Annotated in this window: 61 protein-coding genes and 1 pseudogene (1 of these 62 only partly in view); 34 read left to right on the forward strand and 28 right to left on the reverse strand. The window is 62.9% G+C overall.

The window, feature by feature from the left end:
- Positions 1–228 precede the first annotated feature (228 nt).
- The 3 genes from EN949_RS04255 to EN949_RS04270 form a co-directional block, all read right to left on the reverse strand.
- Positions 229–1983 (reverse strand): 7TM diverse intracellular signaling domain-containing protein, encoded by a 1755-nt coding sequence (locus tag EN949_RS04255; RefSeq protein WP_164755432.1) that lies wholly within the window; start codon positions 1981–1983, stop codon positions 229–231.
- Positions 1984–2033: 50 nt separating this feature from the next.
- A complete protein-coding gene (locus EN949_RS04260) occupies positions 2034–2771 on the reverse strand; it encodes a response regulator transcription factor (RefSeq protein WP_032899377.1) in 738 nt (245 codons plus the stop codon).
- A 574-nt stretch (positions 2772–3345) separates the two neighbouring features.
- Complete coding sequence (locus EN949_RS04270) at positions 3346–3714, reverse strand: helix-turn-helix domain-containing protein (protein ID WP_024504168.1); 369 nt, start codon at positions 3712–3714, stop codon at positions 3346–3348.
- 89 nt (positions 3715–3803) lie between these two features.
- On the opposite strand from EN949_RS04270, the gene EN949_RS04275 reads away from it, so the two are divergent.
- A complete protein-coding gene (locus EN949_RS04275) occupies positions 3804–4409 on the forward strand; it encodes an NADPH-dependent FMN reductase (RefSeq protein ID WP_013530052.1) in 606 nt (201 codons plus the stop codon).
- A gap of 60 nt (positions 4410–4469) precedes the next feature.
- On the opposite strand, the gene EN949_RS04280 is transcribed toward EN949_RS04275, so the two are convergent.
- Complete coding sequence (locus EN949_RS04280) at positions 4470–5366, reverse strand: MBL fold metallo-hydrolase (protein ID WP_348630574.1); 897 nt, start codon at positions 5364–5366, stop codon at positions 4470–4472.
- A gap of 192 nt (positions 5367–5558) precedes the next feature.
- On the opposite strand from EN949_RS04280, the gene EN949_RS04285 reads away from it, so the two are divergent.
- The gene (locus EN949_RS04285) at positions 5559–6485 is read left to right on the forward strand and encodes a DMT family transporter (RefSeq protein ID WP_127366204.1); all 927 of its coding nucleotides are present in this window, start codon (positions 5559–5561) and stop codon (positions 6483–6485) included.
- Between the two features lie 10 nt (positions 6486–6495).
- On the opposite strand, the gene EN949_RS04290 is transcribed toward EN949_RS04285, so the two are convergent.
- Positions 6496–7404 (reverse strand): alpha/beta hydrolase, encoded by a 909-nt coding sequence (locus tag EN949_RS04290; protein WP_127366203.1) that lies wholly within the window; start codon positions 7402–7404, stop codon positions 6496–6498.
- A 117-nt stretch (positions 7405–7521) separates the two neighbouring features.
- Between EN949_RS04290 and EN949_RS04295 the strand changes: the two genes are divergently transcribed.
- The gene (locus EN949_RS04295) at positions 7522–8118 is read left to right on the forward strand and encodes a CGNR zinc finger domain-containing protein (RefSeq protein WP_127366206.1); all 597 of its coding nucleotides are present in this window, start codon (positions 7522–7524) and stop codon (positions 8116–8118) included.
- A 54-nt stretch (positions 8119–8172) separates the two neighbouring features.
- Here the strand turns inward: EN949_RS04295 and EN949_RS04300 are convergent, their stop codons facing one another.
- Positions 8173–9681, reverse strand: a complete 1509-nt coding sequence (locus tag EN949_RS04300; RefSeq protein WP_127371296.1) for a winged helix-turn-helix domain-containing tetratricopeptide repeat protein — start codon at positions 9679–9681, stop codon at positions 8173–8175.
- 139 nt (positions 9682–9820) lie between these two features.
- On the opposite strand from EN949_RS04300, the gene EN949_RS04305 reads away from it, so the two are divergent.
- Positions 9821–10063, forward strand: a complete 243-nt coding sequence (locus tag EN949_RS04305; RefSeq protein ID WP_127366201.1) for a DUF1127 domain-containing protein — start codon at positions 9821–9823, stop codon at positions 10061–10063.
- Between the two features lie 28 nt (positions 10064–10091).
- Here EN949_RS04305 and EN949_RS04310 read toward each other — a convergent pair whose 3' ends face one another.
- Positions 10092–11402 (reverse strand): hemolysin family protein, encoded by a 1311-nt coding sequence (locus EN949_RS04310; RefSeq protein WP_024504164.1) that lies wholly within the window; start codon positions 11400–11402, stop codon positions 10092–10094.
- 75 nt (positions 11403–11477) lie between these two features.
- On the reverse strand, positions 11478–12392 hold the full coding sequence (locus tag EN949_RS04315) for a LysR family transcriptional regulator (RefSeq protein ID WP_127371317.1): 915 nt from the start codon (positions 12390–12392) through the stop codon (positions 11478–11480).
- A 127-nt stretch (positions 12393–12519) separates the two neighbouring features.
- On the opposite strand from EN949_RS04315, the gene EN949_RS04320 reads away from it, so the two are divergent.
- Positions 12520–13542 carry an NAD(P)-dependent alcohol dehydrogenase gene (locus EN949_RS04320; protein ID WP_127367787.1) on the forward strand — a complete coding sequence of 341 codons (1023 nt, stop codon included), beginning with the start codon at positions 12520–12522 and terminating at the stop codon, positions 13540–13542.
- Between the two features lie 11 nt (positions 13543–13553).
- Here the strand turns inward: EN949_RS04320 and EN949_RS04325 are convergent, their stop codons facing one another.
- The 4 genes from EN949_RS04325 to EN949_RS04340 all read right to left on the reverse strand — a co-directional run bounded on the left by EN949_RS04325 (position 13554) and on the right by EN949_RS04340 (position 16951).
- Complete coding sequence (locus EN949_RS04325) at positions 13554–14261, reverse strand: LssY C-terminal domain-containing protein (protein ID WP_024504161.1); 708 nt, start codon at positions 14259–14261, stop codon at positions 13554–13556.
- Between the two features lie 74 nt (positions 14262–14335).
- Positions 14336–15142: an extensin family protein gene (locus tag EN949_RS04330; protein WP_013530062.1), complete on the reverse strand. Its 807-nt coding sequence runs from the start codon at positions 15140–15142 to the stop codon at positions 14336–14338.
- A gap of 116 nt (positions 15143–15258) precedes the next feature.
- A complete protein-coding gene (locus tag EN949_RS04335) occupies positions 15259–16392 on the reverse strand; it encodes an extensin family protein (protein WP_164755470.1) in 1134 nt (377 codons plus the stop codon).
- Positions 16393–16525: 133 nt separating this feature from the next.
- The gene (locus EN949_RS04340) at positions 16526–16951 is read right to left on the reverse strand and encodes a DUF3775 domain-containing protein (protein ID WP_013530064.1); all 426 of its coding nucleotides are present in this window, start codon (positions 16949–16951) and stop codon (positions 16526–16528) included.
- A gap of 143 nt (positions 16952–17094) precedes the next feature.
- Between EN949_RS04340 and EN949_RS04345 the strand changes: the two genes are divergently transcribed.
- Positions 17095–17634: a tetratricopeptide repeat protein gene (locus EN949_RS04345; RefSeq protein ID WP_013530065.1), complete on the forward strand. Its 540-nt coding sequence runs from the start codon at positions 17095–17097 to the stop codon at positions 17632–17634.
- A 271-nt stretch (positions 17635–17905) separates the two neighbouring features.
- Complete coding sequence (gene greA / locus EN949_RS04350; protein WP_013530066.1) at positions 17906–18379, forward strand: transcription elongation factor GreA; 474 nt, start codon at positions 17906–17908, stop codon at positions 18377–18379.
- Between the two features lie 239 nt (positions 18380–18618).
- On the opposite strand, the gene waaC is transcribed toward greA, so the two are convergent.
- The 3 genes from waaC to rfaD are packed head-to-tail and all read right to left on the reverse strand — an operon-like array spanning position 18619 to position 21526.
- Positions 18619–19593, reverse strand: a complete 975-nt coding sequence (waaC, locus tag EN949_RS04355) for a lipopolysaccharide heptosyltransferase I (protein ID WP_127366637.1) — start codon at positions 19591–19593, stop codon at positions 18619–18621.
- Positions 19590–20597 carry a lipopolysaccharide heptosyltransferase II gene (waaF, locus tag EN949_RS04360; RefSeq protein ID WP_127366636.1) on the reverse strand — a complete coding sequence of 336 codons (1008 nt, stop codon included), beginning with the start codon at positions 20595–20597 and terminating at the stop codon, positions 19590–19592. The genes waaC and waaF overlap by 4 nt, the downstream gene beginning before the upstream one ends.
- Entirely contained in the window at positions 20570–21526 is a 957-nt protein-coding gene (rfaD, locus tag EN949_RS04365; RefSeq protein ID WP_063170316.1) for an ADP-glyceromanno-heptose 6-epimerase, read from the reverse strand. The genes waaF and rfaD overlap by 28 nt, the downstream gene beginning before the upstream one ends.
- Between rfaD and EN949_RS36400 the strand changes: the two genes are divergently transcribed.
- From EN949_RS36400 to EN949_RS04395, 6 genes are all read left to right on the forward strand, one after another.
- Positions 21498–21911: a type II toxin-antitoxin system Phd/YefM family antitoxin gene (locus tag EN949_RS36400; RefSeq protein ID WP_224675156.1), complete on the forward strand. Its 414-nt coding sequence runs from the start codon at positions 21498–21500 to the stop codon at positions 21909–21911. The genes rfaD and EN949_RS36400 overlap by 29 nt on opposite strands.
- On the forward strand, positions 21904–22317 hold the full coding sequence (locus tag EN949_RS04375; RefSeq protein WP_245459272.1) for a hypothetical protein: 414 nt from the start codon (positions 21904–21906) through the stop codon (positions 22315–22317). Before EN949_RS36400 ends, EN949_RS04375 begins: the two co-directional genes overlap by 8 nt.
- 36 nt (positions 22318–22353) lie before the next feature.
- Positions 22354–22986, forward strand: coding sequence for a LysE family translocator (locus tag EN949_RS04380; RefSeq protein WP_027162112.1), 633 nt, complete (start codon positions 22354–22356; stop codon positions 22984–22986).
- A 140-nt stretch (positions 22987–23126) separates the two neighbouring features.
- On the forward strand, positions 23127–24620 hold the full coding sequence (gene rfaE1 / locus EN949_RS04385; protein WP_127367029.1) for a D-glycero-beta-D-manno-heptose-7-phosphate kinase: 1494 nt from the start codon (positions 23127–23129) through the stop codon (positions 24618–24620).
- A 7-nt stretch (positions 24621–24627) separates the two neighbouring features.
- Positions 24628–25200, forward strand: a complete 573-nt coding sequence (locus EN949_RS04390) for an SIS domain-containing protein (RefSeq protein ID WP_024504153.1) — start codon at positions 24628–24630, stop codon at positions 25198–25200.
- The gene (locus tag EN949_RS04395; protein WP_027162110.1) at positions 25193–25852 is read left to right on the forward strand and encodes an HAD family hydrolase; all 660 of its coding nucleotides are present in this window, start codon (positions 25193–25195) and stop codon (positions 25850–25852) included. The genes EN949_RS04390 and EN949_RS04395 overlap by 8 nt, the downstream gene beginning before the upstream one ends.
- Positions 25853–25856: 4 nt before the next feature.
- Here the strand turns inward: EN949_RS04395 and EN949_RS04400 are convergent, their stop codons facing one another.
- Entirely contained in the window at positions 25857–26651 is a 795-nt protein-coding gene (locus EN949_RS04400) for a glycosyltransferase family 2 protein (RefSeq protein ID WP_063172903.1), read from the reverse strand.
- A 252-nt stretch (positions 26652–26903) separates the two neighbouring features.
- Positions 26904–27383, reverse strand: a complete 480-nt coding sequence (locus tag EN949_RS04405; protein ID WP_013530077.1) for an Lrp/AsnC family transcriptional regulator — start codon at positions 27381–27383, stop codon at positions 26904–26906.
- Positions 27384–27632: 249 nt separating this feature from the next.
- On the opposite strand from EN949_RS04405, the gene trxB reads away from it, so the two are divergent.
- Positions 27633–28607 (forward strand): thioredoxin-disulfide reductase, encoded by a 975-nt coding sequence (gene trxB, locus EN949_RS04410; protein WP_013530078.1) that lies wholly within the window; start codon positions 27633–27635, stop codon positions 28605–28607.
- A 79-nt stretch (positions 28608–28686) separates the two neighbouring features.
- On the forward strand, positions 28687–29583 hold the full coding sequence (locus tag EN949_RS04415) for a LysR family transcriptional regulator (RefSeq protein WP_013530079.1): 897 nt from the start codon (positions 28687–28689) through the stop codon (positions 29581–29583).
- A gap of 66 nt (positions 29584–29649) precedes the next feature.
- Here EN949_RS04415 and EN949_RS04420 read toward each other — a convergent pair whose 3' ends face one another.
- Positions 29650–30147, reverse strand: coding sequence for an isoprenylcysteine carboxylmethyltransferase family protein (locus EN949_RS04420; RefSeq protein ID WP_027162108.1), 498 nt, complete (start codon positions 30145–30147; stop codon positions 29650–29652).
- A gap of 720 nt (positions 30148–30867) precedes the next feature.
- Positions 30868–32919, reverse strand: coding sequence for an elongation factor G (locus EN949_RS04425; RefSeq protein ID WP_013530081.1), 2052 nt, complete (start codon positions 32917–32919; stop codon positions 30868–30870).
- Between the two features lie 310 nt (positions 32920–33229).
- On the opposite strand from EN949_RS04425, the gene EN949_RS04430 reads away from it, so the two are divergent.
- Together EN949_RS04430 and EN949_RS04435 are read left to right on the forward strand one after the other, a co-directional pair.
- Entirely contained in the window at positions 33230–33625 is a 396-nt protein-coding gene (locus tag EN949_RS04430; protein ID WP_024504148.1) for a cupin domain-containing protein, read from the forward strand.
- A gap of 180 nt (positions 33626–33805) precedes the next feature.
- Complete coding sequence (locus EN949_RS04435; RefSeq protein ID WP_127366873.1) at positions 33806–35323, forward strand: MFS transporter; 1518 nt, start codon at positions 33806–33808, stop codon at positions 35321–35323.
- A 60-nt stretch (positions 35324–35383) separates the two neighbouring features.
- Here EN949_RS04435 and EN949_RS04440 read toward each other — a convergent pair whose 3' ends face one another.
- Positions 35384–36586, reverse strand: a complete 1203-nt coding sequence (locus EN949_RS04440; RefSeq protein ID WP_127366872.1) for a pyridoxal phosphate-dependent aminotransferase — start codon at positions 36584–36586, stop codon at positions 35384–35386.
- 207 nt (positions 36587–36793) lie between these two features.
- Between EN949_RS04440 and EN949_RS04445 the strand changes: the two genes are divergently transcribed.
- The 3 genes from EN949_RS04445 (at position 36794) to EN949_RS04455 (ending at position 39253) form a co-directional block, all read left to right on the forward strand.
- Complete coding sequence (locus tag EN949_RS04445; RefSeq protein ID WP_063168805.1) at positions 36794–37687, forward strand: EAL domain-containing protein; 894 nt, start codon at positions 36794–36796, stop codon at positions 37685–37687.
- Entirely contained in the window at positions 37684–38532 is an 849-nt protein-coding gene (locus tag EN949_RS04450; protein ID WP_063172901.1) for an EAL domain-containing protein, read from the forward strand. Before EN949_RS04445 ends, EN949_RS04450 begins: the two co-directional genes overlap by 4 nt.
- Before the next feature lie 112 nt (positions 38533–38644).
- Entirely contained in the window at positions 38645–39253 is a 609-nt protein-coding gene (locus EN949_RS04455) for a glutathione S-transferase family protein (RefSeq protein ID WP_127367157.1), read from the forward strand.
- 22 nt (positions 39254–39275) lie between these two features.
- Here the strand turns inward: EN949_RS04455 and EN949_RS36405 are convergent.
- The 3 genes and pseudogenes from EN949_RS36405 to EN949_RS04470 all read right to left on the reverse strand — a co-directional run bounded on the left by EN949_RS36405 (position 39276) and on the right by EN949_RS04470 (position 40210).
- A pseudogene (locus EN949_RS36405) lies at positions 39276–39529 on the reverse strand (hypothetical protein).
- A complete protein-coding gene (locus EN949_RS04465) occupies positions 39526–39726 on the reverse strand; it encodes a hypothetical protein (protein WP_013530089.1) in 201 nt (66 codons plus the stop codon). The pseudogene EN949_RS36405 and the gene EN949_RS04465 overlap by 4 nt, the downstream one beginning before the upstream one ends.
- A gap of 271 nt (positions 39727–39997) precedes the next feature.
- Positions 39998–40210 carry a cold-shock protein gene (locus tag EN949_RS04470; RefSeq protein ID WP_010910991.1) on the reverse strand — a complete coding sequence of 71 codons (213 nt, stop codon included), beginning with the start codon at positions 40208–40210 and terminating at the stop codon, positions 39998–40000.
- Between the two features lie 274 nt (positions 40211–40484).
- On the opposite strand from EN949_RS04470, the gene EN949_RS04475 reads away from it, so the two are divergent.
- Complete coding sequence (locus EN949_RS04475; RefSeq protein WP_027162103.1) at positions 40485–40814, forward strand: hypothetical protein; 330 nt, start codon at positions 40485–40487, stop codon at positions 40812–40814.
- 26 nt (positions 40815–40840) lie between these two features.
- Here EN949_RS04475 and EN949_RS04480 read toward each other — a convergent pair whose 3' ends face one another.
- A complete protein-coding gene (locus tag EN949_RS04480; protein WP_024504141.1) occupies positions 40841–41731 on the reverse strand; it encodes a LysR family transcriptional regulator in 891 nt (296 codons plus the stop codon).
- Positions 41732–41880: 149 nt separating this feature from the next.
- On the opposite strand from EN949_RS04480, the gene EN949_RS04485 reads away from it, so the two are divergent.
- The 3 genes from EN949_RS04485 to EN949_RS04495 are packed head-to-tail and all read left to right on the forward strand — an operon-like array spanning position 41881 to position 43689.
- Positions 41881–42783 (forward strand): MBL fold metallo-hydrolase, encoded by a 903-nt coding sequence (locus tag EN949_RS04485; protein ID WP_063172900.1) that lies wholly within the window; start codon positions 41881–41883, stop codon positions 42781–42783.
- A gap of 1 nt (position 42784) precedes the next feature.
- Positions 42785–43174 (forward strand): nuclear transport factor 2 family protein, encoded by a 390-nt coding sequence (locus tag EN949_RS04490; RefSeq protein ID WP_013530093.1) that lies wholly within the window; start codon positions 42785–42787, stop codon positions 43172–43174.
- A gap of 26 nt (positions 43175–43200) precedes the next feature.
- Entirely contained in the window at positions 43201–43689 is a 489-nt protein-coding gene (locus EN949_RS04495; protein ID WP_127367303.1) for a nuclear transport factor 2 family protein, read from the forward strand.
- Between the two features lie 30 nt (positions 43690–43719).
- On the opposite strand, the gene EN949_RS04500 is transcribed toward EN949_RS04495, so the two are convergent.
- Positions 43720–44289: a methylated-DNA--[protein]-cysteine S-methyltransferase gene (locus EN949_RS04500; protein WP_127367302.1), complete on the reverse strand. Its 570-nt coding sequence runs from the start codon at positions 44287–44289 to the stop codon at positions 43720–43722.
- A 181-nt stretch (positions 44290–44470) separates the two neighbouring features.
- On the opposite strand from EN949_RS04500, the gene EN949_RS04505 reads away from it, so the two are divergent.
- The 5 genes from EN949_RS04505 to EN949_RS04525 all read left to right on the forward strand — a co-directional run bounded on the left by EN949_RS04505 (position 44471) and on the right by EN949_RS04525 (position 49256).
- Positions 44471–45376, forward strand: coding sequence for a lytic transglycosylase domain-containing protein (locus EN949_RS04505; RefSeq protein WP_127371641.1), 906 nt, complete (start codon positions 44471–44473; stop codon positions 45374–45376).
- A 5-nt stretch (positions 45377–45381) separates the two neighbouring features.
- On the forward strand, positions 45382–45870 hold the full coding sequence (locus EN949_RS04510) for a GNAT family N-acetyltransferase (protein WP_024504138.1): 489 nt from the start codon (positions 45382–45384) through the stop codon (positions 45868–45870).
- A gap of 282 nt (positions 45871–46152) precedes the next feature.
- Complete coding sequence (locus EN949_RS04515; protein WP_063170315.1) at positions 46153–47421, forward strand: ABC transporter substrate-binding protein; 1269 nt, start codon at positions 46153–46155, stop codon at positions 47419–47421.
- Between the two features lie 46 nt (positions 47422–47467).
- The gene (locus tag EN949_RS04520; RefSeq protein ID WP_063168799.1) at positions 47468–48430 is read left to right on the forward strand and encodes a sugar ABC transporter permease; all 963 of its coding nucleotides are present in this window, start codon (positions 47468–47470) and stop codon (positions 48428–48430) included.
- A 1-nt stretch (position 48431) separates the two neighbouring features.
- A complete protein-coding gene (locus tag EN949_RS04525) occupies positions 48432–49256 on the forward strand; it encodes a carbohydrate ABC transporter permease (protein ID WP_063168798.1) in 825 nt (274 codons plus the stop codon).
- Positions 49257–49284: 28 nt separating this feature from the next.
- Here EN949_RS04525 and EN949_RS04530 read toward each other — a convergent pair whose 3' ends face one another.
- Positions 49285–49620, reverse strand: coding sequence for a hypothetical protein (locus tag EN949_RS04530; protein WP_063168797.1), 336 nt, complete (start codon positions 49618–49620; stop codon positions 49285–49287).
- Between the two features lie 145 nt (positions 49621–49765).
- Here EN949_RS04530 and EN949_RS04535 point away from each other — a divergent pair, with 145 nt between their 5' ends.
- Both EN949_RS04535 and EN949_RS04540 read left to right on the forward strand, forming a co-directional pair.
- On the forward strand, positions 49766–50509 hold the full coding sequence (locus EN949_RS04535) for a DUF899 family protein (RefSeq protein ID WP_164767828.1): 744 nt from the start codon (positions 49766–49768) through the stop codon (positions 50507–50509).
- Positions 50510–50643: 134 nt separating this feature from the next.
- Entirely contained in the window at positions 50644–51198 is a 555-nt protein-coding gene (locus EN949_RS04540) for a DUF4142 domain-containing protein (protein ID WP_013530103.1), read from the forward strand.
- 203 nt (positions 51199–51401) lie between these two features.
- On the opposite strand, the gene EN949_RS04545 is transcribed toward EN949_RS04540, so the two are convergent.
- Entirely contained in the window at positions 51402–51722 is a 321-nt protein-coding gene (locus tag EN949_RS04545) for a DUF1476 domain-containing protein (protein WP_127366857.1), read from the reverse strand.
- Between the two features lie 212 nt (positions 51723–51934).
- Here EN949_RS04545 and EN949_RS04550 point away from each other — a divergent pair, with 212 nt between their 5' ends.
- The 3 genes from EN949_RS04550 to EN949_RS04560 all read left to right on the forward strand — a co-directional run bounded on the left by EN949_RS04550 (position 51935) and on the right by EN949_RS04560 (position 53397).
- Positions 51935–52318 (forward strand): DUF6152 family protein, encoded by a 384-nt coding sequence (locus tag EN949_RS04550; protein WP_127366856.1) that lies wholly within the window; start codon positions 51935–51937, stop codon positions 52316–52318.
- Positions 52319–52780 (forward strand): DUF6644 family protein, encoded by a 462-nt coding sequence (locus tag EN949_RS04555; protein WP_127366855.1) that lies wholly within the window; start codon positions 52319–52321, stop codon positions 52778–52780. It begins immediately after the preceding gene.
- A gap of 224 nt (positions 52781–53004) precedes the next feature.
- On the forward strand, positions 53005–53397 hold the full coding sequence (locus EN949_RS04560; RefSeq protein WP_127366854.1) for a RidA family protein: 393 nt from the start codon (positions 53005–53007) through the stop codon (positions 53395–53397).
- 47 nt (positions 53398–53444) lie between these two features.
- Here EN949_RS04560 and EN949_RS04565 read toward each other — a convergent pair whose 3' ends face one another.
- Positions 53445–54099, reverse strand: partial view of a pentapeptide repeat-containing protein gene (locus EN949_RS04565; protein WP_164755264.1) — the 3' portion only. The gene runs 41 nt beyond the window's last position; 655 of the gene's 696 nt are visible here — the last part of the coding sequence; the start codon falls outside the window, past its right edge — the gene reads right to left on this strand; it ends in the stop codon at positions 53445–53447.

A 54099-nucleotide genomic window follows, 5' to 3' on the forward strand; every position in this document is an offset into this window, starting at 1 on the left:
CGCCAGCACCGTCGGCCATGGCGGGGCTCCAGGCCAGGGGGGCCAGGAGGCAGGTCGCGAGAGCGGTCGAGCGCAGCAGGCTTCGCTTCGAGACGATGGCAATTCCTGTCAAGGCCAAGCTCCCCAGATCAGCACCGACGCAGTCGTGCATGTCCCCGGGCATAGCACCCGAGACCAAGGGCGGGTATCGTTGAAACTAGCTATGCCCGCCGCGCCGGGATCGGCCGGTCAGGCCGCGGGCACATGCAAGGCCAGCACGGTTTCGCCGCGCCGCGACCGCGTGTCGAGCGTACCGCCCAGCCGTCCGGCCCGTGCCCGCATCGAGCGCAGGCCGGTGCCCGGGACGGGCGCTTGCGAGGCGGCATCGAAGCCGACGCCATTGTCGTTTATGGCCAGGCTCAGCGTCTCGCCGCGCCGGTGCAGGTCGATGACGACGCGGCTTGCCTGGCTGTGCTTGAGCACGTTGGTCAGGCCTTCCTGCAGGATGCGGACGAGATCGAGGCTTCGCGCGAGCGACAGGTGGCAGTCCTCCAGCCCGGTCAGGTTCCACACGCAATCGATGTCGCGGCTTTCGCATGCCAGCGTGTGGCGGCGGCGCAGCGGCGCGATCCACTCGGCCAGCGACTGGCCGCCCGTCTGGTCGTCGGCGGCGGTGTCGATGATGACCCGCAACTCGTCGCGCAGTTCCTTGAGGACGGACAGGAAGCGATCGGCCGGCAGGTTCTGCGGCGCATGCTCCAGCATGGCGATCGAATTGACCAGGGTGCCGCCCATGCCATCGTGCAGATTGTGGGAAAGGGAGACGCGCTCGGCCAGCCTGGTGTTGGCCAGGGTGACCTCATGCTGCTGATGCAGCGTGAGGCCGAGTTCTTCCCTGGCGGTTTCGATCTTGGCCGTGAGCTCATCGTTGAACCCCTCGATGCGGCGCATATTGGCGACGAAGTTCCAGGCCAGCACCAGCGCCATGCCGACCATCTGAAAGTGGGATGTCAGCGTGACGTAGTAGACATTGCCAAGAAGGATGCCGAGATAGGTCATCAGGTCATGCAGGATGGCCACGATGGTAAGCGCGTTGACGATGTGAAGGACGATGTGGTCCAGCCGATTGCTGCGCCAGGTCAGGCCGATCGACAGGAAACAGGCGCCGATGTAAAGCAGCGACCAGAACAAGGCCAGCAGGTTGAGCATCGGGCCGAGTTGGGAATGCGGCGTGGCAAACAGGGCCGCGGCGCCGATCGCCAGCGCGGCCCACAGCACGGCTTCCCCCCTGGGAAAGCGGCGCTCGGCAAAGCGGATGACAAACAGCACGAAGGCGGCGGCCATGACCATGAAGGAGAGCATGATAAAACGCTGCCAGGTGTCGGTCGCCCCGAACGGCCAGGGGCTCGTCACCACGAAATTGAGCGAATAGCAAAACCACGCAATCGTCATCAGGGCGAACCAGCCATAGGCCTTCAAGCTTCGGCGCAGCAGCCAGACGACGAAGAAAAAGGTGCCAAGCGCCGCGGTGACGCCGAGATAGAAGACCGGCAGTTCGCGGCGAATCCAGAATTGCTGGACAAAATGGGCACGCGTCGCCGAAGGCGGGCCGATCAGGACCGGACCAAGGCCTGGCTGGTACGGCGCTAGGCCCGAGACCCTGATCAGCAGCGTGTTGGTGCCGGCATGCAGGACCGGGGAAGCGAGCTGCCAGTAGCGGGGCACGTTCCATGAGCGCGTCAACGGCTCGACGAGGAATTCGTCGCGGCCGAGTTCCGCGCCGTTGACAGAGATCGATCCGGCCAGTGTCCAGTAGTTCAGCGCGAGGCCTAGCGGCTCGGCCGCGTCGGGCCTGTCGAAGGTGAGGCGATACCAGACCACGCCGTCGAAACCGGGCCAGCGCGTCGCCCAGTCATCGGGCAAGGTCACGCTGGTCCAGCCGGCGGCCGGCGGCGCGGCGGCGTCCCAGCCGGATCGAACGGCCTCGATCGTCTTGAACGGCACGGCCCCGTCGGCGCCGAGGGCGATGCCGCCCGGCGCGAGGAGCAGGAATATCAGGGCAAGAAGCCTTGCGACCGCGCCTCGAAAATCGCTTCCGTCCGGGATTTGACCGACAGCTTCTTGTAGATGTTGCGAATGTGGCATTCGACCGTGAACCTGGAAAGGGAAAGGACCCCCGAAATCTCTCGATTGGTAAGCCCCTTGGCAACGAGGTTGAGGATCTCGACCTCGCGCGGTGTCAAGGGAGGCGGCGGCGCAAGCGCGGGCTTGCCGCGCCCCGGCCTGTCGGTGGAGGAACGGGCGCGCCCGGATGACGCCGGCGCCGACACCAGTTCCAGGATGCGCCGGGCGATGAAGGGATCGATCGGCGCGCCGCCGCGAATGGTGCTGCGGATCGAAAGTGACAGCTCGACGTCGTCGCGCTCCTTCAAGAGATAGCCGGTCGCTCCGGCACGCAGGGCTTCGAGGATGGTGTTTTCGTTGCTCCAGGCCGAGATGACGAGAATCGGCAGCGCCGCGTCGTGCTCGTGCAGGGAGCCGATGAGGTCGATGCCGTTGCCATCGGGCAGGCCGACATCGACCAGCGTCATGGCGAAGGGTTGGTCGACGAGCAGGGCCTTGGCCTGCGCGATCGACCCGGCGAAAAACAGCTCCTCCTGAGCGTAGCCAAGGCCCCTCAGGATCGAGCGCAACCGCACCTGCATCATCGGCTCGTCCTCGACGACAAGCAGCGGGCTCGGCAGCAGTGCTTCCGATGGCAGGTCGATGGCGGGATGTTCCTTGGACGACATGAACCTCGACGCGAATGGCGGCTTTCACCTGTAGCAGCCGGGCGGAAAATACCCAACCGATCGTACCCAGTCTGCCATGGATCGGTTGCCGCCGACATAGCTGGGATCAGGTAGAGCGAGCCGGGTATGGCCGTTTGTAACAGGGGCCATGTGGCGGACCTGTTTCGCGACATCCAACGGTTGCCTCCATGCCCGATCCTGCTGCAATCGGAGGAGAGACAATGCGTCAACATCTGCTGAACGGTTGGCTCGTGGCGGCCCTGGTCGCGACGACCTGCCTGCTCGGTGTGACCGCTTACGCGGAGGTGAAGGAAGACATCTCGCGCGTCGCCTGCACGCGTGGAGGACAGGCTCCTGGCGAGCGGGGCGCACGGTGTGATACCTGTGCCGCCGCGCGATGTGATGTGCGCGCATCAGGAGCCTGAGCGGCAGCCGTCAGGGGACCGCATGAGCGGCAAACCGCCAGCCAAAACGGCGCTTGCATTCGGGCACGATCCGCGCAGCCGAGATAGAATTTCCGATCAGACAAGCCGGATGTTGCGTGCGGGGTTGAATCCCTTGCGGCGAAAGGGTTTCAGACGCGGGCGCCGTCGAATTTTTCGCGCGCCGCCTTGACGCGCATGGTGTTGGCGCGCGCCCATTCGCTCAGTGCGCTGACGGGGATCAGCAGCTCGTGGCCGAGCTCGGTCAGCTCATAATCGACGCGCGGCGGAATGGTTGGAAACACGGTGCGGGTGACGAAGCCGTCACGCTCCAGCCCGCGCAAGGTGGTGGTCAGCATCTTCTGCGAGATGCCGCCGACGGCAGCGCGCAATTCGTTGAAACGCAGCGGTCCGTCGCCCAGCTTGCCGACGACCAGAACGGTCCATTTGTCGCCGACGCGCTGCAGGATTTCCGAGATGGCGCGGCAGTCTTCGGAGCGGTGTGGGTGCCTCGGTAACAAAAAAGTGCCTTCTTGTGCATCGCGTTTGCAGTATCTCATATAGCGCAGGTATCCAAATGATACCAGTACTTCGTGCAAGGAGAGCCCTTATGTCCAAACCCAAAATTGCCATCGTCGTCGGATCGACGCGCGCCGCTCGTTTCGCCGATGTGCCAACCCAGTGGATCGCCAAGATCGCCAAGTCGCATGCCGACATCGATGTCGAGATCGTCGACCTTCGCGACTTCCCGCTGCCGTTCTTCGACGAAGTCGCATCCTCCGCATGGGCGCCGTCGCAGAACGAAGTGGCACAGCGCTGGCAGAAGAAGGTCGCCGAATTCGACGGCTTCATCTTCACCGCCGCCGAATACAATCATGGCCCGACCGCCGTGCTGAAGAATGCCATCGACTACGCCGCCAATGAATGGAACAAGAAGCCGGCCGGCTTCGTCGGCTATGGCAGCGTCGGTGGCGCTCGCGCCGTCGAACAGCTCCGCCTTCATGCCGTCGAATTGCAGATGGCGCCGGTCAAGTCGGCCGTCCATATCGCCTGGGGCGATTTCCTCGCCGTCCGCCAGGGCGAGAAGAAGCTGGAAGACCTCGAGCATCTGAACCAGGCCGCCACAGCTCTGGTCAACGACGTTGCCTGGTGGGCCAAGGTGCTCAAGGCAGCGCGTCAGGCCGACGCCGTCGCCGAGGAAGTCAAGGCGGCCTGACCGCCGGTTCGAATTATCCTCCCAAGGATCCGGGGCGGCGCTTGCGCCGCCCTTTTTCAATTATAACGGCTCAAACCGAAAGCTGGCGCCGGATCGGACGACGCGGCCAACGCCGGGCGAGTCCAGATGCGCGCCGGCAACGAAACAATGATCGTCGGCAGCAAGCGCCAGCAACCGCAACCGGCTTTCGCGCGCCTGGTCCTGATCGGCATCGAATTCCCACGTCACCTCAGGTCGATCGAACTGGAGCGATGGGACGTGAACGGTGTCGCCCCAAATCAGAATGCGTTCGCCACCGCTCGAAACACGAAAGCAGCTGTGTCCCGCTTCATGGCCATGAGCGTCGACAATGTCGACATGTGTCCCGATACGGTCTCCGGCCTCGAAGGGTTCCGCCATGCCGTGAAATCGTTCGAGCCGCGCTTCGGCGCGAAAAAAGCCGAGTTCTTCCCTGGGAACGAGCAAGCGCGCCAGGCGCGGGAAAGCGTCGCGGCCGTCGGCAAGCACAAGACCATGGATGTGGTCGAGATGGGTGTGGGTGAAACAGACGGCACGGACTCGTCCGGCATCGATGCCAGCTTCGTCCAGCGCCTCGGGAAGTCGGCCCATGGTGGGATGCCAGGCGTTCGAGGCACCGGTATCGATCAGGATGATTCCGTCTCCATCGTCAATCGCGAAGGCATTGACGGACAGTCTGAGTTGACCACCAACCAATGCGACTTGTTGCGGCAATTCATCGCCAAATGGCTTGTCGCCGGGTTGCCGAAGCCGTCCGATCGGCATGTCGACATAGCCATCGCGCAAGGAGGTGATGCGCAAGTCACCAAGATCGTAGGTCTGATAAAGGTCGCCCGAAGCCATGCGGTGCATTTTTTCCGATCCGTTCTGCAGACAACCGGCAACATGCGACGGGCCAGCTGCGTCGGCAACCCGCCCCGTCAATTCGATCTGTGCCATGGGTGCGTGCGTCGCCTGCCGTGGCCGGATGATGCAGTCGGCGAGGCGGTCCGTTTCGTTCAACTCGCCGGCATGGTGCTGATACCCTGATGTCACGATAGCCTCGGCCCAATCGGGGTTGGACTGCTACATCGACCGGGCTGCCATCTGGTCGCGCCCTTTGCCCTGATATATCCGGCTGCGATCCGTCACATGAGTGAAGCCGTGAAGACATCCAGCCTGACCGGCGCCGTTTCCCCGATGATCCCGGTGCTCGTATGCGCGCTTGCGATCTTCCTGCTGTCCGGGATGGATGCGGCGATGAAGATCCTGGTCATCGCGGTCGGGGTCTACAACACCTTGCTGTGGCGCAGCATGGTCGCGGCCGTGGTCGCGGGCGCAGCCTGGTTGGCGGGACCACGCTTAAAGCCGACCATTCCGGTGCTGAGGCTGCATGCGCTGCGTGCCGCAATTGTCGGCGTCGTGCTGATATCCTTCTTCTGGGGCTTGGCCAGGCTGCCGCTCGCGGAGGCGATCGGGCTCAGCTTCGTGGCGCCCTTGTTTGCGCTGTTTCTCGCCGCGCTGCTGCTGGGCGAACGGATCCGACGCCAGGCTGTCTGGGCATCATTGGCCGGCATCGCCGGCGTCGCCATCATCATGGCCGGCCAGTTCGGGCAGGCAGACTATTCGCAGGACGCCATGCTCGGCACGGCAGCGGTGCTCGTATCAACCGTGTTCTACGGATACAATCTGATCCTCGCCCGGCAACAGGCGCAGTTGGCCAAGCCGATCGAGATCATGCTGTTCCAGAACCTTTGCGTTGCCATCCTGCTCGGCCTCGCGGCACCCTGGCTTGCCGTCGCCCTGCCGAGCGATCTTTGGCTTCCTTTGGCCGGGGTGACGGTGCTGTCGCTCGCCGGGCAATTCCTGATGAGCTGGTCCTACGCCCGCGCCGAAGCGCAATATCTGATCCCGACGGAATACTCGGCCTTCATCTGGGCGGTCGCGCTTGGCTGGTTCTTCTTCGGCGAGGAGGCGACCTGGACCACGCTGACGGGAGCGTGCCTGATCGTCGCCGGCTGCCTGATCGCCGCGCGGGCCAATCCCAGGCTTGCCGAGCCCATCGAAGTGACGGTTTGAACGTCGACGTTCAACGCCCCGCAGGATCGCGAAATACCCCCTTCTCCACCTCGTGCATGAAGTGAGCGATGAGAGCCGCGCATTGGCGATGATGCGTTTCGAGAAGCATGTGCCCGCTCTCAAAGACATGGATTTCGACGGCGTCGAGATCGCGGCTGTAGGCCATGATCTCGTCCAGCGCGAAGAAGGCGTCGTGGCGCCCCCACAGCACCAGGCATGCTGGCTGTTGGTCGCGGAGATAGGCCTGGATGGCCGGGAAGCGCGCGATGTGCGAGCCATAATCGGTGAAGAGTTCGAACTGAATGTCGGTGTTGCCGGGCCTCGCCAGGCGCTCCGTATCGAGATACCAACCCTCGGGCGGAAACAGCACTTTCAGACGCTCGGGGAGACCACCGATATACTGATTTCGGGTCCCCTCGAAATTCATCCAGTCCGGCAGTCTGGCGCGGTTTTCTTCAGTCGGTTCGGCGAAGAACGCCTTCGGCGCGTCCCATTCCGGTCCCAGCCCCTCGTCATGAGCGTTGCTGTCCTGGGCGATCAGGCCGAGGATGCGATCCGGACGCCGTGTGGCGAGATGATAGCCGACGGGCGTGCCGAAGTCAGTGATGTGGAGGAAGAATCGCTGGAGGCCGAGGGCCTCGATGAAGGCTTCGATCGTGCTGGCCAGGTTGTCGAACGTGTAGTCATAGGCATCGATGGAAGGGGCGGACGAAAAGCCGAAACCGGGCAGATCCGGCGCCACCACATAGGCTGTCTCCGCCAGCGGTTCGATGACATTGCGATAGACGTGCGACGAAGTCGGATATCCGTGCAGCAGCAGGATTGCCGGTCTGCCGGGATCGCCGGCATGACGGTAGAAGATGTCGAGGCCGTCGACATTGATGGTTTCGTGGCGGGTCTTGTAACGATTGCTGCACATCCTCTCCCTCCCAGGGTTCCGCGCCAATCTGGCGACGCGATGGCTTTGACACCACGTATCCGTATGATAGTGGGTACATCATGTAACCGTATAATCCGGTTAATGAGGTTATGTTCCATGGGCGATGCATACACCGAATGGGTACCGGATCACTTCATAGGCGGGCATCCCGCTTTGGACCTGTCGAACGCCGTGTTCGACCGGCGGGCGCCGGCAACAGACAATGAACTCTTCAAGTCCGTCCGGGATGTTGCGAACTGGTTCAGCGCCTCAGGGCTTGCCGACGATCGTCAGGCGCAGGCCGTTACCGAAATAGCGGATGGGCGGTTCGTGGAAGGGGTCCGCGAAATGCGGGAGGCGTCATTTCAGGTTTTCGAGCCAATCGCCGCGGGCAAACCGTCTGCGGTCGAACCGCTCGGCGTGTTGTTCTCGCGCACGGCAAGCTCGCTTGCCGCCGGGTCTATCGAGCTGGATGGCACCAGGCCGGAGCTTGCCCTTGGCCGGTGGCGCGATCCGGACGCCGTCACCGCGTTGCTGGCCATGCTGTCCATCGAAGCGTTCTTCACCCTGCCGCGCGACAGGCTGCATTCCTGCCCTCGCTGTGGCTGGCTTTTCCTCGATACGTCGCGAGGTGGCAAGCGGCGCTGGTGCAGCATGCGCACCTGCGGCAACCGCGAGAAGGTGTCGCGCCACCGAGATCATACCGACGTCTAGACTGGGTTAGCGCACCACGTCGCCTTTGCTGCGGGTGGGCCGGATGCCGGCGCGTCACTCCGGAAGACCGGCCTTGCGAAAACCATCGACGAAATGCTCGAGCGTAGCGGCGTCGCGGAATGGCTCGGTCGTCGCCCAGTGATGGGTTGTGAAATGCGGGTTGCCGACGAGGAACAGTTCAGCCTCTGCGCGCGCCTCGTCGAGCCGGCCGAGTTGGGCCATGCTTGCCGCCAGGAAACGGCGTGAGCTTGTGCGATAGGTCTCGTCACGGCGCAACGTCTCGATCGCGGCTTGGTAGTCGCGCGACGCATATTGCGCCTGGCCGAGCGTCAGATAGTACCAGCTCGCCGGAAACGGGTTCAGCCGGAACGCCTTGCCGATGTGCTCGAGGCCCTCTTCGACCCGTCCGGCCAGGACCGCGATGTCGGACAATGCCGCCCAGGTGTCGGCCTCGTTCGGGTCGAGCTCGATCGCTTTGGCGAATTCCGCATCCGCTTCAGTGAAGCTGCGCTCATAAGCAAGCAGATAAGCCAGGATCCAGCGACAACCGGCGTCGTTGGGATCGATCGCCACCGCCTTGCGCGCCAGCTCCAGGGCAACGCTGCGGGCAGCCTCGGTTGGTCCGCCCCAATGCACCTGTCCCATCCAGTGGTTCATGGCAAGCCAACGATAGGGCTCGGCATAATCAGGATCGAGCGACACCGCGCGCGTCAGCATCAGATGCGCTTCCTGCGCCATCTGCGGCGAGTCGTCGATCAGCTTTCGCGCCCGCACGCAGAGGTCGTAGGCCTCCAGATTTCGCGGCCGATTGCGCGGCGGCGGCGCGCGCAGCCGGCCAAGCAGCGCTTCCACGATCTTGGCCGTCACCTCGTCTTGAACGGCAAAGATATCCTCGAGGCCGCGATCGAAGCGTTCCGCCCACAGATGATCGCCACTCATCGCGTCGACCAGCTGTGCGTTGATGCGCACGCGCCCCGCGGCGCGTCTTGCACTGCCTTCCAACAGGTAGCGCACGCCAAGATCCCCGGCGATCTCGCGCACGTCCATCGCTTTTCCCTTGTAGGCAAAGGTCGAGTTGCGGGCGATGACGAACAGGCCGGAGATTCTGGACAGGTCGGTGATCAGGTCTTCCGTCAACCCATCCACGAAGGGATCCTGCTCGGGATCGTTGCTGAAATTGACGAAGGGCAGCACGGCTATCGACGGTTTGTCGGGCAGCGGCAAGGGTTTTCGCCTGGCCTCGCCCAGCTGTTCGACGGCCCCCGTGAAACGGTAGCCGACGCGCGGAACGGTGGATATCCATTCGCCGTTGTCGCCGACGGGGTCAAGCAGCTTGCGCAGCTGCGCGATCTGGACGGTGAGATTGCCTTCCTCGACGGCCGTGCCCGGCCACGCGGCGTCCATCAGTTCGGCTTTTCCGAGGATTTCGCCGGGCCGCCCGACGAGTGCCGCAAGCAGGCTCAGCCCGCGATAGCCGACGGCAACGGGGACATCGTTCCGAAGCAGCGTTCCCGCACGCGGATCAAGCACGAACGGACCAAAGGCAAAACGCGATCCCTGCATAGGCGCATCTATAGGGCCGCTCTGGCTCGTTTGGAAGTTTTGGGAACTATTTGGGAGGGCTTAATTACGGCGCCGTCCGTATCGCGCAGAATTCAACCTCATCGAGAGCCCCAGGCCCTCAAACCATATGGAGGTTGCCATGACCAATACCCTCACTTGTGCAGCGCGGCCGGGAACGCCCGTGCGGCCAGCATCGCGCCGGCTCCTGAAGACCCTGCGAAGCATCATCGCGAGCTGGCACGATCGGACCTGGCGCGAGCGCATACGCTTTCGCTGGCAGCTCAGGCAAATGTCGAAGGACAATCCGCATCTGATCGACGATATCGGCCTGACGATACAGCAGGTCGAGGAAGAGATCGCCAAGTCCTTCTGGGAACGATAGAGCGAAATGCCGCAAATCGCGTCGACCGTCAGCGCACCGCCTCGCGAGGGGCGCCGGCCAGGCGGGTGGCGATCAGCTTGTCGATGCGGCGGCCGTCGAGATCGACCACCTCGAAGCGCCAGCCCTGCGCGTCGACGCACTCGCCAGTCGCCGGCAGATGGTGCATGTGCGACAGCACATAGCCGGCGACGGTTTCGTAATCGCGGTTTTCCGGCAGGTCGATGCCGAGAATGTCGGCCATCTCGTCGGCCTGCATGTAGCCGGCGAGCAGCCACGAGCCGTCCTCGCGCTTGACCGCGTTTTCCTCGTCGCCGGCGTCGGTGTCGGCGCGGAACACGCCGGTGATGGCTTCCAGAATGTCGGCCGGGGTGACGATGCCTTCGAAATGGCCGTATTCGTCATGCACCAGCGCCATCGGCACGTCGGATTCCTTTAGCTTCTGCAGCACATCGAGCGCGTCGGCCTGGTCGTAGACGATGGGGGCTGCGCGCACATGCCTGCGCGGATCGAGCACGCGGCCGGCAAGCAGTGCGGCCAGCACATCACGCGTCTGGACGACGCCGACCATGACGTCGACGCCGCCGTCGCCTGCCGGCAGGCGCGAATGCTGGGTTTCCATGAGCAGCTTGCGGATGGCCGCCTCGTCGGATTGCAGATTGATCCAGTCGACTTCGGTGCGCGGCGTCATCACCGCGCGCACGGCGCGGTCGCCAAGCCGCATGACGCCGGCGATCATGCGCCGCTCGTCGGATTCGATGGTGCCGTGATGCTCGGCCTCGGCGACCAGCATCTTGATCTCCTCGTCGGTGACCTTTTCCTCGCTTTCGCCGCGCTGGCCGAGCAGCCACAATATGGTGCGGCCGGAGAAGTCGAGCAGGAAGACCAGCGGCGCCGAGACCGTGGCGAGGATGGTCATCGCCGGAGCGACCCTGGCTGCGACCCGCTCGGGATCACGCAACGCGATCTGCTTGGGCACCAGCTCGCCGACGATCAGCGAGAAATAGGTGATGATAGCAACGACGATGCCGACGCCTAGCGGGTCGGCGACAGTCTCGCGGATGCCGGTCGAAGCCAGGAACTGCGCCAGCCGTTCGCCGAGCGTGGCGCCGGAAAAGGCGCCGGAGAGGACGCCGACCAAGGTGATGCCGATCTGCACCGAGGACAGGAACTTGCCGGGATTTGAGCCAAGATCAAGGGCGCGGCCGGCGCCATTGGTGCCGCGGTCGATCATCGCTTTCAGCCTGGCCGGGCGCGACGAGACGATGGCGAGCTCGGACATCGACAAAAGGCCGTTCACGCAGATGAGGACGACCACGATAGCGATTTCGACGTATAACATGAGCGGTCAATAGCATTGTGGCGCGGTCTTCGAAAATAGTCCGGCGTGATTTTTGAGAAATGACCGGTATTTCGCTCACGCGGCATCCCAGGGCGGCGCCGAAAAATGTTCGACGAGGGCGTCGACGACAACCCGCACCTTTGGCGTGAGCGCGCGCGTCACCGGCCAGACGGCATGCACGACGATGTTCTCGACCAGGCAGTCCGACAGCACCATTTCGAGATCGCCGCTTTTGAGGCTGTCGGCGGCCAGCCATGTCGGCAGGAAGGCGATGCCGCAGCCGGCGAGCGCCGCATCCAGCATCGGTTCGCCATGGCCGAGAACGAGCCGCGCCTTGGGCACGAAGGTTGCGAGATGGCCGTCGGAATGTCTGATCACCCAGGGGCGGACGATGCCCTCGCGACCGTAGCCAATGACGCTGTGATCGGCGAGATCCTCGACCGATTGCGGCCGGCCATGCCTGTCGAGATAGTCGCGAGCCGCGCATATGGCCGAGCGCTGAGCGTAGAGGCGCCTGGCCGCTAGCGACAGGCTGTCGTCGAGTTCGCCCATGCGGATCGCCAGGTCGATGCCCTCCTCGATCAGGTCGACGCGGCGGTCATTGAAGGAGACTTCAACCGTCAGGTCCGAAAATTTCCTCGAAATCTCGAACAGCACGGGAGCGACGCAGCGTCGGCCGAAGGCCAGCGGCACGTCGACCCGAAGCCGGCCAGACGGGACCTGCCGACGCGAGGCGAGCAGCGACTGTGCGGCTTCGATCTCGGCCAGGGCCCGGACGCAGGCTTCATAGTAGCTGATGCCTTCGCTGGTCGGGCTGAGACTGCGGGTGGTGCGGTTCAACAAGCGAACGCCGAGCCTCTGCTCCAGCTGCGCGATCGATTTGCCGATCGCCGATTTCGTCACATGCAGCCGCTCGCCGGCGCTAGTGAAGCTGCCGGCCTCCACCGCCTGAACAAACGCGACGGTGCCTTGCAGGTCGGCCGTTTCCATGGCGATTCCCTATTGTCGACTTTTAGTCCGCAATCAGTGTCAAATTATACCGCACGGAAGCACTATTTTCTATAGTCGAAAGGCATAAATGTCCCGCCTGGCATCAATGCACGGAGCGCGAGACGACATGAGCACCCCAATCAACAGATCCTGGCAGATGAGCGGTTTTGGCCTGTCGAGGCTAAGCCAGGTGGAAGGCAAGGTGCCCGAGCCAGGGCCGCACGATTTGCTGGTGCGGACCAAGGCCGTATCGCTCAACTACAAGGACAAGATGATCGTGGACGGCGTGCTGATCCCCGACCTTGCCTTTCCCTTCGTGCCGACATCCGACGCGGTGGGCGAAGTGGTGGCCGTCGGCAGTGCGGTCAGCCGCTTTCAGGTCGGCCAGCGCGTGCTTGGCCAGGTGATCGCCGATTGGCCGGATGGCGACGCACCGCCGGTGCTGCATAAGCACACGCTGGGGTCGTCGCTGTCGGGTATGCTTTCCGATCATGTCATCTTCGGCGAGGACGCCGCGGTGCTGGCGCCGCTGTCGCTCGGCGACATCGAGGCCGCGACATTGCCGATCGCGGCGCTGACGGCCTGGTTCGCCATGGCCGAGGCGACCAAACCGGTGCCGGGTCAGACCATTCTGATCCAGGGCACCGGCGGCGTGTCGCTGTTTGCGCTGCAGTTCGCCACTGCGTTCGGCCTGCGCGCCATCGTCACCTCAAGCAGTGATGAAAAGCTTGAGCGGGCGAGAAAGCTTGGCGCCTGGCAAGGGATCAACTACCGCACGCAACCGGCCTGGGACGATGCCGCGCGTGAGCTGACGAACGGGCTGGGCGTGAACCACGTGCTGGAAATGGTCGGCGGCGACAATGCACGGCGATCGCTGAACGCGCTGGCCGCCGACGGCCGGCTGTCGATCATCGGCCTGCTGGGCGCGATGGAGCTCAGCTTTCCCATCCTGCCCTTCATGCGCAACCGCATCACCGTGCAGGGCCTGTCGATCGGCCATCGCCGTGCTTTCGAGCGCATGAATCAGGCGATCGAGGCGCTGGCGATCAAGCCGGTCATCGACAAGGTTTTTGGCTTCGATGAGGTGCCGCAGGCCTTGCAACATCTGGAGAAAGGGCCGTTCGGCAAGATCGTGATCACCACGACCTGACTTTTGCGATGTCATGGCAACTGCTTCAACACGCCGACAATTGCCTCGCCGTCCGTAAAATAGGGATCGCCGCCGCCATTGCGTCCCGCCTTGGTGGCGCCGACGCCCGATATGTCGCTGGTCGAGAGCAGCATGCCGGCAGTGGCCAGGTCGCGCATCAGGAAATCGCGCTCGGCGTCGATGTCGGGGCCGATATGGTGGGTGACGGCGCCGGTGTCGTGGCTGAAGCCGACGCCGCGATCGAAGCTGGCCGAGCCCAGCCACAGCGGCCGGCCATCGTCGCCGCTTGCATCGGTCTGCCAGAAGCGGACATGATGCCGTCGGTCGGCGCTGATGCCCTCCGGCTTTTCGAAGGCGAGATCCTGGGCACGGCCATCGAACAGCAGCCTGCTGACCGGCGCATCGGGATAGGGGTGGTCGAACAGCACGCTTTCACCGATCTCGATCGCGGTCTTCAGGGTGACGGCGTCGGCGGTGTCCCAGCCGGCGACGGCAAAGGCGTGGACCACCTCCTTCTGCGTGCCGACAAGGCCGACATTGATCGGGTCGCCCGGAATGCCTTGCGGCGTGTGCGTCAGCATCTCGAAGCGATGCGTGCGAAAACCTCGATCGCGGAACGTCCAGAATTCCGGTGCGGCGAAATAGGCGAGCGCCAGATACGCGGCCAACAAGGTCGCCGTCCAGATCATAATGCGTCGCCGAACGCTTCGTTGACTCATGAATGCCGCTCAAATGTTCCGGCATCACATTAGGCGTTGTCATGGCATTCAGGCAAAGGATACCCGGCACCGATCTAACGGCAGGCGCGATAACCGTTCTTGCGGTTCTTGATGTCGAAATGAAAATGGTTGCGGTGGTCGTAATTGTAGCCGGGGCCGAGCACGGTGGTGAAGTACTGGCAGCCGTCGGCGCGCACATTGTTGAGGAAGCCGCGGGTGCGGAAGGCGAACAGGCCGGGCTTGCGCACGTCGATGTCGTCGCCATTGTTGAGCTCGATGCTCATGACGTCGAGCGCATTGCCCTTGCCGTGTTCGGACAGGACGCCTTCGCCGGCAATCCGGCGGCAGGAATAGCTGGAGCCCTGGTGTATGGTCTTGACGCCGGAGAAATAACGCCAGCGGGCGGAGGGAACGAGTTCGTTCTTCGTCCAGCCGGCAAAGGTAGCTGCCATGTCGCAGGTCAGGGTTGCGGCGGGTTTCATCTGGATGTTGCCGATGGCCGAGACCTTGACCGGATAATCGATGCCGCACTGGCCTTCATGGATCGGCGCCAGATCGGTGTAGGCGACATCGAGGCGCTTCAATTGCTGACGGCAGTCGGTTTCGCTGGCCGGCATCTGCTCGACGGGCGACATCGGCTCGTCCATGCGCGGATAAGCGGCCTGCGTCATGTACGGATTGGAAGGGACAAGCTTCTGCATGCCGGCATATTGCGGCACGGCAGCCGTCTGCGCGCCGACGTCGACGGCCGGCTGCAGCGACAGCACACTGCCGGTGTTGCAGGCGGAAAGCGCCGCCAGCGCCAGACCGGCGGTCAGCATTGCTGCATATTTTGACTGGCGCGCGGTGGCGAAAAACACGGCCCGAAATTTGCCGGCCATTGGCGGAATCCCGTTGATGGATATCCGGCATTTTAACGATCAAGGGTAAAGGAAAACTCAGCGTCCGCGTTCATGCCTGCGGCCGAATTGCGGCACGCGGCCTGGATCAGCCATGATCACTGGCAGAACGTTCCGCCATGACGGCGCGGTTCGAGATCGAGATGGAAATGCAGGGAATGATCGGCGTCGGCGCCTGGGCCGAGCACCGTCTTGAAGGGTCCGCAGGCGGCCTTGCGAACATTGTTGAGGAATCTGGCGTCTTTCTCCGGCGGCGCCGGGCCGACCTCGATCTTCTTGCCGTCCGACAGCGTGAAGCTGGCGATGTCGAGCGCGTTGCCGAACGCGTGTTCCGACAGTTTTCGTGTGCCGTTGCGTGGCCGGCAGACAAAAGCCGATGCCTGGCTGATCGATTTCAGGTCCGCACCGAATTCGGCTTTCGCCGCCGGCTGAATGACACCGGCGGCAAAATGCGCCGTTGCCTCGGCCATCTTGCAGTTGAGCTCGGTTCCGGGGGCAATCGCGATCGACTTTCCAAGGGTCTTCAGCACGATGGGGTAGGGAATCGAACAGCCGATTTCGGGCTGGCTTTCCGCCTTGTGCTCTTCGAATTCGACGCCGAGCGTCTTTAGCCGTTCGCGGCATGCGACTTCCTCGGCCGGCATTTTTTCATCTGGCACGTCGGCCGAGCGCGGATCGGGCAGCATCTTCTCCTCGTCCGCGTCCGCCGGCTTTTGCGGTGGCTGCGGGGCGACGGTTGGCGGCTGGGCCTCGGGTTCTGCAATGTCAGGCTTTCGTGTCGGCGTTGGCGCGACGTCCGGCGGCTCCGGCTCGTTTTCCCCGGTTGATGGCTCCGGAGCCAATGGCTCGGGACGTGCCTGCTTTTCCTGGTGGGATTTTTCTTCCTTGAAACGGTCGGGCGCTTCCGCGGCCTTCGGCCCTACGCGCTTTTGCTCCTCGGTCTTTGCAGCTTCAGCCTTTGGTGCGTCCGCCGGGCGTGGTTCGGGCACCGGAATGCCGGGTTGGATTATCGGAGTGCCGGGTTCGGGCACGGGAACATCGGCAGGCGAGGGCAGCGATGCCTGCGTTTTCTGCTGTGTCTGCTTTGGCGTGACCTGCCGGTGGCGCCGTGGTTTCAAACGCTTTCCGCCCCTTGGTTTCAGGGGCTGGTCGGCTCGTGGTGTCAGCGGCTGCTCGACCCGCGGCGTCGGGGGCTTATGATGCCGATGGCGATGTCTCGCCTCGACCGGCATCACCAGCAAGGCCGTGACGGCCACGGTCAACGCAATCCTGCATATTCGGGAAAAGACGATCGACCCCATCGCCCTCAACGGCGCCGACGGCAAGGTGGTTGCCTTGGCCGCATCACGAACGGTAACCGCTCCGTTACGCACCGATCGCTTCCAGCCCTTCCTCCAGCCAGTCGGCGAGCAGCGGCATGCCAAGCAGGTATTTCGCGGTGCGCTTGTTGGCGCGTTCGCGCGCGGCGGCCAGCGCGTCCGCCCATTCGGTGGCGTCGTAGTCGCCGCGACCGACCCAGGCCAACGCGATCAGCTCGGCTGCTTCGTCGACATTGAGGTCGTTGATCAGCTCGCGCAGCTCTTCTTCGGTCAGGTTCTCGGAGCTTTCCTCGGCAAGGCCGTCATGGTGATGGTTGACATGGGACTCGCCGTCGAGTTCGACCTCGTGCTCGGCGCCATCGGCATAGTCTTCATTGACGGCCGCACTCAGTGCCTTGGCCTTGAGGATGAACAGGCGCACCGTGTCGGGGCCGATCGAAAGCTCCCAGTCCTTTTCAAGCCGCCGCTGCAAGGGCCGTCTCCCTCAGGTCGTTTGCCGGATGATAGCGGATTTGCGGCATCCGTCACCTGATGTTCTCCCGCCCGCATTTTTCCGGGATGAAACGCAAGCCGACCGGCGTTAGTATTGCATTCTCACCCCTCCAGGAGGTTTCGATGCATAAAAGAATGCTGATCCAGGCTGCGACCGCGCTTCTCGCGCTGCAGTTCCTCGCTGTTCCCGTGTACGCCGCCGGCAGCGGCGGCAGCGGCGGTGACGAAACCGTCACCCAGTGCAAGAAGGGCCAGGTCTGGGACAAGAAGAAGAAAAAGTGCGTCGCGCCCCAGGAAGGCATGCTCGACGACGACAGCATCTATGATGCAGGCCACGCGCTGGCGATGGCCGGGCGCTATGACGAGGCGATTGCCGTGCTCAGCCTCGCCGCCAACAAGCAGGATCCGCGCATCCTCAACTATCTCGGCTATTCGCACCGCCATTCCGGCCGCGTCACCGTCGGCCTCGGCTATTACGAGGAAGCGCTGCGCATCGATCCGAACTACACGCTGGTGCGCGAATATCTCGGCGAAGCGCATCTGCAGATCGGCGATCTGGCCGGCGCCCAGCAGCAGTTGATGGAAATCGAGAAGCGGACCGGCAAGGGTTCGCGTGAATATGGCATGCTGGCCGAGCAGATCGACCATTTCATGAGAAGCTGAAAAGATCCCAGGGCTCTTCCAAGCGGCCGCGAGCGATCGCGGCCGTTTTTTGTTGCCCCCGGTCTCATTCATCGCCCCCGACTGATGAAAACGGGGATGATTTTAGCAAAACCGATTTTTGGGCGTGAAAAACCCGCTGACATTGCTATATTCAGGGAAATTGCGGTGAAACGGTTCCGTAAGCTCGAGGCTGCCGGACCCGTTTTCTTTTTGTACCCATCGACAAGGCTTTCCCCGATACGCGGGGGTGGCAGCAGGAAAGGCAGGCATCATGAACAAGGTCCCGATGACAGGCGAGGGGTTCGCGTCATTGAAGGAAGAACTGCGCTGGCGCCAGCAGGAAGAGCGGCCGCGCATCATCGAGGCGATCTCCGAAGCGCGCTCGCATGGCGACCTGTCCGAAAATGCCGAATATCATGCCGCCAAAGAGGCGCAGAGCCTCAACGAGGGCCGCGTCAACGAGCTTGAAGATTATATTGCGCGCGCCGAGGTGATCGACGTCAGCAAGCTCAGCGGCGACAAGATCAAGTTCGGCGCCACCGTGGTGCTGGTCGACGAGGACACAGAGGAAAAGAAGACCTACCGGATCGTCGGCGACCAGGAGGCGGACGTGAAGTCCGGCCGCATCTCGATCTCCTCGCCGATCGCGCGTGCGCTCATCGGCAAGGAAGTCGGCGATGCCATCGAGGTCAACGCGCCTGGCGGCGCCAGGGGGTATGAGATCGTCCAGGTGCAGTTCATCTAGGACCTTTGATAATTCTACTGTGGCGGCCGACTACAGCGCCGCGCGTTCTCTCGGACGCGCAAAGGACGCTGTAGGATTTTCAGTTAGCGCATGATCCCTTTCCGAAAATCAATCACGATTTTCGGGGTCATGCGCGGGCGGTTTTCTGCGCTTCCGGTGCTCACGTACTTTAAGTACGCGCCGCTCCGGTTCTCGAAGAACCACGCTATTCGACTCGCCAGAGCGAATTCTGAAAGGTCCTATGCCGGCGCTTGTAGTTTAAGTGCCAATAGCTTTTCTGCTTCCGCCACTACCTCCACCGGCACAACACGCCCCCCATGCGAGGCCAGCAGTGTCGATGCGTAGCGTCCGCACGGGCCGGTCAGACCCGGCTCTGTTGCCAGGAAAATTGCGACCGTCGGCAGGCCAAAGGCACTGGCAAGATGGGTCAGCCCGGTGTCGGCGCCGATAACCAGCGTCGAGCCGCCGATAGTCGCGGCGATTTCGGACAGCGGCGATTTCGGTACCACGATCGTTGACGGCACGGCGCCTGCGATTGCCTCGGCCACGGTTTTCTCACGCTCGTTCGACCAGGTCGTGACCGGCGTCATCCCCCGCTCAATCAGGAGGCGGGCGGTTCCGATCCAGTCTTCGGCCGGCCATTTCTTGTCTTCGCGGCTGGTTCCGTGCAGCAGGAAGGCGGTTTTTCCAGAAGTGCCCGCCAGGGTGCCGGCGGGCGGCACGATGCCGGAGTCCAGCGTCGAAAGATCGGGTTGATAGGCGAGCGCCAGGCCAAACAACCGCCGCGTCCGTTCGATGGCGTGGAGGTCGCGCGGGACGGCATACGTGGCATCGTAGAACAGCGTCGCTGAGGGTTCGCGCGCGCTCGAACGGTCGAAGCCGGCAATGGGGGAGCCCGCCTGTCTTGCCACCAGGGCCGATTTCAGCAGGCCTTGCGCGTCGATGACCAGATCGTAGCGGCAATTGCGCAAGGTGCGGCGCAGGGCGGCCGCCTCGCGCCAGGTGGCGCCGTCAAGCAGCGCCTTGCGCCAGCGCCGGATCGCCACCGTATGAATCTTGTCGATCGCCGGGTGAAGCGCGACGATTCCGGCGAATGCCTCTTCGACGCACCAGTCGAAGGTCAGGTCCGGGCGGTGGCGACGGGCATCCTCGACCGCCGGAAAGGTGTGGATGACATCGCCCATCGACGACGTCTTGACGATCAGCACCTTCATGCCGCGGCCGGAATTTCCAGCAGCCGGTCCGCCGCTGCCGCGACCTGGCCGACTTCCAGCGTCTTCAGGCAGTTGAGGTGGCCGAGCGGACAGACCTTCTGGTGGCAGGGCGAGCACGACAGGCCGAGCCAGACCAGCTCGCGGCGCTCCGCCAGCGGTGGCGTGTTTTCGGGCGAGGTCGAGCCGTAGACGGCGACGATCGGCGTGCCGACGGCGGCCGCGACATGCATCAGTCCGCTGTCGTTGGACACAGCCAGCCTGGCGGCGGATATCAGGTCGATGGCGTCCTCCAGCCGCGTCTGTCCGGCGAGGTCGACGACGCCGGGGGCCAGGGCTGCGATCTCCGCCGTCACGTCGCGGTCGTTCTTCGAGCCGAACAGCGCAACCTTCAAGCCTTTGCCCATGAAACCGCTGGCAAGCCCGGCATAGCTTTCGCTGGGCCAGCGCTTGGCAGGGCCGAATTCCGCGCCGGGCATCAGGGCCACGAATTTCTGCGGCGCCAGCCCGAAACGGCCGAGCAGGTCGACCTGGTTTTTCGTGTCCACGCTAAGCCGGGGCGCCCGGAAACTGCCGCCCTGGGCAAGGCCGAAATAGGCCTGCGCGGTGCGTCGTTTGATGCTGTCGGGCAATGGCACGATGTCGGTCAGCAGGCCATAGCGCATCTCGCGCAGATTGCCGACACGGCGCGGAATGCGGGCAAAGAACGGAATCAGCGCCGACTTCCAGCTGCCCGGCAGGATATAGGCCATGTCGTAGCGGCCGCGCAGCAGGCGGCCGAAGCGGCGGCGATGGGTGAATTCGAGCGCGCCGGGTTTGAGCGGAAAGTCGATCTGCTGGCGGATTTCGGGCATGCGCTTGACCAGGGGTGCTGCCCAGGCAGGCGCCAGCACATCGATGGCGGCGTTGGGATACAACTCCTTCAGCGCCGAAAACAGGCACTGCGCCATCACCATGTCGCCCACCCAGCGTGGGCCGATCACGAGGATCGTTGGGCTTTCAGCCATTCGACATAGTCTCTGACACCGGTTTCCACTGTCCGGAATTGGCCATTGTAACCGGCCGCGCGCAAACGGGACATATCAGCTTGCGTAAAGCTCTGGTAGCTGCCCTTGAGATGGTCGGGAAAGGGGATGAATTCAATCTCCCCTTTACCCAACGTGTCGATCACCGTTTCGGCGATGGCGCGGAAGGGCTGGGCACGGCCGGTGCCGCAATTGAAGATGCCGCTTGAGCCCCGTTTCCACAGCCACAGATTGACGTCGGCGACATCACCGACATGGATGAAGTCACGGCTTTGTTCGCCGGGTCCGAATCCATCATAGGCGCCGAACAGTTTCGGGTTCTCGCCTCGCTCGACCTGGTTGAACAGATGGAAGGCGACGGAAGCCATGGCGCCCTTGTGCGCTTCGCGCGGGCCATAGACGTTGAAGTAGCGCAAGCCCACGACCTGTGAATGGTCGGCCTGCCCGGCGAACACGGTTCGCCTGACATAGTCGTCGAACAGCTTCTTGGAATAGGCGTATACGTTGAGCGGCCGTTCCAGCGCGGGATCCTCGAGGAACTCCGAGCCGCCGCCATAGACGGAAGCCGAGGAGGCATAAAGGAAAGGCACGCGCAAACTCTGGCTTGCATGCAGCAACCGTTTCGAGAAGGCGTAATTCACCTCCATCATGAATTTGCCGTTCCACTCGGTGGTGGTCGAGCAGGCGCCCTGGTGGAACACGGCCTCGATGCGGCCGAGCGAGCCGGCCTCCATGCGGGGCAGGAAATCGTCCTTGTCGAGATAGTCGGCGATCTTGAGATCGGCAAGATTGACGATCTTGTGACCGTCGGTAAGGTCGTCGACGACGAGGATGTCGTCATGCCCTTCGGCATTCAGCGCGGCGACGATGTTGGAGCCGATCATGCCGGCGCCGCCCGTGACGATGATCATGAAGGACCTCTGGTTGCTTGCGATTCCGGTCCTTATAGGGGAGGCTAGCCGGGCTGTCGACAAAGCCAGGTGCATGCGCCTGTCCTGCCATTTTATGCGCTTGTCTGTTTTGTCCATTTTGTCTATTATGGACAAAACAGGGTATCCCATGAAAAACTATCCGTCGACCGATCTGAAACAGAATCTTGGAGATGTGCTTGCAGCTGCCAGCCAGCAGCCGGTCTCCATCACTCGCCACAACAAGCCGAGATACGTCCTGATGAGCATCGAGGCCTACGAAGCGCGCTTCGGCAACGACAGCCGCCGCGTCTACGCTGCGAAGGACGCCCCGACCGAACATGTCGAGATGCTCGAGGAGTACGCCGCGGAATTGGACCGTGATTAAACCCGCTGCTGCGGACGTCTGGCGATATCCATATTTTTGGCATCGCCAACACGGAGACGGCGAGACCGAAGGCCGGAAGTCACGGCCTGTGGCCTTTGTGGCTGTCCTTCCTGGGAAGGCCGGGGGTACCAACCTCTTCCTACTTGCAATCACTTCCACACAGCCGGGCCGTGATCGCGTTGCCGTCAGCATCCCGGAAATTGAACGCCACCGTGCGGGCCTCGATCCTATGCCCCTTTGGGTCATGGTCGATGAGTACAATCATGATATCCTGGAAGCGTCGGCCTATTTCGAGCCGGGTGCGCGAATTGGCGCGTTCAGCCCGTCATTTCACAAGAAAATTATGTTCGCTTTTACTGCGGTTGTCCGCACGGGTCAGTCCAAAGCAATCCCGCGCGCGGACTGAATCGACAGGGCAGAGCACGATCGTGAGGGACCAAAAATGCCATCGACCGAACTGCTCATCGCGTTTTTCGCCACCACGGCGATCTTCGCCTACATTCCAGGCCCGGCCATGCTCTATGCCGCCGCGCAGACGATGGCGCGCGGCCGCTGGTCCGGCCTGACGGCGGCGCTGGGCATTCATCTGGGCGGCTACGTGCATGTTTTCGCCGCGGCCGCCGGGCTGTCGGTGCTGTTTCATGCCGTGCCGACGCTCTACCTGGCGGTCAAGCTGGTCGGTGCGCTCTATCTGATCTGGCTTGGCATCTCGCTGTTTCGCAAGCGCGCGGACGGCGATGCGGCGCTGCCCGCGATCGAGCGCAAATCGGCGCGGCGCGCCTTTTTCGAGAGCATCACCGTCGAGGTGCTCAATCCGAAGACAGCGATCTTCTTCATGGCGTTCCTGCCGCAATTCATCGACGCCTCGGCGGCGTTTCCGGTCTGGCTGCAGTTCGTCGTGCTCGGCACGATAGTCAATCTGATGTTCTCCTCGGCCGATATCGTCTGCGTGTTCCTGGCGGGCGCCGTGATCGGCCGCCTGCGGCGTTCGAGCCGCGCCCAGCGGCTGATGCAGCGGGCGGGAGGGGCGGTGCTGGTCGGGCTGGGCATCCATGTTGCCCTGCAGAAGAGCTGACGCATCGGACACTCGCGGGTCATGTCCTGACGTTGCGCTGCGTGGATTTGCGGTATATCGGCAGGCATGAACGATCCGGCCCGTAAATTGACAATTTTCATCACGATTGAGATTTGCCTTACCCTCGCGTTGCCAGTGACATGATCAAGCACAATCCGCCTTCTCCAGAACCATTGCACCGCGCCATTGCGCGGTTCGGCCAAGCCACCGTGCTGGTGGTCGGCGACTTCATCCTCGATCGTTTCGTCAACGGCGTCATCGAGCGGATCTCGCCGGAAGCGCCGATCCCGGTGCTGCATGGGCGCGGCGAGACCTCGACCATGGGCGGCGCCGGCAATGTCGTGGCCAACATCGTTTCGCTCGGCGCTGCCGCTGTCCCCGTTTCCGTCATCGGCGCCGATCTGGCGGGCGACAGTCTGGTGCGGATGCTGCGGGAACTTGGCGCCGATACGGCGGGCCTCGCGCAGGAGCGTGGTCGCATGACATCGTCCAAAAGCCGCTTCAGCGCGCTCAACCAGCAGGTGCTGCGTTTCGATGAAGAGGAGATCAAGCCACTCGGCGCCGCGGAGCGAGCCGGCCTGATCCGGCATTTCCGCGCCGCGCTGGCGCACGCCGACATCGTCATCCTGTCCGATTACGGCAAGGGCATCCTGCTCGACGGCGTCGCCGGCGACTTGATCGCCATCTGCCGCGAGGCTGGAAAGCCGGTGCTGGTCGACCCGAAGGGCCGCGATTACGCGCGCTATGCCGGGGCGACCGCCATCACCCCCAACCGCAAGGAACTCGGCGAGGCCGTCGGCCATGCGGTGTTCGCCGATGACGAGATCGTGGCTGCCGCGCGCCAGCTGATTTCGGCACATGGTTTCGATTTCGTCGTTGCGACGCGCAGCGAAAAGGGCATGAGCGTGGTCGGCCCCGACGAGGCGCGCCACATCGCAACTCAGGCGCGCGAAGTGTTCGACGTTTCGGGCGCCGGCGATACGGTGATCGCGAGCTTCGCGCTGGCGCTGGCCGTAGGCGCCGATACGGTCATGGCCGCTTCGATCGCCAATGCCGCTGGTGGCGTCGTTGTGGGAAAACGCGGCACAGCGCGGCTGACGGTCGAGGAACTCACCGGCGCGCTGTTCCGTTCACATGGGCCGACCGCCCACAAGGACGCCATCCTCGACGCCACATCGGCCGCCCGCATGGTGGCGGCGTGGAAGGAAGAGGGCCTGAGCGTCGGCTTCACCAATGGTTGCTTCGACATCCTGCATGCCGGCCATGTCAGCTTGCTGCACGCGGCGCGAAGCCAGTGCGACCGGCTGGTGCTCGGCCTCAACAGCGATGCCTCGGTGCGGCGCCTGAAGGGCGCCGGCCGGCCGGTCAACGACCAGCACGACCGCGCCTGCGTGCTGGCAGCACTCTCCTCGGTCGACGCGGTCGTGGTGTTCGAGGAAGATACGCCGCTGGCGCTGATCGAAGCGCTGCTGCCCGACATACTGGTCAAGGGCGCCGATTACACGGTCGATACCGTGGTCGGCGCCGATGTGGTGCAGAAGGCCGGCGGACGCGTCGTGCTGGTCGATCTCGTCGCTGGAAAAAGCACCACCAACACCATTGGCAAATTGCGCGCCGGCGGCACCACAAACTGAGGGTTTCATGTCCGACTTGAACGATTACCTTGTCCGCTCGGCGGCTGCCATATCAGCCATGGTCGAACGGGACCTGACCGGTGAGATGGAGCGGGCAGCGAGCGCGGTGGTGACGGCGCTTTCGTCGGGGAAGGCCTTGCTCATCGCCGGCAATGGCGGCTCGGCCAGCGACGCCATCCACATTGCCGGCGAACTGGTCGGCCGCTTTCTCAAGGAGCGCAAGGCCTACAATGTCATCGCGCTGCCGGCCAATGCGGCGGTGCTGACCGCCTGGGGCAACGACTATGGCTTCGACACGGTGTTTTCGCGCCAGGTCGAGGCGCATGGCGCGGCCGGCGGCGTGCTTCTGGCAATCTCGACCAGCGGCAATTCGCCGAGCATCCTCGCCGCCGCCGAACAGGCACGGAGGATGGACATGACGGTGATCGGCATGACCGGCGATACCGGCGGCAAGCTGAAGCCTCTGTCCGATATCCTGCTCAACGTTCCGTCGACCTCGACGCCGATCATCCAGCAGGGGCATCTGTGCCTTTATCATCATCTGTGCGAGGTGGTCGAAGCGCGCCTCAGCAATGGCTGATCCCACGACCTCTGGCCGCTATCCGCTGGCTGAGCCGGGCCTGTGGGTCGAGCAGGTCGGCTCAAAGGTGTTCGCCGCCGGCTCGCCGGCGCTGTTCCTCGATCGCGACGGCACCATCAATATCGATACGGGCTATCCGGATGATCCTGCCGAAATGGTGCTGCGCGCGGATATAGCCGCGGTGATAGCCGCCGCCAACGGGGCCGGCATTCCCGTCATCGTCGTCACCAACCAGTCCGGCATCGCGCGCGGCTATTTCGGCTGGAGCGATTTCGCCGCCGTCAATGGCCGCGTGCTCGAACTGCTACGCGCCGACAATGCGTTCGTCGACATGGTCCTTGCCTGCGCCTATCACGAGGCGGGCTCCGGCCCGCTCGCGGCCGCAGATCATCCGATGCGCAAGCCCAATCCGGGCATGCTGCTGGAGGCGGCCAGGCGCCTCGGGCTCGATCTGCGGCGTTCGCTGATCGTCGGCGACAAGGAGGCCGACATGGAGGCGGGACAACGCGCCGGCCTCTCGCAGGGCTGGCTGGTAGACGGGCAAGCGGCTGTCCGACGGGGCTTCACAATTCGGCCTTGGTGCGACCGCGCGGACTTCGACGGCCTGCTCGCCGCAATAGCTGCACTTGGGGCCGCCTCGGGCGCGCCCTAACGGTTTATACCCGATCGTTGTCCCGCCAGGCTTCATAGAGCTTGGCCTCGGTGGCGAACGAATACACCATCACCAGCATCGAATAGACGAACCCGTGCCGGCCGCACAGGAAGTAGCGCTTGGCCAGGTAAAACTTCAGGAAGTTGCCAAGCGGCGACAGCACCAGTCTTATCAGGCCAGGCTTCTTGGCTCGTTCGACCAGCGTGGCGACCTTGAGGCTGGAGTAGGTGTTGGCTCTCGCCAGATCCTCGGCAATAGTCATTTCGCGGCGATGCAGCAGCACGCCATTTTCTATGGTGCCGGTTTCGCCCGGCACCTCGAACGACTCATGGACCCGCAGATTGAGGTCCATGGTCGCCTTGTCGCGCCGGAAAAGACGCAGCAGCCTGTTGTGAAGCACCCAGCGGTGCGCATAGCCGTAACCCTTCAGCTTGTCGCGGCGCCTGATATACCATCCGTCGAAAGCGTCATTCCCAAGCTGCGTCACACTCATGATCGACTGCCTGAGAACGTCATCGATGGCCTCGTCGGCTTCAATCGAAAGGCACCACGGTTGCGTGGCCTGATCGAGCGCGAATTGCCGCTGACGAGGAAAGCCCGGCCAATCATTGTGAAACAGCCTTATCGGGTAGCCCTTGGCGATGAACGCATTGACGACGTCCAGAGTGCTGTCCGTCGAGCCTGAATCGACGACGATGATCTCGGCGCAGAAGTCGACGCTCTCCAGGCATTCGCCAATCATGTCGGCCTCGTTCATACAGATGACCAGCGCCGAAACCGGGCTAGAAAATCGAGTCATCGTCCCACCCCACGGCACACTGTTCTCGGAATTGGGCTGCCCTGCGCCACCTGTATTATGCAATCCCGAAAGCGCTATGCGCTTTTCCCAGGAAAACCGTTACACACTTTTTCTGCAATTGCTCTAGGAAACCAGCAAGGCGGCTACGGCAGGACATCCGGCTTCACAGAAGTGCCTATCGAACGCCAAAGCGGCGCTGATATGGCGAGGCGTTCAAGCCGCATCGGCGAAAGCCGGTTGCGGTTCACCGGCTCAAGGCTGTGCGAACGAGACCAAGCCTTCGTCCTTGACCCGGCGGATGGTGAGCGCTGTGCGCACCGTGTCGACATTCGGGGTCGAGGTCAGTTCCTCGATGACGAAGCTCTGGAAGGCGCCGAGGTCGCTCGCCACGCAATGCAGGAGGAAATCGGATTCGCCCGACACCATCCAGGCGTCGCGTACGATAGGCCAGCCGCGGGTGCGCTCGGCAAAGATGCGCAGCTCGGCATCGGCTTGATGATGCAGGCCGACCAGGCAGAAGGCAACGACATCAAGGCCGAGCGCTGGTGCGTTGAGCAGAGCGCGGTAGCCACGGATGATGCCGGCTTCCTCCAGGCGCTTGACGCGGCGCAGGCATGGCGGTGCCGAAATGCCGACGCGGTTCGACAGTTCGACATTGGTCATGCGGCCGTCGCCCTGCAATTCGCGCAGGATCTTCCAGTCGATGGCGTCGAGGTCGGCCTTGAGCGGCATGAGGGCTCTCGATCATGAGGGGCAACACGCAAGAATCTTGCGTGATTTTGTAATTAAACGACTTCGCTGTCCATTCCATCCTTCGCCCGGAATATTTCGCGGGATCCGCGGGCGACAGGGTGTGACAAAGCTTTCCGGGGACGAACTCCAACTTGCCTTGCTGGCGTCGTGGGCAACACTTACATTACGCGCGACAATGATCGAGTTTTCCATGCCGCAATTGCCGGCAGCCCTCCGCAGAGGCTTTAGATGACCACCAAGCACGCGCCCGTTCTCATCATCGGTTCCGGCCCGGCCGGCTATACGGCGGCGGTCTACGCCGCCCGCGCCATGCTGAAGCCGATGCTGGTCGCCGGCCTGCAGCAGGGCGGGCAGTTGATGATCACCACCGATGTCGAGAACTATCCCGGCTTCGCCGACCCGATCCAGGGTCCGTGGCTGATGGAGCAGATGCTGAAACAGGCCGAGCATGTCGGCACCGACATCATCAACGACATCATCACCGAGGTCGACCTCAACGTGCGACCGTTCCGTGCCAAGGGCGATTCCGGCACCACCTACACCGCCGACGCGCTGATCATCGCCACCGGCGCGCAAGCGAAATGGCTGGGCATCCCGACCGAGCAGGACTTTATGGGTTTTGGAGTCTCGGCCTGCGCCACCTGCGACGGCTTCTTCTACCGGGGCAAGGATGTCGCGGTGATCGGCGGCGGCAATTCGGCGGTGGAAGAGGCGCTCTATCTGTCCAATCTCGCCAAGAGCGTGACGGTGATCCACAGGCGCAGCGATTTTCGCGCCGAACGTATCCTGCGCGAGCGGCTTCTGAAGAAGGACAATGTCCGCGTCATCTGGGACACGATCGTCGACGAGATCACCGGTCGGCCCGGCAAGACGCCGCTGCCGCCCTCGGTCGAAGGGCTGAAGCTCAAGCATGCGGTGACCGGCGAGGTGTCGCACCTCAAGATCGACGGCGTGTTCGTGGCCATCGGCCATGCGCCGGCGGTTGAACTGTTCGCCGGCAAGCTCAAGCAGAAGCCGAACGGCTATCTGTGGACGGCGCCGGATTCGACCCGCACCGATGTGCCGGGCGTGTTCGCGGCCGGCGATGTGACCGACGATATCTACCGCCAGGCGGTGACGGCAGCGGGGCTTGGCTGCATGGCCGCACTCGAGGCGGAGAAGTATCTGGCCGGCATCGAAGTGCATCGCGAAGCGGCCGAGTAGAGAGTTCAGAGAGCGGCTTAGAAACGCCGTGTAAAAGCCTGATTTTTCATTCAGACGCCAAAACAGAACGAGGGGAATCATGGCGTTGGACTGGGACAAGCTACGCGTGTTTCACGCTGCGGCGGAGGCGGGGTCGTTTACCCATGCGGCCGAGACATTGCATCTGTCACAATCGGCGATCTCGCGGCAGGTCAGCGCGCTCGAGCATGATGTCGGCGTGCCGCTGTTCAACCGCCACGCCCGCGGGCTGGTGTTGACCGAGCAGGGTGAGATGCTGTTTCGCACGGCGCATGACGTGCTGATGAAGCTGGAGACCATCAAGTCCCGGCTGACCGAGACCAAGGATCGCCCGTCGGGCGTGCTGCGGGTAACGACGACGGTGGGGCTGGGCGCCGGCTGGCTAACCGAGCGGGTGCAGGAATTCATCGAACTCTATCCTGAAATCAGCCTGCAGTTGATCCTCGCCAACGAGGAGCTCGATCTCACCATGCGCCAGGCCGATTGCGCCATTCGGCTGCGCCAGCCGCAGCAGCCGGACCTGATCCAGCGCCGCCTGTTCACCGTGCATTTCCACCTCTACGCGGCCCCATCCTATGTCGCCAAGCATGGCAGGCCGTCTTCCGTCGCCGAGCTGAAGGCCCATCGCATCGTCACCTTCGGCGTGCCGGTGCCGTCGCATCTGTCGGAGCTGAACTGGCTGGAAACGGTCGGTGATTTCGAAGGCGGACAAAGGGTGCCGACGCTGCAGATCAACGACATATTGTCGATCAAGCGGGCGGTGCAGGGCGGTGCCGGTATCGCCATGCTGCCGGACTATGTGATCAGCAAGGACTCCGACCTCGTGCAGCTGCTGCCGGAGACCGAGGTGCCGTCTTTCGACACCTATTTTGCTTATCCGGACGCGATGAAGAACCAGGCCAAGCTGCACGTGTTCCGGGACTTTATCATCGCCAAGGCGAGAAGCTGGTCATTCTAAGGACATGTCGATTGCCTGGCCCGACCTGAGCCTCAACATGCCCTGAGACGGCGCTGCCGGTTTCACCTACCCCCGCCAGGGCGACAGTCGAGGCAACCAGCCGGGTACGTTGCGGCGGTAGGCGTCGTATTCGGCGCCGTACCGATGAGCCAAAGTCGGCTCCTCGTAGAACCGCACGAAAGAGCCCATGGCGATCGCGCCGATGACCGCATAAGCGGCCAGCGTCCAGCTCGAGAACAGCAATGCCTGGCCGAGGATGATCGACAGCACGGCGACATACATCGGGTTGCGGACATGACGGTAGATGCCGCCGATCACCAGCCTCTCGGTTGGCGCGACCGGAGCGGGCGTGCCGAGGCCCTCAAGCGCGAATCGACCGAAGGCATGCAGCAGTGCTGCGATCGCGACGGCGATCAGAAGCCCGCCGACAGGGACAAAGCCCGGCAGACCAGACCACGGCAAGCCCCAGCGATCGGTCAACAGCCAGGGCACCAGCCCGGCAACCACGCAGGGCGCCGCGATGAAGAAGGCCGCACTGCCGGCGATCGCCGAAAACGTCCGCATTGGCTGCTTCCTCCCGATTGCCTTAGAAATGCACGCCTGCTGCCTGCTTCCACATCATTGCCCGGTTTTGGCATTTTGAGCCGAAAGCCAGCCGAGATCGGCGATTCTGTGGTTGCAATTGCCCGATTCGGCGGCCCATTTTCGACGATTCTGCTGGTCCTATTGGCTTCTGGAATGGGTTAGACCACAGCCTGCGTCTTTTTGCATGCGTGTGTTGCAAAATAGATGCTTGTTTCTTGGGCATGATGAGCACATATATAGATCATCTCCTGGGCGCGTTCTCCTCCCATTAGCGCCCTCGAGTGTTCCCCTCTGGAGGTTAGCCTTAACAGGCACTCCAATCAAACTCAGCCGGATCTTCATTGATCCGGCTTTTTTGTTGCCTGTGCTCTGCTGGGCCGGCAAAAAATTCCATCACAATTGCCACGTAACGGTGACATGTAACCTCTGGTAACATAGCCCGGGCGCCCGCGACCTGCTATGTGGATCATAGGACGCGGTGTGGTTCGGACGGGAGATGGGGGCATCACTCGTACGGCCCGGGCTCAGGCGGCTACCGCGTCCGAACCGTTTTGCCGCCGAACTCGGCGGCACCAAATGCGGCGGACCTGCCGTTTTACCTCCCAAGGAAACGGTCCGCGAACAAAACGACGTCCGGTCCCCGCCGGACGTCGTTTTCTTTTGTCCCCTCGAATCAGGTTCGAGAGGAACGCTACGCCATCAGGCAGCCTTGCCGTTGGTGTTCATCGCCTCGTCGGCCAGACGGCCGGTGAGTTCGGCCATGTGGTCGAAGACGGCACGGTAGCTGGCAACGCCCGCGGTCGCCGAGCGCAACTCGATGATCAGGTCGCCGATCTCGGCTTGCGGCATGGTTGCCTCGACGACATCCCATCCTGGCCAGCCAGGCCGCGCGTCGTAGCCGAGTATCTGGCCGCGCCGTTGCGGGATGAGAGCGATGATCTTCGAGGTGGCGTCGGAGGGTGTGACGATCTCGACCTTCATCACGGGCTCCAGGAGCACCGGCAAGCACGCGGCCATGCCTTCCTTCATTGCCAGCCTGGCCGCCATCTGGAAGGCCATGTCGGAGGAATCGACCGCATGGTAGGAGCCGTCCGACAGGTTGACTGCGACATCCACGACCGGAAAGCCCAGCGGCCCGGATTTCAGATAGTCGCGCACCCCGGTCTCGACCGACTGGATGTAGGTCTTGGGCACGACGCCGCCGGTAATGGTGTCGGTGAACTGGAAGCCGGAGCCGCGCGGCAGCGGCTTGATCTCGATCACCACGTCACCGAACTGGCCATGTCCGCCGGACTGTTTCTTGTGACGGCCGCGCTGTTGCGCCGATTTGCGGATCGTCTCGCGATAGGGCACCGCCGGCGGATGGCCTTCGACCGGTATCTGGTTCTTGCCTTCCAGCCGCTCGCGCACCACGCGCAGATGCATCTCGCCATGGCCCGACAGCACGGTTTCAGCCGAGTCCTGGTTGTGGCGCAGGCTGAGCGAGGGGTCCTCCTCGGCCAGCCGCTGGATGGCAGCCGACATTTTCACTTCGTCCTTGCGCTCCTTGGGACGGAGCGCGAAGGCGAAGACCGGCTGCGGCGGCTCGAACTGGACGAGCGGCTTGATGCCGCCCTTGGCCGAACTCAGCGTCTGGCCGGTCTTGACCTCGTCCAGCTTGCCCAGCGCGACCGTATCGCCGGCCTTGGCGATGGAGAGCTTGGACTGGTCCTTGCCGAGCATCCGGTAGATGCCGGAAACCTTGGCCGTGTCGCCGCCGGGCAGCCAGAGTTCGGAACCGTCGACGACCTGGCCGGAGAGGATGCGCGACACCGACAGCTTGCCGCCATGCGAGGTGTGGATGGTCTTCATCACCTGGACCAGGGTAGCCGCGCCGTCGGGTGCACCGAGCCGCTTGCGGGTCGCCTCGATGTCAGGCGCGTCGTGGCGGATCGCCTTCAGGAGACGCAGCACGCCGTTGCCTTTCTCGGCGGTGCCGATCAGCACCGGGGTCACCGCGCCGTCGCGCAGGTCGGCGGCGAGATCGTCGAAGATCGCGTCCTTGGGCGGTTCGATCTCCTCGAGCAGCTGTTCCATCAACTGGTCATCATGGTCGGCCAGCGTCTCCAGCATCGAGAAACGCGCTTCGAGCTCGCGCGCCTTCTCGTCGCCGGGAATCTGCGCCACCTCGCTTTCGGCATATTCGCGATAGATGTAGGCGCGCTCCAGCGCCAGGTCGATCGAACCAATGACGACGCCGTCCTTGCGCAGCGGAATCTGGCGCAGCAGCAATGGCACGGCACTGGCCGGCTGCAGCATCTTCAGCGTGTCGCGCACGCCGGTGATTGCCTTGTCGACCTTGTTGAGAAACAGGATGCGCGGCACGCCGAGATCGTCGAGCTTGCGCATGATCAGTTGCAGGGCAGGGATCTTCTTTTCATCGGCCTCGGCCACGACCACCGCGAGGTCGCAGGCGGCCAGCACCGGTTCGGCTTCGAAAGAGAATTCGATGGAGCCGGGACAGTCGACGAAGGTGATCTGCTCGCCCATGAATTCGGTGGTGGCGATCGTCGCCTCGACGCTCATGGCGTGGGCGCGCGCCTCGGGCGAATGATCTGAAACGGTGTTGCCTGATGAAACGGGATTTTGTCGGGGAATTGAGCCCGTACGGGCCAATATGGCTTCGAGAAGTGTCGTCTTACCGCTTGCGAAGGGACCGACTATGGCAATGCATTTCGGTCCCGTGCGTCGTCCTCCGGCGCGAGTACCCATGACTGACCTCCACTCAGGCGTTTCCCGTAGGACCGACTGGCATGCATGGTTCAGGCGTGGTCAATCGGTCCTGAGCGGCGGCCGGCCTGTTCGACCGTCGCGGGCGCGGTTCTTTTCAAGTCCACCTGCCCAAAGCCATCGTCCCACTTGTTTGCCGGCAGGGCAAGGAAAATAGAAATCCTTTGCTCGGCCGTGGACCCGTGCTGGCCATATAGGGGGCTGGCAGCCGGAAGCTGTTGCACGTCGGCCGATATCGGCGGAAACTGAAGCTGGCGACCCGTCGCCCGCTGTTTTGAAGGACCATCGACCCATGAAGATCATTGCCTGCGGCAGCGTGCCGACCGTCATCGCGCCGGAAAAATACTTCACCGGCCGGGTGCTGCAGACGCCGATCATCGAGAAAGAGGCGCCGGCGCGGCTGCGAGCCACGCTGGTCAGCTTCGAGCCGGGCGCGCGCACCCACTGGCATACGCATCCGCTTGGCCAGACGCTCTACGTGACGGTGGGCGCCGGGCTTGCCCAGACGTGGGGCGGCCCGATCCAGCAGATCAGGGCGGGCGACGTCATCTCGTTCGCGCCTGGCGAAAAACACTGGCATGGCGCGGCGCCGAAATCGGCGATGACGCATATCGCCATGCAGGAGGCGCTCGACGATGTCCATGCCGACTGGCTGGAAGCGGTGACATCGGAACAATATGACGGCTGAATGCTCAGTCCGCAGGAACCCGGCTTCTATTCCAGCCGCAACATTTTCAGAAGAGGGCGACTCGCGGCGAGTCCCGTACCATGGCGCAGGCCATACTCAGTCGCCGGATCGACAGCGCCATGCCGCCCGTTCAACTGACCGTCCGTCAGTAATTTGCGAAACTCACGTCCGGACATAGCCATGTCAAAGCACCGTTTGCCCCTGGTCGCCGCTGTCTATCTTGGTTCGTTCGTGGCTCTGCTCGACGTCAGCATCGTCAATGTCGCGCTGCCGACCATCCAGCAGGCGTTGCAAACCGATTTCGGCGGCCTGCAATGGGTGGTCGACGCCTACACGCTGTGCCTGTCGGCCTTCATGCTGTCGTCCGGCCTGATCGGCGACCGCTATGGCCGCAAGCGCTCATGGCTGGCCGGCGTCGGCATCTTCGTGGCCGGCTCGCTGATCTGCGCCGTCGCGCCCAATTTGCCGGTGCTGCTGGCCGGCCGGGTCGTACAGGGCATCGCCGGCTCGCTGCTCATTCCAGGCGCGCTGTCGATCCTGACGCAAGCCTTTCCCGATGCGCGCCAGCGCACCGGCGTCATTGGCGGCTGGGCGTCGTTCGCCGCCACCTCTCTGCTCGTTGGTCCCGTCCTCGGTGGCATCCTGGTCGAGACCGTCGGCTGGCAAAGCATCTTCCTGATCAACCTGCCGCTTGGTCTGATCACGATCGCGCTCGGTGCTGCTTCGATCAACGAGACGGCGCATCCCGAACATGCCCATCTCGATCTCGTCGGCCTGGCTCTCAGCATCCTGTGGCTGGGGGCGCTGACCTTTGGCCTGATCTCGGCCGGCGAGAATGGTTGGGGCGAGCCAAGGACGGTCACGGCGCTCATCGCAGGTGTCGTCGGCCTGGCTGCTTTCCTCGGCTTCGAGGCGCGCACGGCACGGCCGATGCTGCCGCTTGGCCTGTTCCGTGACGTCCGCTTTGCCGTCGCCAATGTCGCTTCGTTCGCGCTCGGCTTCACCTCCTATTCCAGCGTCTTCTTCTTCTCGATGTTCCTGCAGCAGGTGCAGGGCTGGTCGCCGACGCAGACCGGCCTGCGCATGGCGCCGGCCTTCATCGTCCAGATCGTGGTGTCGCCGTGGATCGGCAGGCTGAGCGCGCGCTATGGTCACTCCGCGCTGATGACCATCGGCTATGTTGCTATCGGCCTGTCCATGCTCGGCATGTGCTGGGCCGGTCCTTCGACGTCCTACGCGACGCTGTGCCTTCTGTTCGCCATCGGCGGCCTCGGCAATGCGCTTGCAATCCCGACCGGCAGCGCTGCCGCCATGTCCTATGCGCCGCGCGAACGCTCGGGCATGGTGTCGGCGGTCATCAATGCCACCCGCCAGAGCGGTCTTGCCATCGGCATCGCCTTGCTCGGCGCCTTGATGAGCATGCGGGCAACCAACCTTTTGACCGGGTATCTCGGCGATGCCGGTGTCGCCAACGCGGAAGCGGTCGCCCGTGCTGCAATTTCGCGGCATGATTTCGCAACCGATGCGGCGATGGGCGAAAGCGGCGTGCATGAACTCTATGCTGCCGCCTATGCCGGCGGCTTCCATGCCGCCATGCTGACGGCAGCGATCGGCGCGTTCCTCACCGCCGCACTGCTGGTTGCCGTGCTGGCGCCGGCCGAGGCGCGCTCGGCCAAAGAGACCAAGCACGAGGCGTGAGGCTGACGGCCCATTGAAAACCCGGCAGTGAAGCCGGGTTCTGCGTTCAAAGTGCGCCGCTCAGGTCAGCGAAGCCGTAAAGCGCTGGATGCGCGTGCAGGCTTCCTCCAGAAGCGTCTCCGAGGTGGCGTAGGAGATGCGGAAGTTGGGGCCGAGGCCGAAGGCCGAGCCGAACACCACCGCGACGCCCTCGGCTTCGAGCAATTCCGAGCAGAAGGTTTCGTCGGTGTCGATCGGCTTGCCGGCCTTGGTCTTCTTGCCGATCAACTGGGCGCAGGAGGGATAGACATAGAAGGCCCCTTCCGGCGACGGACAGGTGATGCCGCGCGCCTGGTTGAGCATCGAGACGACGAGGTCGCGACGGCCTTGAAAGATCGCCTTGTTTTTGGCGATGAAATCCTGCGGGCCATTCAGCGCCTCGACGGATGCCCATTGCGCGATGGTGCAGGCGCCCGATGTCTGCTGGCCCTGGATCATGTCCATCGCCTTGATCAGTTGGACCGGGCCCGCCGCATAACCGATGCGCCAGCCGGTCATTGCATAGGCTTTCGACACGCCGTTCATGGTCAGCGTGCGCTCGTAGAGCTTAGGCTCGACCTCGGCGATGGTCCTGAAGACGAAATCGCCATAGGTCAGGTGCTCGTACATGTCGTCGGTCAGCGTCCAGACATGCGGATGCTTCAACAGCACGTCGGCCAGAGCGCGCAGTTCGGCCTCGGTATAGGCGGCACCCGACGGGTTCGACGGCGAGTTCATCAGCAGCCATTTGGTCTTCGGCGTGATCGCCTTTTCCAGCACGGAAGCGGTCAGTTTGAAGCCGTTGTCGATCGAGGTGTCGGCAAACAAGGAGGTGCCGCCGCAGATCGCCACCATCTCGGGGTAGCTGACCCAGTAGGGGCGAGGAATGATGACCTCGTCGCCGGGGTTCAGCGTCGCCATGAAGGCGTTGAACAGGATCTGCTTGCCGCCCGTACCGACGATGGTCTGCTCGGGCTTGTAGTCGAGATTGTTCTCGCGCTTAAACTTTTTTGCGATCGCCTCGCGCAGCGGCACGATGCCCGAAACCGGCGGATACTTGGTTTCGCCGCGGCGGATCGCCTCGATTGCCGCATTCTTGATGTTGTCGGGCGTGTCGAAATCCGGTTCGCCGGCGCCGAGGCCGATAATGTCACGGCCGGCATTTTTCAGCTCGCGCGCTTTCTGCGTGACCGCGATGGTGGCGGAAGGCTTCACGCGCGAAAGGGTGTCGGCAAGAAAGGCCATGAGCTTGACGTCTCCATGGAAGATCGGCGCGGCCAGGAGCGACCGCGGCGCTTCTCATGTCGCATGATTTCGCGCAACGCAAGCATTGTCGGCTGATCCAGGTCTCAAGGAGCTGTGATCGGACCCGGGGTCGGCAACAATAAATTCATTAACGAGCGGTAGAGGCTTGAGTGGCAGGATCGCAGACCAATTGCGGAGCGAGGAACCGTGTCGCGCAGCGTCGGGCTTGCCCACATCATCCGTCAGGACGACGGCACCTCCACCGGTGTCTGGGGCATCTACACGTTGCAAAGCGCTTTCCAGCCGATCTTCGCCTTCAAGGAAGGCAAGCTGTCGGTGGTCGCGTTCGAAGGGCTGATCCGACCGTTCCGCGACGGCGAGCCACAATCGCCGATGAATTTCTTCTCGACCTGTCCGGCCGCCGACCGGCTGCATATCGAGGCGCTGACCAGGACGCTGCATCTTCTCAACGCCGGTGCCTGCCTGCCGCAGGAAGCGTCGATCTTTGTTAATTTCGACCCGTCGGTGTTCACCGAACGCACTGTTGCCGACGCTGCCTTGCGCGAAATGCGGCTCGTGCTGCACGAGGCCGGCATCGACCCGCGTCGCGTCGTCTGCGAGGTGACCGAGCAGCGGTCGGCGTCGCAGGAAGCCTTGCACGGCTTCGTCGCGGCATTGAGAGCCAACGGTTTCCGCATCGCCGTCGACGACTATGGCGCCGACGATTCCGACATCAACCGGGTCAAGGAGTTGAAGCCGGATATCGTCAAGTTCGATGCCTACTGGATCACGCAGCTGATGGAGTCCGGCGCCGGCTTCGCGTTGCTGACCACCATGGTGAAGAACTTCGAGGAGCAAGGCATCCATACGGTGTTCGAAGGCATCGAGGAGGGCTGGCAACTGGAGCTCGCCGAGAAATCGGGTGCGTCGATGGTGCAGGGTTTCGTGCTGGCGCGGCCCGAATTGGCGCCGACCAGCTTTGGCGTCTTCGACAAGGCCGGGCAGGCGCCTGTCGCTGCTGCCGTCGACACGTCGGCTGCTGCCGTGGCAACGCCTTCGGCGCGGCCGGTCAAGGCCTTCGGGCGTCGCGTGGCGACATGAGAGGTGATCGGCGGCGCAATGTCGGCGATGCGATCCGGGTCGACGAAGTCGGCATCGAATACGGCATGTATGGCGAGTTCCGGCTGCGCAGCGCCTATCAGCCGATTTTCGCGCCGCGCGGCCGGTTCCTTCACGCGGTCGCGGCCGAAGCCCTGATCGAGCCGCACCGTGCGGGCCGCCCCGGCGCGCCAAAGATATTCTTCGAAAGCGTTGCCGTCTCGGACCGGCTGTTTGTGGAAACCATGTGCCGGGCGCTGCATCTCAGGAATTTTCGCAATATCGGCGTCGACGGGCTCGACCTGTTCTTCAACTACAATCCGTTGATCAACGACCATGCCGGGCGGGCACTGGCCGAGATTCGCCTGATGACCAGGCATCTCGGCGAGTTCGGCCTGGCGCCGGCCATGCTGGTCTGCGAAATCACCGAACAGGCGGCGGACGACGCGCTTCTCGCGCGGCTGGTGCGCGAAATGCGGCGCGACGGCATCCGCATCGCCATCGACGATTTCGGCACCGGGCACTCGACCGAGGAGCGGGTGAGCCTGCTCAAGCCCGACATCGTCAAGATCGACGGCACCTGGTTCGCGGAGTTCTGTCGCCACGCTGCCGCCGAACGGTTCTTCCGCCCGCTGGTTTCCAGCTTGCATGACCGCGGCGCCAAGGTGCTGGTCGAAGGCATCGAGCAGCCCACCCATCTGCGCGTCGCGCTCGAAGGCGGCGTCGACCTGCTGCAGGGTTTTCTCCTCGCCCGCCCAGCCTTGGCGGGGACCGTTTTCGAGGAAGAGCCACTGAACATCGACACGCTGCTGGGTACCGGCGGCAATGTCGTCCCGCTGTTCGGCTAGGGGCGCCACTATTCACACATCAGCGGCGCTGATCGTCGCGACAAAACAAATCATTGGTTGAGTCCGCCGCCGCTGCGATAATCGCGCGGAGACAGTGCTCGGGGGAACAGCCATGATACTTTGCGGCATGATCGACAGCGGCAATTGCTACAAGCCGCGCCTGCTGATGGCGAAGCTTGGCCTGGCCTTCACCAACGTCGAGGTGAGTTCGCACACAGGCGACACACGCAAAGCCGACTTTGTCGCCAAGAACCCGAACGCCATGGTGCCGCTGCTCGAGTTCGACGATGGCCGGCGGCTGGCCGAATCCAACGCCATCCTGCTCTATCTCGCCGAAGGCACACGCTTCCTGCCGGCGGACAGGTATGAGCGTGGGCTCGCGTATCAATGGCTGTTCTTCGAACAATACAGCCACGAGCCCTACATCGCCGTGCGCAAGGCGCTGCTGACCTTTCCCGAACGTGCTGGGGATGCGACCCCGGAGCGGCTGGCGGTGACGCTGGAGCGCGGCAACAAGGCGCTCGGCGTGATGAACAGGCATCTGGAAAACAATGCCTTCTTCGCCGGCAGCGCGCTCAGCGTCGCCGACATCGCGCTCTATGCCTATACGCATACGGCGGAGCAGGGCGGTTTCCAGCTCGACGCCTATCCGGCGGTGTCGGCATGGCTTGGCCGCGTGGAAGCGGATCCGGGGCATGTGCCGATCGAGTGGGTGGGGTAGCCTTCTCCTCCTGAAGGAGGGGCTATTTCAACAAATGGTCGTAGTCGGCGTGGGTGCCGACCCAGAACCAGATCACATCTTCATTGTTGCGTATGGCAACAGCCCGATAGTTTTCGTCAACTCGCGCCGACCAATAGCGACCGACCTGTTTGAAATGCAGTGAGGGATGAAAAGGATCGAACGCAGTCGGGCAAAACGCCTGTCCGCCTTTGCTCTGATTGACGATGGCGGTTTTTCATAAGCCTCCCAGAACGATGGAGAGGCGACGTGGTTCACAGAGGCCGCGTCCGACCAGCGCGATGGTCAGCCAGCGCCTGTTCGGCAAGCCTGTCCAAACGGCCCGCCTTCGCGTCGGCTTCCATCTGCCGGTCCCACATATCCGCCTGGAGCGCCTCGAACCAGGCGGCAAACGCCTTCAGTTCCTCGGGGCTCAGTTCGGCGACGGATTTTTCGATCTGCTCAAGTTTGGTCATGGCCGAATGGTACCACTACTGGGCTAAAAGTACCACAAGTTGGAACCATAGTGCGGGCTGCGCCACCTAACCCAGACAGCAAAAAAGGCGGGATAAATCCCGCCTTCCCATGCTTGGTAGCCTGATCGGGAGCGTCCGGTCCGGGCTGGCAGCTATCTGCTGATCCAGCTTGTCGGGTCTTTCCGCTCCAGCGCGCTTCTCGCGCGACTGTCAGTACATCCGTGACTTGCCGCGCGCCCCGAACTCTCGCCCGGCGCGCGCTATCGCAAAATCAGGCTGCCTTGCTCAGAGATCCAGCGGACGACTTGCCAGTGCGGCGGTCCTGCTCGATCTCGAAGTTGATCTTCTGGCCTTCGACCAGGGTCGACAGTCCAGCACGCTCGACAGCGGAGATGTGGACGAAAACGTCCGCGCCGCCCGCGTCAGGCTGAATGAAGCCGAAGCCCTTGGTGGCGTTGAACCACTTGACCGTTCCAGTTGCCATTTAGATAGTCCTTCACATTTGCTTTAGATTGACCGGACCGAGGTCCAGCCGGTGTGCATCGAGATTTTGGAGATAGACGTCAGCAAACGCGATTATCGCGAGGCCCGGATCGATCGGCCGAAATATCAATGGAAGGCATATAGGCTGCTTTCGCACAAAAAACAAGACTGTGTGAGAAAGCCGTGATCAGGGCGCTGCCCAATGGCCGCCCCAATCGCGTGAGAGCGTCACGACGGATCGCGACGTCCCTGGGCGGCGGATCAGGGAGAGGACCATGAAAACCATTCTGCTTGCCGCCTGCCTGACGCTTGTCGCCGCTCAGGCTCAGGCGATCTCGCGCTACGACCCGACGCGTATGAGCTGCGGCAAGGTTCAGGCGACGATCGCCCGGCAGGGGGCGGTCATCCTGCGCTACCAGTCGAAGCGGGTGCCGGGACTGCCGCTCTACGACCGCTATGTGCAGAGCCAGCGATTCTGCAGCATGGGCGAGGTGAGGACACGAGCCTACGTGCCGAGCGCCGACACAAAGTCCTGCCCGGTCTACAACTGCAAGCGGCCGGACAACGACCGGCATTTCCGCCGGCGGTTCTTCCATAACAACTAGCGCTTGTCGACCGGCAGCCATTGCTCTCAATCCCGGATATGTTCCGTGAGCATGGACACGAATTGCGTCACCTTTTGCGGGCGAAAGCGCGCCGCCGGATAGACCACGTGAATGCCGCCGGAGGGCAGCGCCCAGTCGGGGAGCACGTGGACGAGGCGGCCTTGCGATAGATAGTCGACGACCAGATAGTCCGGCAGAACCGCCAGTCCGCCGCCGGCGAGCGTCGCTTCCAGTACGGCGGGCGTCGAGTTGATGGAGAACGCCTCGCGCAGGGTGATGGTGCGCGGCTCGGAATCGCCTCGGGTGAAGTTCCAGGTGAACGGCTTGCGAAGCACGGCATTGGCAACGAGCGGCAAGGAAGAAAGATCTTCCGGCTTGTCCACCCTGATCCCGGCCGCGAAATCCCGCGACGCGACCAGGATTTGCCGGAAGGTGCCGATGCGTCGCGCCTGCTGGCTGGAGTCATCCAGCCAGCCAACCCGGATGGACAGGTCGATCTTGTTGCCGATCAAGTCAATTATGGCATCGGAAATGACCAGTTCGACGCCGCAGGCCGGAAATCTCTGGCGAAAGCGGGCGGCGATCGGGGCCAGCACGATCGCGCCATAGTCATTGGACGCGGAAACACGCAGCACACCGGCCACCTCGGCGTTGGCCTCGCCAACCTCGGCGACCGCTTCTTCGACATCCCGCAGGATCAGAACGCAGCGTGCATGCAGAAGACGGCCTGCTTCCGTCGGCTCGACCCTTCGCGTCGTGCGCACGAGAAGCGTGGTCCGCAGCTCAGCCTCGAGGCGAGCGACTTGTTGGCTGACGACTGTTTTCGTGATGCCAAGCCGCTCGGCCGCGCGGGTAAAGGAACCTGCGTCGACCACGGTGGCAAAATAGGCGAGGCGATTGAGGTTTATCGATTCCACCACGAAGGCTCATTGTAAGCTTTCAACATACAGTTTGTATTATTACGGCCAATTTATTGATTAATCCAGAGGGCTTACCGTGCCGTCTACCGTCCGCCCTGCGGGCCCGTAGCCGCACCCGATCCCCTTTCATTCAACGGAGATATTCCATGTTCACGAGGAGACAGATCATGAAGACCTCATTGGCCCTCGGCGCAACCGCCGTTTTCGCGCCCATCGACAGCGGCCAGGCCGCCGGCGCCAAGCTTGGCTGGAAACACTTCCCGGCGGGTCCAAACGGTTTCTTCCGTGCGCCGGTGCTGCTGTCGGGGCCGAGCGAAGCCCTGTTGATCGACGGCGGCTTCACCTATCCGGACGGCAAGGCGCTCGCCGATGCCATCAAGGCCACCGGCAAGAAGCTGACCTCCATCTATGTCACTCAGTCCGATCCCGATTACTACTTCGGCCTGAAGCCGGTGCGGGACGCCTTCCCTGAGGCAAAAGTCATCGCTGCCTCCGCCACGCTGGAAGCCATCAAGGGCAATGTGGAGAAGAAGCTCGCCGTCTGGGGTCCGCAACTGAAGGAAAATGGTCCGCAGGCGCTGTCCGACATCGTTCTCCCCGAGGCATTCGACGGCGCAACGCTGACCGTCGATGGCCAGACCGTAGAGATCGTCAATGCGGAGGAAGGATTGGCCAACCGCCGCTATCTGTTCGTGCCGTCGCTCAATGCCGTTTTCGGCGGGGTGATGATCTTCTCGGGCGTTCACGTCTGGACCGCCGACACGCAGACCAGGGAAAGCCGCGCCGCCTGGATCAAGACGCTGGACGCGATTGCCGCCCGCAAGCCCGCTGTCGTGGTGCCCGGCCACATGGCCCCCGATGCCGCGATCGGTCCTTCGGCGGTGGAGTTCACCAAGTCCTATCTCCTCACCTTCGAGGAAGAACTGGACAAGGCGGCAGACAGCGCCGCGTTGAAGGCCGCCATGGAGACCCGCTTCCCCGGCCTCGGTATGGGCGTCGCCCTCGATGTCGGATCCAAGGTCGCCAAGGGCGAGATGAAGTGGGGCTGACATGGCGACGAACCTCGATTTGATCCGTGGAACCTACGAGGGAACTTCCGAGGAGAACGGCCGCAATCTGCTGGCCGTTCTTTCCGCCGACATCGAATGGACCGAGGCGGAAGGATTCCCCTATGCCGGCACCTATGTCGGCATCGAGGCCCTGATGCAGGGGGTCTTCAAGCGGCTCGGCTCGGAGTGGATCGGATACCACGCCGACGTGCACAGCTTCATTGCCGATGGCGACCGGGTGGCGGCCTTCGGCGTGTATTCCGGTACATATAAGGCGACGGGAAAATCCATGACGGCCCCCTTCGCTCATCTCTACGAACTGCGGGACGGCAAGATCATCCGCATGCGGCAGTATGTCGATACGGTGCTCGTTGCGCGCGCACTGGCCTGACACCGAAGCAACCGAGGGAGACATCCGTGCTGCAACTTAAATCCTTCGCGGCGGCCGCTTTCGTGGTCGCGGCGCTCACCGCCGCGGCGCATGCGGGAAACACCAAGCCGGTCAAGCAGGTGCTGCAACAGCATGAATTGACTCAAAAAAACAGGACGCTTGTCCTGAAAGCCTATCAGGCGCAGTTCGGCGACCATGACCTTACCGCGCTGGACCGCTATTGGGCCGAGGCTTACATTCAGCATAACCCGACGATGACGGATGGCCGAGACTCGGTCAAAAAGCTTCTCGAAAGCATGGGTGTCGCCAATTGGCCAAAACAAAAAGTCGACTTCAAGCGGGTGATCGCCGAAGGCGACCTCGTCATGACCCAGGTCGTTCAACCGAAGGCAGGCAACATGCCGGAGACCGTCATCGTGGACATTTTTCGCGTTGAAAACGGCAAGATCGCCGAGCATTGGGACGTGATGCAGCCGGTGCCCGCCAACCCGGTCAATAAGCGACCGATGTACTGATCCAGGCCTTCTGCCAGCGCCGGCCGCCGCTCAAAACCCGAACGATACCTGCGCCGGCGGCGGCGGGCCGACGCGCACGCCTTCCATGGCCAGCATCTTCTCCTTGGTGACCGAGCCGCCCGGCGCCGAGAAGCCGCCGATCTTGCCGCCGGCGGCAAGGATGCGATGGCAAGGGATGACCAGCGGCACCGGATTGGCTCCAAGGGCGGCCCCGGTTTCGCGGGCGAGCCCGGCATGGCCGGCGGTCTTGGCCAGCTCGCCATAGGTGGTGGTTTCGCCGAAGGAGAGTTTTCGCGCCGCGTCGTAAATGGCGAGGCGGAAATCGTCGACGCCGTCGAGATCGACCGGTACGGCGGAGAAATCGACATCCTCGCCCGCCGCATAGGCCTTGATCGCTGCGATCAGCTCGACCACCCATGGCGGCTGCGCCGTGGAAGCGGAAGCGCCACCGTGACGCAGCAGGCGCCGTTCCACCGCTTCGCGGCTGCGTTCGGGCAGGCAGAGCCGGATCAGGCCCTTTTCGCTCCAGGCAATGCCCATGAAACCGATCACTGTTTCTAACACTGCGTGGCCGGCCGTGATCGAAGCTGTCGTGACCATGATGCGTTCCTTCCCGCAAAGTGGCGAAATCCGGGATTCGTCCCAGTACATATCCGGAACAATATGGCATCGCCGCCTGCGTCTCGCCACCCGAAAACCACCTGATCGCCCCGATTGCCCGGCCTGAATCGCTGGTGTAAGGGATTTCTTAACAACCCGACAAACCGGACCCGAGCGCGGCTTGCCAGCAAAACTCAATCTTATCGCGATCGGCGTGATCCTGGCCTCCGCCGGCATCAGCGGCTGCACGTCGACCTCGCAGATGAAGTCCGCGCCTGCTCTCACCGAAACAGCGACCGCCGCCGGTGCTGATGCCGGCTTCACCGTGCCTCTGCCGGAGACGGTTTCGGTGCTGCCGGAATCATCGGGGATCGCCCCCGTTCAGACGGCCGAGCTGCCGCCCGATCCCGCCGCACAGCCGGCTGCGGCGACCGCCGCTTTTGCCGGATCGACACCGGCGGCACCAGCCGTGCCCGCGGTTATGACCGCCAATGCCTGGCAGGCGCCGCCGCCGGCAAATGCGAACGAACCGGTCAAGGCGGCCGAGACTTATACGACCGCGGGGCTGATCGTGCCGGCAACCGCCAAGGGCGACCGCATGCCCGGCGTCCAGCAGGTCGCCTATGTCGTGCCGCAGAACCCGGCGGCCCTGGTCCAGTTTCCGGCGGGGCCCGTGCAAGAAGAACACGCGACGGGCGTGCGTGGCGATGTCGAGCGGCTGATCGAGAAATATGCGGCGATCTACCAGGTGCCGGTGGACCTGGTGCGCCATGTCGTCAACCGCGAGAGCACCTTCAACCCGAAAGCCTACAACAACGGCCATTGGGGACTGATGCAGATCAAGCACGCGACGGCACGCGGCATGGGCTATGACGGACCGGCCAAGGGCCTGTTCGACGCCGAAACCAATCTAAAATACGCGGTCAAATATCTGCGCGGCGCCTGGCTGGTGGCCGGCGGCAACGCCAAGAAGGCCGACTGGCTCTATCAGACCGGCTATTATTACGACGCCAAGCGCAAGGGCCTGCTCGAGGCGACCGGCCTTGGCCGCGACCGCCAGCGCCGTCGCCTGCAACCCGACGCCTGAGCGCGATGCCTGAACCGCGCCCGCCGGCCCTGAACGACATCCGGCTGCGCAAGATCCTCGATGAGACGCTGGTTCCGCCGCACTGGCCCGACGGCTTTGTCATGCGCAGTTTCGAGCCTGGTGACGCGCCCGCCCTGCATGCGCTTTTGACGGAAGTGTTCGATGACGGCGCCGATGGTCCGTTCGACGAGTGGTGGCCGCGTATCGCGGACGATCCCGAATTCGACCCGGCGCTGTGCTTCCTCGTCATCGACGCCAAGGGCCGGCTGGCGGCGGCGGCGCTGTGCTGGACCCGCGCCTTCGTCAAGGATCTTGCCGTTCATCCCGAGGCGCGCGGCAAGGGTGTTGCCGAAGCGCTGATGTGGCACGCCTTCGCCGTTTTTCGCGAACGCGGCGCCGACCATGTCGACCTCAAGACCAACACGGTCGAGAATCCCGCCGCCGTCCGGCTCTATGAGCGGCTGGGGATGATGCCTGTCGCCTGGGAAGGCTAGGGTGTGCTGATATTCAGGTGATGCCGGCCTGCAAATGATGGCTTCCTGCGCTTCCGGTGCTCACGTACCCAAAAGTACGCTCCGCTCCGGTTCTCGGAAACCACCATTTTCGACTCGGCCTGACCTGAATCTCAACACCCCCTGATGGGTGTCGCCTCACGCAGGAACGGCGCGATTTGGGAACCCAAAGCGCCGCTTCGCATTCAATGGAAGGCGGGGTCCGACAAGCTGCCGGCGCGTGGAGTGTTTCCTGTCGCCGGCTGCGGAGGGACATCCATCACCATGAAGTTTTCTCACGCATTCCTGGCGCTCGGCGTCGCCGCCATGCTGATTGGTACGCCGGCGCGGGCCGTCGAGCTGTCGATGGTGTCGGGCGATACCGGCGACGGCATCAAGGTGCTGCGCGAGATCCTCGACCGTTACGAGAAAGACAGCGGCAACAAGGTCAACATCGTCGTCATGCCGACGTCCGGGACCGACCAGTTCGGCCAGTACCGGCTGTGGCTTGCCGCCGGAAACAGCGACATCGACGTCTACCAGACGGACGTGATCTGGGCGCCGCAGCTCGCCAGCCAGCTCGTCGATTTGACCGCAGCGACCAGGGACATCGTGGCCGAGCATTTCCCGTCGATCATCCGGTCGCAGACCGTCAATGGCAAGCTCGTCGCCTTGCCGATCTTCACCGATGCGCCGGCGCTCTACTACCGCAAGGATCTCCTCGACAAATATGGCGCCAAGGTGCCGGCCACCTGGAAGGAACTGGCGGACACCGCCAGGCTGGTCATGGATAAGGAACGTGCAGCCGGCAATCGGGATATCTGGGGCTTCGTCTTTCAGGGCAACGCCTATGAGGGGCTGACCTGCGACGCGCTCGAATGGGTGATGTCGAATGGCGGCGGCCAGATCATCGAGCCGGACGGCTCCATCTCCATCAGCAATCCAAAAGCGGCGGCGGTGCTCGATATGGTCAAGGGCTGGGTCGGGACCATCGCGCCGCCCGGCGTGCTCGCCTACCAGGAAGAGGAATCGCGCGGCGTCTGGCAGACCGGCAACGCGGTGTTCATGCGCAACTGGCCCTATGCCTATGCGCTCGGCAACGGCGAGGGCTCGCCGATCAAGGGCAAGTTCGACGTGGCGCCGCTGCCGGCCGGCACCGGCGAAGGCGCCCGACCGGTCGCGACGCTGGGTGGCTGGAACCTCGCGGTCTCCAAATATTCGAAGCATCCGGATGCCGCGATCGAGCTGGTCAAGTTCATTGCCTCGCCCGCGATGCAGAAATACCGCGCGCTGAAGACGTCCAATCTGCCGACCATCCAGGCGCTGTATGACGATGCCGACATTGCCATGGAACACCCGATTATTCCGCGCTGGAAGCAGATCTTTCTCAATGCGGTGCCGCGCCCCTCGGCCGCCACCAGGATCAAATACAACGAGGCGTCGAGCCAGTTCTGGAACGCTGTTCACAACACGCTCTCGGGCGACGGCACTGCCGCCGACAATCTGGCCGACCTCGAAGCGACGCTGACCAAGCTGAAGGGCCGAGGCTGGTGACGATACTGGGACAGCCGGCCGGCGGGACCGCAGCGAGCGGAGCGAGATGACAGGGATGAAACCGGAAACAGCCAAGGCCGCGCACGCGCCGTTGAGGGCACAGCGCGTTCGCTCGGCGTGGCTTTTCCTGGCGCCAATGCTTCTGGTGCTCGCCGCGGCGGCCGGCTGGCCGCTTGCCCGCACGGTCTATTTCAGCTTCACCGACGCCTCGCTGGCCGATCTCGACGCGCGCCAATGGGTCGGCTTCGCCAATTACTTTTCGGTACTTCACATGCCAAGCGGCCGGACCCTCTATGACGGGTTGCTGGTCGACCCTGTCTGGTGGCGTGCCGTCTGGAACACGGTGCGCTTCACCGTGATTTCGGTGACCTGCGAGACCATCCTCGGCACCATCGTTGCCCTGGTTCTCAACGCCGAATTCAGAGGCCGCGGCATCGTCAGGGCGGCGATCCTGATCCCCTGGGCAATCCCGACGATCGTCTCGGCGAAGATGTGGCAATGGATGCTCAACGACCAGTTCGGCATCATCAATGTGGTGCTGCTCAATCTCGGCCTGATCAGCACCAAGATCGCCTGGACGGCCAACGCCGACACCGCGATGGCGGCGGTCCTCATCGTCGATATCTGGAAGGCGACGCCATTCATGACGCTGCTCATCTTGGCCGCGCTGCAGATGCTGCCGAGGGAGATCATCGAGGTCGCCAGGCTCGACGGCGCCAACCCCTGGCAGATCTTCTGGCGGGTGACCTTGCCGCTGATCCGTCCCGCGCTGTTGGTGGCGGTGATCTTCCGCGCGCTCGATGCGCTGCGTATCTTCGACCTGATCTATGTGCTGACGCCCAACAATGTGCACACCAAGTCGATGTCGGTGTTCGCCCGCGAGAACCTGTTCGAGTTCGACAAGTTCGCCTATGGCTCCGCCGCCTCGACCCTGCTCTTCCTCATTCTCGCTCTGCTTACCATCGTCACCATCCGGATCGGCCGGATCAGCCTGGACGGGGACCGCTGAGATGTGGATCGTGAAGCGCACGGCCTTTTACCTGCTGGTCGGGGCAATCGTCTTCGTCGCGGTGTTCCCGTTCTATTACGCCATCGTCACCAGCCTGAAATCCGGGACCGATCTGTTCCGGGCTGATCTGTGGCCAACGACGATCAGTTTCGCCAATTACAGAAACGTGCTGATCGAGGGCGCCTTCGTGCGCAACCTCGCGAACTCGCTCTTCGTCTCCGGCGCAGTCGTCGCGCTGTCGCTGTTGCTCGGCATCACATCAGCCTACGCGCTGGCGCGCATTCGATTCCGCGGCCGCTCGGCGCTTTTGTTCATCATCCTGTCGGTGTCGATGTTCCCGCAGGTGGCGCTGCTGGCCGGGCTGTTCGAACTGGTCCGCATCTTCGGCCTCTACAATTCCCTGTTCGCGCTGATCTTCTCCTACATGATCTTCACCTTGCCGTTCACCGTCTGGGTGCTCACCACCTTCGTCCGCGACCTGCCGGTCGAGGTCGAGGAGGCGGCGATCCTAGACGGCGCGACGCCGTGGATCATCGTCACCCGGGTCTTCCTGCCGCTGATGTGGCCGGCGCTGGCGACCACCGGCCTGCTGGCCTTCATCGGTGCGTGGAACGAGTTCCTGTTTGCCCTGACCTTCACCTCCAACAACGCACAGCGGACCGTGCCGGTGGCGATCGCGCTGCTCTCCGGCAACTCGCAGTTCGAGATCCCCTGGGGCAACATCATGGCCGCCTCGGTGATCGTCACGGTGCCGCTGGTGGTGCTGGTGCTGATCTTCCAGCGCAAGATCGTCTCCGGCCTCACCGCCGGCGGGGTGAAGGGGTGAGGAGCGGTCAGCGTAGTGCGGACCGTTGTCAGATGTCCGGCGCGTTGCCGATCTTCTGCTTGAGATCAAGCGCCCAGGTGCGGCCTTCATCGCCGCCCCACAGCAGCCGGGCGATGTAGCCGGCCGAAGGGTTCTGCTCATTGCCGTAGTTCCTGCCGCGCTTGTCGACCTCGTGGCGGGCGAAATAGCTGACCATGCGGCGAATGGTGGAGGGCGCGAGCTTTTCCCGGTTCTTCAGTTCGGTGGCGCGGGCGACGCCGATCTCGGTGCCGCCGCGGCCGAATTCTCCGCGCAGTCTGAGGCCCTTGGCGGCATTGTCGGTCACTACTTGCGGGCAGCGCAGATCGATCTCGTCGTCGTGCATCTCGTCCCCCGGATCACGCTGCCCGGACAGGTATTACGACATATCACCATGCGCAATAAATGTCGGAGCCGATCACCGCCAAACGTCCTTGGGTCGCAGAGCAACCGCGCCGGGACGCCGGCGCTGCGACTTGAAGGAGCCGATCATGATCACCTTTCCCAACGAATCCGCGAAATACCGCACCGCGCGCGAAAAATTGCTGAAGAAGGAAATCGAGCTGCGCCGCGCCATGGAAGAGGTCGCCGAGGCCCGGCGCGCGCTGCCGCCGGGCGGGCTGATCCGCCAGGACTATGAATTCGACGCACTGGATGCCCACGGCAAGCCCGCGAAGACAAGGCTGTCGGAGCTGTTCGCGCCCGGCAAGGACAGCCTGATCCTCTACAACATGATGTTCCCGCGCCACCCGCAGGAGAAGCGCGATGTGGCGACCAGCGGCGGCACGGCGAAGCTCGCCCGACCGGACCAGCCATGTCCGTCCTGCACGGCATTGCTCGATCAGTTCGACGGCGCGGTCGGGCATCTCCAGGCGGCCGGCTTCAATTTCGCGGTGGTGGGCAAGACCGCGCTCGAAAACCTGGTCACGCTCGGTCGAGATCGGGGCTGGCGCAACATGCGGCTGGTGTCTTCGGCGGCCAACAGCTTCAAGCGCGACTACAATGCGGAGGCGGCCGACGGCTCACAGATCCCGCTGCTGTCGGTGTTTCACCGCGACCCCGACGGCATACGCCATTTCTGGAGTTCGGAACTGGATTTCGCACCGACGGAGCCCGGTCAGGATCCGCGTGGCCTCGGCACCTGCGAAACGCTGTGGAACCTTATGGATTTCACGCCGGAAGGTCGGCCGAGCTGGAACGAACAGCTGCAATATGGCGAGGCGTGTTGCCACTGAAAGGCAGCTCTGGTCAGCCGCCGCGGTTCGGGCCGATCGAGGCGACATGCGCAGGCTTCTTCCTCATGACCTGCAACCGGAGTGCCCAAGCGACGTTGGATTGTCCGAGGGACAATTCCAACCGGAGACATGCCATGAAAACGCTTACCATTCTGACCGCAGCAGCATTGCTTGCCGGCGCGCCGGCCTTTGCCCAGTCGAACACGACCGCCACGACCACGCCGCTCGCCGCCACGACGAAGGTCGACACTTCGACCTTCATCAAGACGGTGCCGAGCGCCAATGAGTTCGAGATCGAGTCCAGCAAACTCGCCGAGCAACAGGCAACCGACGCCGACGTCAAGGCGTTCGCCAAACAGATGATCGCCGATCACACCAAGGCCGGCGAGGAATTCAAGGCGGCGCTTGCCCAGGGCCAGACAACCTCGGCCACCGCGCCGTCCGGTCCGGCCCTGCAGCCCAAGGAGCAGAAGATGCTCGATGAGCTGAAGAGCGCCAGCGGCGATCAATTCCAGGCCAAATACATCGAGATGCAGACCAACGCCCACAAGGAGGCCGTCGCGCTGTTCAGCGGCTATGCGAAATCCGGCGACGACCCGGCAATGAAGGAATTCGCCAAGAAAACCCTGCCGACGCTGCAGATGCACGAAAAACACGTGAAGGAACTGGCCGCCGCGCATCAGGGGTGAGGGCGGTTCACTATGGCGCCCCCTCTGTCCTGCCCGGCAGGACGCGGTTCACTATGGCTCCCCCCTCTGTCCTGTCCGGCAGGACAGAGGGGGGCGCCGTAGAGCGCTACGATGGAAGCCAGCCCGCTTGGCCAACCAACACCACAATGTGGCCCTGTGCCTTAAGGACGGCACGTCCTATACCGATCAAGGCTGAGCGGCGCTCAGGTCGATCTGATCTGCTCGACCGCGGTCACCAGCAGGGTTTCCATGGCGGTGCGTATCTGGGCATCCGACTGGGCGATGCCTGCCGCGTCGAAGTCGGCGCGGACCTTGCGGAACACATCGTTGTCGCCTGCCTCTTCGAAATCCGCGTGCACGACTTCCTTGGCATAGGCGTGGGCGTCCGCACCGGATTTGCCGAGCTGTTCAGCGGCCCACAGGCCGAGCAGCTTGTTGCGGCGCGCCATGGCCCTGAACTTCGTTTCCTCGTCCATCGCAAACTTCTTTTCGAAGCCTTCCTGACGGTCTCTCATGCTGCTCATGGTTCGCCTCGTTTCCGATGGGAGTCCGATCTTCAGCCCAGGGGAAGAACGGCCAGGAAAGAGAGAGTGGTGTGCATGGGTGTCATTAACAAGGCGTCATGCCGGCGATTGGGCGGGCGCTTGGCGGTCCAGTCTTTCGCTCGATATGATTTGACGTTGCCGCGCCGTGTCCTACTCTCAAGTCCCTGCGGGATGAACCGAGGAGACGAGCGATGCAGTTCAAGGCAATTCGCAGCGTCGCGCTGACGGCGGCCGTGATGCTTGCCGCCGGCACCGCGGCCTATGCCCATCACGGCTGGTCGTGGACACAGGATGGGCTTTTCGAACTCAAGGGCAAGATCACGGCCATCTATATCGGCAATCCGCACGCTACGCTGGATGTCGACGCCGAGGGTGAGGCCTGGCGGGTGGAGATGGCGCCGCCATCACGCACGATCGCCGCCGGCTTCACGGAGGAGGTGGCCAAGGTCGGCGACGAGGTGACCGCGATCGGCAACCGTTCGCTCGAGGCGACCGAAAAGCGCATGAAAGCTGTCCGCGTCATCGTCGGCGGGAAAACCTATGATGTCTATCCCGACCGAGTGCCGCCGGCGTAAATGGCCGAGTTCCTTGCCGGCATTGAGCATCTTGCGTTGGCGCGGTGGCTGAAGGCTTCCTTCATTGCCTACCCCATAGTCAATGCGCTCCACATCATGTCGATCGGTGCGCTGCTGACCAGCGTCGTTCTCATGGACCTCAGGATCTGCGGCGCCTTCCGTTCGCTGCCGCAAGCCGCATTCGTCGCGCTGCTGCGCCGCATTGCATTAAGTGCGTTCGCGGGTGCGCTCGTCACAGGCTCGCTGCTGTTTTCGGTCAAGGCGGGCACCTATGCGGCGATGCCGGTTTTCCTCGCCAAGATGGCACTCATCCTTCTCGCCGGCGTCAATTTCCTCGCCTTCATGCGCTTGCGCCGCGCAACAGGCGGCGACGAGCTGGCCGGCAGCACCATCCTGGCTGTGCTCTCGATACTGCTGTGGACATCAGTGCTTTTCGCCGGACGGTTCATCGGATTTCTCTAGCGCCGCACTGGCCTTCTCCCCCTGTGGGAGAAGGTGGCCTCGCGAAGCGAGGTCGGATGAGGGGTGTTCCAGGGAACGCCGCCGCCTCATTCCGCTGGAACACCCCTCAACCGTCTCGGCGCTAACGCGCCGATCCACCTTCTCCCACAAGGGGAGAAGGGAAGAACGGCGCTGGCGTTCCGCCAGTGCGGGGATAAGCTCCCTGCAAACAAGGGAGATTTGCCATGAAGAAAGAAATCATCGAAGTGCCTGTCATGTCGGACAAGGTGCGGGCGCTCGGGCTGCCCTGCTCGACGGCGGTCAAGGCCAATGGCTTCGTGTTCATCTCGGCGACGCCGCCGGTGGACATGGTGACCGGCGAGATGGTGCGCGGCGACATCGAGGTGCAGACCGAGGCGTCGCTCAAAGCGCTGAAACATTGCCTGGAAGCGGCCGGCACCTCGCTCGACAATGTGGTGATGGTGCGCATCTACGCCGTCAATTCCGGCTTCTACAACGTGATTAACCGGGTCTATGCCCGGTACTTCAGCGTCAACCCGCCGGCGCGGAGTTTTGTGCCGGTGGCTTCTTGGCCGATGGAATTCGATATTGAGATTGAGTGTGTGGCGGTGGCTTGAGGGCAGATGTTACCGGTCAAGGTTTAGGTACAGCGTGTACAGGTAGCTTAAATTAGAAATTCATAAGGCTTCAGGCTAACGCTATTCTTGTGAGGGATTATTAGGACGTATTCGCCTTCGGTCGGCTCACCAATGTGAACGTGCCAGTACTGGCTCTTTTGCGTTTTTGAAACATGAAGATCAAATAGAATCCTATTTATAACCAGTCGTGGAATTGAAAAGGCTATATTTAGATCCATGCAGCCAAGCACGAAATATCCCTCAGCGCCGTCTCTTAGAAAGTCATCCCATCTTGGGTGATACGCATACCAATAAGGCGTTCGATAGTCGTATCTTTTAGATATGGTGCACGCTATTCTCTTTTTTCCGTCGGCGTTTTGATACATTGCCTGGCTTGTTTGAACTAAGGCATCTCCAAGTCGGGAGGACATAGCGGCTATGATTGCCTTCCTCTTCTGGAGAAGCATGTGGCTATTGATAAGACTCGGTGAAATGGAGTTCTTAGGGAACTTGGCGCCCTTAAGAATGGCACCGCTGAAATCGGCATTTCCGATAACCGCTTTGGTAAAATCACAGCCGGTAAAATCGAAGCCCCTCAATTTGCAATTTGCAAAATCCATGCCTTCAAAATTTGCAAAACGAAAATCAGATTCTGGATCGAGACCGGATATACTCACCAACTCCCTGAAGTTGTCGGTGTCG

This window comes from Mesorhizobium sp. M7A.F.Ca.US.007.01.2.1 (genome assembly GCF_003998165.1).
Taxonomy (GTDB): Bacteria; Pseudomonadota; Alphaproteobacteria; order Rhizobiales; family Rhizobiaceae; genus Mesorhizobium; species Mesorhizobium ciceri.

Bases quoted from the DNA above. Each gene is read 5' to 3' on its own strand.
- EN949_RS04260 (WP_032899377.1), bottom strand. From the start codon at position 2,771: ATGTCGTCCAAGGAACATCCCGCCATCGACCTGCCATCGGAAGCACTG.
- EN949_RS04275 (WP_013530052.1), top strand. From the start codon at position 3,804: ATGTCCAAACCCAAAATTGCCATCGTCGTCGGATCGACGCGCGCCGCT.
- EN949_RS04280 (WP_348630574.1), bottom strand. From the start codon at position 5,366: ATGGCACAGATCGAATTGACGGGGCGGGTTGCCGACGCAGCTGGCCCG.
- EN949_RS04285 (WP_127366204.1), top strand. From the start codon at position 5,559: ATGAGTGAAGCCGTGAAGACATCCAGCCTGACCGGCGCCGTTTCCCCG.
- EN949_RS04290 (WP_127366203.1), bottom strand. From the start codon at position 7,404: ATGTGCAGCAATCGTTACAAGACCCGCCACGAAACCATCAATGTCGAC.
- EN949_RS04295 (WP_127366206.1), top strand. From the start codon at position 7,522: ATGGGCGATGCATACACCGAATGGGTACCGGATCACTTCATAGGCGGG.
- EN949_RS04300 (WP_127371296.1), bottom strand. From the start codon at position 9,681: ATGCAGGGATCGCGTTTTGCCTTTGGTCCGTTCGTGCTTGATCCGCGT.
- EN949_RS04305 (WP_127366201.1), top strand. From the start codon at position 9,821: ATGACCAATACCCTCACTTGTGCAGCGCGGCCGGGAACGCCCGTGCGG.
- EN949_RS04310 (WP_024504164.1), bottom strand. From the start codon at position 11,402: ATGTTATACGTCGAAATCGCTATCGTGGTCGTCCTCATCTGCGTGAAC.
- EN949_RS04315 (WP_127371317.1), bottom strand. From the start codon at position 12,392: ATGGAAACGGCCGACCTGCAAGGCACCGTCGCGTTTGTTCAGGCGGTG.
- EN949_RS04320 (WP_127367787.1), top strand. From the start codon at position 12,520: ATGAGCACCCCAATCAACAGATCCTGGCAGATGAGCGGTTTTGGCCTG.
- EN949_RS04325 (WP_024504161.1), bottom strand. From the start codon at position 14,261: ATGAGTCAACGAAGCGTTCGGCGACGCATTATGATCTGGACGGCGACC.
- EN949_RS04330 (WP_013530062.1), bottom strand. From the start codon at position 15,142: ATGGCCGGCAAATTTCGGGCCGTGTTTTTCGCCACCGCGCGCCAGTCA.
- EN949_RS04335 (WP_164755470.1), bottom strand. From the start codon at position 16,392: ATGCCGGTCGAGGCGAGACATCGCCATCGGCATCATAAGCCCCCGACG.
- EN949_RS04345 (WP_013530065.1), top strand. From the start codon at position 17,095: ATGCATAAAAGAATGCTGATCCAGGCTGCGACCGCGCTTCTCGCGCTG.
- greA (WP_013530066.1), top strand. From the start codon at position 17,906: ATGAACAAGGTCCCGATGACAGGCGAGGGGTTCGCGTCATTGAAGGAA.
- waaC (WP_127366637.1), bottom strand. From the start codon at position 19,593: ATGAAGGTGCTGATCGTCAAGACGTCGTCGATGGGCGATGTCATCCAC.
- waaF (WP_127366636.1), bottom strand. From the start codon at position 20,597: ATGGCTGAAAGCCCAACGATCCTCGTGATCGGCCCACGCTGGGTGGGC.
- EN949_RS36400 (WP_224675156.1), top strand. From the start codon at position 21,498: ATGCCGGCGCCGCCCGTGACGATGATCATGAAGGACCTCTGGTTGCTT.
- rfaD (WP_063170316.1), bottom strand. From the start codon at position 21,526: ATGATCATCGTCACGGGCGGCGCCGGCATGATCGGCTCCAACATCGTC.
- EN949_RS04380 (WP_027162112.1), top strand. From the start codon at position 22,354: ATGCCATCGACCGAACTGCTCATCGCGTTTTTCGCCACCACGGCGATC.
- rfaE1 (WP_127367029.1), top strand. From the start codon at position 23,127: ATGATCAAGCACAATCCGCCTTCTCCAGAACCATTGCACCGCGCCATT.
- EN949_RS04390 (WP_024504153.1), top strand. From the start codon at position 24,628: ATGTCCGACTTGAACGATTACCTTGTCCGCTCGGCGGCTGCCATATCA.
- EN949_RS04395 (WP_027162110.1), top strand. From the start codon at position 25,193: ATGGCTGATCCCACGACCTCTGGCCGCTATCCGCTGGCTGAGCCGGGC.
- EN949_RS04400 (WP_063172903.1), bottom strand. From the start codon at position 26,651: ATGACTCGATTTTCTAGCCCGGTTTCGGCGCTGGTCATCTGTATGAAC.
- EN949_RS04405 (WP_013530077.1), bottom strand. From the start codon at position 27,383: ATGCCGCTCAAGGCCGACCTCGACGCCATCGACTGGAAGATCCTGCGC.
- trxB (WP_013530078.1), top strand. From the start codon at position 27,633: ATGACCACCAAGCACGCGCCCGTTCTCATCATCGGTTCCGGCCCGGCC.
- EN949_RS04415 (WP_013530079.1), top strand. From the start codon at position 28,687: ATGGCGTTGGACTGGGACAAGCTACGCGTGTTTCACGCTGCGGCGGAG.
- EN949_RS04420 (WP_027162108.1), bottom strand. From the start codon at position 30,147: ATGCGGACGTTTTCGGCGATCGCCGGCAGTGCGGCCTTCTTCATCGCG.
- EN949_RS04425 (WP_013530081.1), bottom strand. From the start codon at position 32,919: ATGGGTACTCGCGCCGGAGGACGACGCACGGGACCGAAATGCATTGCC.
- EN949_RS04430 (WP_024504148.1), top strand. From the start codon at position 33,230: ATGAAGATCATTGCCTGCGGCAGCGTGCCGACCGTCATCGCGCCGGAA.
- EN949_RS04435 (WP_127366873.1), top strand. From the start codon at position 33,806: ATGTCAAAGCACCGTTTGCCCCTGGTCGCCGCTGTCTATCTTGGTTCG.
- EN949_RS04440 (WP_127366872.1), bottom strand. From the start codon at position 36,586: ATGGCCTTTCTTGCCGACACCCTTTCGCGCGTGAAGCCTTCCGCCACC.
- EN949_RS04450 (WP_063172901.1), top strand. From the start codon at position 37,684: ATGAGAGGTGATCGGCGGCGCAATGTCGGCGATGCGATCCGGGTCGAC.
- EN949_RS04455 (WP_127367157.1), top strand. From the start codon at position 38,645: ATGATACTTTGCGGCATGATCGACAGCGGCAATTGCTACAAGCCGCGC.
- EN949_RS04465 (WP_013530089.1), bottom strand. From the start codon at position 39,726: ATGACCAAACTTGAGCAGATCGAAAAATCCGTCGCCGAACTGAGCCCC.
- EN949_RS04470 (WP_010910991.1), bottom strand. From the start codon at position 40,210: ATGGCAACTGGAACGGTCAAGTGGTTCAACGCCACCAAGGGCTTCGGC.
- EN949_RS04475 (WP_027162103.1), top strand. From the start codon at position 40,485: ATGAAAACCATTCTGCTTGCCGCCTGCCTGACGCTTGTCGCCGCTCAG.
- EN949_RS04485 (WP_063172900.1), top strand. From the start codon at position 41,881: ATGTTCACGAGGAGACAGATCATGAAGACCTCATTGGCCCTCGGCGCA.
- EN949_RS04490 (WP_013530093.1), top strand. From the start codon at position 42,785: ATGGCGACGAACCTCGATTTGATCCGTGGAACCTACGAGGGAACTTCC.
- EN949_RS04500 (WP_127367302.1), bottom strand. From the start codon at position 44,289: ATGGTCACGACAGCTTCGATCACGGCCGGCCACGCAGTGTTAGAAACA.
- EN949_RS04510 (WP_024504138.1), top strand. From the start codon at position 45,382: ATGCCTGAACCGCGCCCGCCGGCCCTGAACGACATCCGGCTGCGCAAG.
- EN949_RS04515 (WP_063170315.1), top strand. From the start codon at position 46,153: ATGAAGTTTTCTCACGCATTCCTGGCGCTCGGCGTCGCCGCCATGCTG.
- EN949_RS04520 (WP_063168799.1), top strand. From the start codon at position 47,468: ATGACAGGGATGAAACCGGAAACAGCCAAGGCCGCGCACGCGCCGTTG.
- EN949_RS04525 (WP_063168798.1), top strand. From the start codon at position 48,432: ATGTGGATCGTGAAGCGCACGGCCTTTTACCTGCTGGTCGGGGCAATC.
- EN949_RS04530 (WP_063168797.1), bottom strand. From the start codon at position 49,620: ATGCACGACGACGAGATCGATCTGCGCTGCCCGCAAGTAGTGACCGAC.
- EN949_RS04535 (WP_164767828.1), top strand. From the start codon at position 49,766: ATGATCACCTTTCCCAACGAATCCGCGAAATACCGCACCGCGCGCGAA.
- EN949_RS04540 (WP_013530103.1), top strand. From the start codon at position 50,644: ATGAAAACGCTTACCATTCTGACCGCAGCAGCATTGCTTGCCGGCGCG.
- EN949_RS04545 (WP_127366857.1), bottom strand. From the start codon at position 51,722: ATGAGCAGCATGAGAGACCGTCAGGAAGGCTTCGAAAAGAAGTTTGCG.
- EN949_RS04550 (WP_127366856.1), top strand. From the start codon at position 51,935: ATGCAGTTCAAGGCAATTCGCAGCGTCGCGCTGACGGCGGCCGTGATG.
- EN949_RS04555 (WP_127366855.1), top strand. From the start codon at position 52,319: ATGGCCGAGTTCCTTGCCGGCATTGAGCATCTTGCGTTGGCGCGGTGG.
- EN949_RS04560 (WP_127366854.1), top strand. From the start codon at position 53,005: ATGAAGAAAGAAATCATCGAAGTGCCTGTCATGTCGGACAAGGTGCGG.